54 protein-coding genes (2 of these 54 cut by a window edge) are annotated in these 56,849 nt (G+C 66.5%); 25 read left to right on the forward strand and 29 right to left on the reverse strand.

The genetic code is table 11. The features are described 5' to 3' along the window. The 7 genes from TA3x_RS23225 to TA3x_RS23255 form a co-directional block, all read left to right on the forward strand. A protein-coding gene (locus TA3x_RS23225) for a B12-binding domain-containing radical SAM protein (protein ID WP_435017055.1) crosses the window boundary here: on the forward strand, positions 1-767 show its final stretch. 802 nt of this gene lie to the left of the window's left edge; only the last 767 of its 1,569 coding nucleotides appear in the window; its start codon lies off the left edge, out of view; the stop codon is at positions 765-767. Between the two features lie 69 nt (positions 768-836). After that, a complete protein-coding gene (locus TA3x_RS23230) occupies positions 837-1,832 on the forward strand; it encodes an ABC transporter ATP-binding protein (RefSeq protein WP_435017056.1) in 996 nt (331 codons plus the stop codon). Then, complete coding sequence (locus TA3x_RS23235) at positions 1,819-2,733, forward strand: ABC transporter permease (protein ID WP_435017057.1); 915 nt, start codon at positions 1,819-1,821, stop codon at positions 2,731-2,733. The genes TA3x_RS23230 and TA3x_RS23235 overlap by 14 nt, the downstream gene beginning before the upstream one ends. A 39-nt stretch (positions 2,734-2,772) precedes the next feature. Beyond that, the gene (locus tag TA3x_RS23240; protein ID WP_435017058.1) at positions 2,773-3,192 is read left to right on the forward strand and encodes a phosphatase domain-containing putative toxin; all 420 of its coding nucleotides are present in this window, start codon (positions 2,773-2,775) and stop codon (positions 3,190-3,192) included. A 45-nt stretch (positions 3,193-3,237) separates the two neighbouring features. Next, on the forward strand, positions 3,238-4,044 hold the full coding sequence (locus tag TA3x_RS23245) for an ABC transporter permease (protein ID WP_435017059.1): 807 nt from the start codon (positions 3,238-3,240) through the stop codon (positions 4,042-4,044). Between the two features lie 151 nt (positions 4,045-4,195). Beyond that, on the forward strand, positions 4,196-5,713 hold the full coding sequence (locus TA3x_RS23250; RefSeq protein ID WP_435017060.1) for a vanadium-dependent haloperoxidase: 1,518 nt from the start codon (positions 4,196-4,198) through the stop codon (positions 5,711-5,713). Between the two features lie 109 nt (positions 5,714-5,822). After that, a complete protein-coding gene (locus TA3x_RS23255; protein WP_435017061.1) occupies positions 5,823-7,004 on the forward strand; it encodes an ExbD/TolR family protein in 1,182 nt (393 codons plus the stop codon). Here the strand turns inward: TA3x_RS23255 and TA3x_RS23260 are convergent. From TA3x_RS23260 to TA3x_RS23300, 9 genes are all read right to left on the reverse strand, one after another. Further along, the gene (locus tag TA3x_RS23260) at positions 6,998-8,944 is read right to left on the reverse strand and encodes a DUF6798 domain-containing protein (protein ID WP_435017062.1); all 1,947 of its coding nucleotides are present in this window, start codon (positions 8,942-8,944) and stop codon (positions 6,998-7,000) included. The genes TA3x_RS23255 and TA3x_RS23260 overlap by 7 nt on opposite strands. Positions 8,945-9,030: 86 nt before the next feature. Continuing rightward, the gene (locus TA3x_RS23265; protein ID WP_435017063.1) at positions 9,031-9,777 is read right to left on the reverse strand and encodes a CvpA family protein; all 747 of its coding nucleotides are present in this window, start codon (positions 9,775-9,777) and stop codon (positions 9,031-9,033) included. A 148-nt stretch (positions 9,778-9,925) separates the two neighbouring features. Then, entirely contained in the window at positions 9,926-11,692 is a 1,767-nt protein-coding gene (locus TA3x_RS23270; protein WP_435017064.1) for a DUF885 domain-containing protein, read from the reverse strand. Positions 11,693-11,783: 91 nt separating this feature from the next. Continuing rightward, entirely contained in the window at positions 11,784-12,731 is a 948-nt protein-coding gene (locus TA3x_RS23275; protein WP_435017065.1) for a ribokinase, read from the reverse strand. Between the two features lie 12 nt (positions 12,732-12,743). Next, complete coding sequence (locus tag TA3x_RS23280; RefSeq protein ID WP_435017066.1) at positions 12,744-12,983, reverse strand: cupin domain-containing protein; 240 nt, start codon at positions 12,981-12,983, stop codon at positions 12,744-12,746. 122 nt (positions 12,984-13,105) lie between these two features. Beyond that, positions 13,106-14,629, reverse strand: coding sequence for a c-type cytochrome domain-containing protein (locus TA3x_RS23285; protein WP_435017067.1), 1,524 nt, complete (start codon positions 14,627-14,629; stop codon positions 13,106-13,108). A 117-nt stretch (positions 14,630-14,746) separates the two neighbouring features. Then, positions 14,747-15,940: a hypothetical protein gene (locus TA3x_RS23290; RefSeq protein ID WP_435017068.1), complete on the reverse strand. Its 1,194-nt coding sequence runs from the start codon at positions 15,938-15,940 to the stop codon at positions 14,747-14,749. 89 nt (positions 15,941-16,029) lie between these two features. Beyond that, entirely contained in the window at positions 16,030-16,992 is a 963-nt protein-coding gene (locus TA3x_RS23295; RefSeq protein ID WP_435017069.1) for a biotin-dependent carboxyltransferase family protein, read from the reverse strand. After that, on the reverse strand, positions 16,983-17,708 hold the full coding sequence (locus TA3x_RS23300; RefSeq protein WP_435017070.1) for a 5-oxoprolinase subunit PxpA: 726 nt from the start codon (positions 17,706-17,708) through the stop codon (positions 16,983-16,985). Before TA3x_RS23300 ends, TA3x_RS23295 begins: the two co-directional genes overlap by 10 nt. 289 nt (positions 17,709-17,997) lie before the next feature. Between TA3x_RS23300 and TA3x_RS23305 the strand changes: the two genes are divergently transcribed. From TA3x_RS23305 to csrA, 5 genes are all read left to right on the forward strand, one after another. Next, on the forward strand, positions 17,998-19,155 hold the full coding sequence (locus tag TA3x_RS23305; RefSeq protein WP_435017071.1) for a polyprenyl synthetase family protein: 1,158 nt from the start codon (positions 17,998-18,000) through the stop codon (positions 19,153-19,155). Further along, a complete protein-coding gene (locus TA3x_RS23310; protein ID WP_435022419.1) occupies positions 19,155-20,633 on the forward strand; it encodes a phytoene desaturase in 1,479 nt (492 codons plus the stop codon). Before TA3x_RS23305 ends, TA3x_RS23310 begins: the two co-directional genes overlap by 1 nt. Then, complete coding sequence (locus TA3x_RS23315; protein WP_435017072.1) at positions 20,630-21,508, forward strand: phytoene/squalene synthase family protein; 879 nt, start codon at positions 20,630-20,632, stop codon at positions 21,506-21,508. The genes TA3x_RS23310 and TA3x_RS23315 overlap by 4 nt, the downstream gene beginning before the upstream one ends. Positions 21,509-21,534: 26 nt before the next feature. Then, positions 21,535-22,566 (forward strand): hypothetical protein, encoded by a 1,032-nt coding sequence (locus TA3x_RS23320; protein WP_435017073.1) that lies wholly within the window; start codon positions 21,535-21,537, stop codon positions 22,564-22,566. Between the two features lie 125 nt (positions 22,567-22,691). Next, positions 22,692-22,901 carry a carbon storage regulator CsrA gene (gene csrA, locus TA3x_RS23325; RefSeq protein ID WP_435017074.1) on the forward strand — a complete coding sequence of 70 codons (210 nt, stop codon included), beginning with the start codon at positions 22,692-22,694 and terminating at the stop codon, positions 22,899-22,901. A 118-nt stretch (positions 22,902-23,019) separates the two neighbouring features. On the opposite strand, the gene TA3x_RS23330 is transcribed toward csrA, so the two are convergent. Next, positions 23,020-23,670 (reverse strand): hypothetical protein, encoded by a 651-nt coding sequence (locus TA3x_RS23330; RefSeq protein ID WP_435017075.1) that lies wholly within the window; start codon positions 23,668-23,670, stop codon positions 23,020-23,022. A 278-nt stretch (positions 23,671-23,948) separates the two neighbouring features. Between TA3x_RS23330 and TA3x_RS23335 the strand changes: the two genes are divergently transcribed. Beyond that, positions 23,949-24,266 carry a P-II family nitrogen regulator gene (locus tag TA3x_RS23335; RefSeq protein WP_435017076.1) on the forward strand — a complete coding sequence of 106 codons (318 nt, stop codon included), beginning with the start codon at positions 23,949-23,951 and terminating at the stop codon, positions 24,264-24,266. A gap of 14 nt (positions 24,267-24,280) precedes the next feature. Here the strand turns inward: TA3x_RS23335 and TA3x_RS23340 are convergent, their stop codons facing one another. Next, positions 24,281-25,108, reverse strand: a complete 828-nt coding sequence (locus TA3x_RS23340) for a S24 family peptidase (protein WP_435017077.1) — start codon at positions 25,106-25,108, stop codon at positions 24,281-24,283. 281 nt (positions 25,109-25,389) lie between these two features. After that, positions 25,390-25,977 carry an FHA domain-containing protein gene (locus tag TA3x_RS23345; protein ID WP_435017078.1) on the reverse strand — a complete coding sequence of 196 codons (588 nt, stop codon included), beginning with the start codon at positions 25,975-25,977 and terminating at the stop codon, positions 25,390-25,392. Between the two features lie 237 nt (positions 25,978-26,214). On the opposite strand from TA3x_RS23345, the gene aspS reads away from it, so the two are divergent. Continuing rightward, positions 26,215-27,978, forward strand: coding sequence for an aspartate--tRNA ligase (aspS, locus tag TA3x_RS23350; protein WP_435017079.1), 1,764 nt, complete (start codon positions 26,215-26,217; stop codon positions 27,976-27,978). A 122-nt stretch (positions 27,979-28,100) separates the two neighbouring features. Further along, the gene (locus TA3x_RS23355; protein ID WP_435017080.1) at positions 28,101-29,000 is read left to right on the forward strand and encodes a serine/threonine protein kinase; all 900 of its coding nucleotides are present in this window, start codon (positions 28,101-28,103) and stop codon (positions 28,998-29,000) included. Positions 29,001-29,018: 18 nt separating this feature from the next. Here the strand turns inward: TA3x_RS23355 and prmC are convergent, their stop codons facing one another. The 13 genes from prmC to TA3x_RS23420 all read right to left on the reverse strand — a co-directional run bounded on the left by prmC (position 29,019) and on the right by TA3x_RS23420 (position 38,869). Further along, positions 29,019-29,912, reverse strand: coding sequence for a peptide chain release factor N(5)-glutamine methyltransferase (gene prmC, locus TA3x_RS23360; RefSeq protein ID WP_435017081.1), 894 nt, complete (start codon positions 29,910-29,912; stop codon positions 29,019-29,021). A gap of 35 nt (positions 29,913-29,947) precedes the next feature. Further along, positions 29,948-31,015 carry a peptide chain release factor 1 gene (prfA, locus tag TA3x_RS23365; protein WP_435017082.1) on the reverse strand — a complete coding sequence of 356 codons (1,068 nt, stop codon included), beginning with the start codon at positions 31,013-31,015 and terminating at the stop codon, positions 29,948-29,950. A gap of 99 nt (positions 31,016-31,114) precedes the next feature. Further along, positions 31,115-31,369 carry a 50S ribosomal protein L31 gene (gene rpmE, locus TA3x_RS23370; protein ID WP_435017083.1) on the reverse strand — a complete coding sequence of 85 codons (255 nt, stop codon included), beginning with the start codon at positions 31,367-31,369 and terminating at the stop codon, positions 31,115-31,117. A gap of 126 nt (positions 31,370-31,495) precedes the next feature. Further along, complete coding sequence (locus tag TA3x_RS23375) at positions 31,496-32,080, reverse strand: TlpA family protein disulfide reductase (RefSeq protein ID WP_435017084.1); 585 nt, start codon at positions 32,078-32,080, stop codon at positions 31,496-31,498. Between the two features lie 98 nt (positions 32,081-32,178). Then, positions 32,179-32,796 carry a redoxin domain-containing protein gene (locus TA3x_RS23380; protein ID WP_435017085.1) on the reverse strand — a complete coding sequence of 206 codons (618 nt, stop codon included), beginning with the start codon at positions 32,794-32,796 and terminating at the stop codon, positions 32,179-32,181. A gap of 290 nt (positions 32,797-33,086) precedes the next feature. Beyond that, on the reverse strand, positions 33,087-33,770 hold the full coding sequence (locus TA3x_RS23385; protein ID WP_435017086.1) for a ThuA domain-containing protein: 684 nt from the start codon (positions 33,768-33,770) through the stop codon (positions 33,087-33,089). A gap of 240 nt (positions 33,771-34,010) precedes the next feature. Further along, a complete protein-coding gene (locus tag TA3x_RS23390) occupies positions 34,011-34,427 on the reverse strand; it encodes a cytidine deaminase (protein WP_435017087.1) in 417 nt (138 codons plus the stop codon). Between the two features lie 127 nt (positions 34,428-34,554). Next, entirely contained in the window at positions 34,555-35,205 is a 651-nt protein-coding gene (locus tag TA3x_RS23395; protein WP_435017088.1) for a hypothetical protein, read from the reverse strand. A 70-nt stretch (positions 35,206-35,275) separates the two neighbouring features. Next, the gene (locus TA3x_RS23400; RefSeq protein WP_435017089.1) at positions 35,276-35,722 is read right to left on the reverse strand and encodes a DUF2752 domain-containing protein; all 447 of its coding nucleotides are present in this window, start codon (positions 35,720-35,722) and stop codon (positions 35,276-35,278) included. Positions 35,723-35,813: 91 nt separating this feature from the next. Further along, entirely contained in the window at positions 35,814-36,479 is a 666-nt protein-coding gene (locus tag TA3x_RS23405; RefSeq protein WP_435017090.1) for a lysophospholipid acyltransferase family protein, read from the reverse strand. A gap of 204 nt (positions 36,480-36,683) precedes the next feature. Then, the gene (locus TA3x_RS23410; protein WP_435017091.1) at positions 36,684-37,076 is read right to left on the reverse strand and encodes a hypothetical protein; all 393 of its coding nucleotides are present in this window, start codon (positions 37,074-37,076) and stop codon (positions 36,684-36,686) included. Positions 37,077-37,304: 228 nt separating this feature from the next. Further along, positions 37,305-38,141: a diaminopimelate epimerase gene (gene dapF / locus TA3x_RS23415; protein ID WP_435017092.1), complete on the reverse strand. Its 837-nt coding sequence runs from the start codon at positions 38,139-38,141 to the stop codon at positions 37,305-37,307. Beyond that, a complete protein-coding gene (locus TA3x_RS23420) occupies positions 38,138-38,869 on the reverse strand; it encodes a phytanoyl-CoA dioxygenase family protein (RefSeq protein ID WP_435017093.1) in 732 nt (243 codons plus the stop codon). The genes dapF and TA3x_RS23420 overlap by 4 nt, the downstream gene beginning before the upstream one ends. A 320-nt stretch (positions 38,870-39,189) precedes the next feature. Here TA3x_RS23420 and TA3x_RS23425 point away from each other — a divergent pair, with 320 nt between their 5' ends. From TA3x_RS23425 to TA3x_RS23440, 4 genes are all read left to right on the forward strand, one after another. Further along, positions 39,190-39,984: a site-2 protease family protein gene (locus tag TA3x_RS23425; protein WP_435017094.1), complete on the forward strand. Its 795-nt coding sequence runs from the start codon at positions 39,190-39,192 to the stop codon at positions 39,982-39,984. 233 nt (positions 39,985-40,217) lie between these two features. Further along, entirely contained in the window at positions 40,218-42,728 is a 2,511-nt protein-coding gene (gene lon / locus TA3x_RS23430) for an endopeptidase La (protein ID WP_435017095.1), read from the forward strand. Positions 42,729-43,264: 536 nt separating this feature from the next. Next, positions 43,265-44,863 (forward strand): hypothetical protein, encoded by a 1,599-nt coding sequence (locus TA3x_RS23435; RefSeq protein WP_435017096.1) that lies wholly within the window; start codon positions 43,265-43,267, stop codon positions 44,861-44,863. A 59-nt stretch (positions 44,864-44,922) separates the two neighbouring features. Beyond that, positions 44,923-46,731 (forward strand): mechanosensitive ion channel domain-containing protein, encoded by a 1,809-nt coding sequence (locus TA3x_RS23440; protein ID WP_435017097.1) that lies wholly within the window; start codon positions 44,923-44,925, stop codon positions 46,729-46,731. A 34-nt stretch (positions 46,732-46,765) separates the two neighbouring features. On the opposite strand, the gene dacB is transcribed toward TA3x_RS23440, so the two are convergent. Next, positions 46,766-48,388: a D-alanyl-D-alanine carboxypeptidase/D-alanyl-D-alanine endopeptidase gene (gene dacB, locus TA3x_RS23445; protein WP_435017098.1), complete on the reverse strand. Its 1,623-nt coding sequence runs from the start codon at positions 48,386-48,388 to the stop codon at positions 46,766-46,768. 463 nt (positions 48,389-48,851) lie between these two features. On the opposite strand from dacB, the gene TA3x_RS23450 reads away from it, so the two are divergent. Further along, positions 48,852-49,505 carry a tetratricopeptide repeat protein gene (locus tag TA3x_RS23450; protein WP_435017099.1) on the forward strand — a complete coding sequence of 218 codons (654 nt, stop codon included), beginning with the start codon at positions 48,852-48,854 and terminating at the stop codon, positions 49,503-49,505. Positions 49,506-49,629: 124 nt separating this feature from the next. Here the strand turns inward: TA3x_RS23450 and ppdK are convergent, their stop codons facing one another. Further along, positions 49,630-52,305 carry a pyruvate, phosphate dikinase gene (gene ppdK / locus TA3x_RS23455; protein ID WP_435017100.1) on the reverse strand — a complete coding sequence of 892 codons (2,676 nt, stop codon included), beginning with the start codon at positions 52,303-52,305 and terminating at the stop codon, positions 49,630-49,632. A gap of 165 nt (positions 52,306-52,470) precedes the next feature. Here ppdK and TA3x_RS23460 point away from each other — a divergent pair, with 165 nt between their 5' ends. The 5 genes from TA3x_RS23460 to TA3x_RS23480 all read left to right on the forward strand — a co-directional run bounded on the left by TA3x_RS23460 (position 52,471) and on the right by TA3x_RS23480 (position 55,526). Beyond that, the gene (locus TA3x_RS23460) at positions 52,471-52,827 is read left to right on the forward strand and encodes a type II toxin-antitoxin system PemK/MazF family toxin (protein ID WP_435017101.1); all 357 of its coding nucleotides are present in this window, start codon (positions 52,471-52,473) and stop codon (positions 52,825-52,827) included. A 106-nt stretch (positions 52,828-52,933) separates the two neighbouring features. Next, positions 52,934-53,821, forward strand: coding sequence for an MBL fold metallo-hydrolase (locus tag TA3x_RS23465; protein WP_435017102.1), 888 nt, complete (start codon positions 52,934-52,936; stop codon positions 53,819-53,821). A gap of 28 nt (positions 53,822-53,849) precedes the next feature. Next, positions 53,850-54,548, forward strand: coding sequence for a UDP-2,3-diacylglucosamine diphosphatase (locus TA3x_RS23470; RefSeq protein WP_435017103.1), 699 nt, complete (start codon positions 53,850-53,852; stop codon positions 54,546-54,548). A 413-nt stretch (positions 54,549-54,961) separates the two neighbouring features. Next, entirely contained in the window at positions 54,962-55,270 is a 309-nt protein-coding gene (locus tag TA3x_RS23475; RefSeq protein ID WP_435017104.1) for a sodium-dependent bicarbonate transport family permease, read from the forward strand. 127 nt (positions 55,271-55,397) lie between these two features. Beyond that, positions 55,398-55,526 (forward strand): hypothetical protein, encoded by a 129-nt coding sequence (locus TA3x_RS23480; RefSeq protein WP_435022421.1) that lies wholly within the window; start codon positions 55,398-55,400, stop codon positions 55,524-55,526. 154 nt (positions 55,527-55,680) lie between these two features. Here the strand turns inward: TA3x_RS23480 and TA3x_RS23485 are convergent, their stop codons facing one another. Both TA3x_RS23485 and TA3x_RS23490 read right to left on the reverse strand, forming a co-directional pair. After that, a complete protein-coding gene (locus tag TA3x_RS23485) occupies positions 55,681-56,775 on the reverse strand; it encodes an agmatine deiminase family protein (RefSeq protein ID WP_435017105.1) in 1,095 nt (364 codons plus the stop codon). 51 nt (positions 56,776-56,826) lie between these two features. Next, on the reverse strand, positions 56,827-56,849 hold the final stretch of the coding sequence (locus tag TA3x_RS23490) for a carbon-nitrogen hydrolase (RefSeq protein WP_435017106.1). 865 nt of this gene lie beyond the right edge of the window; 23 of the gene's 888 nt are visible here — the last part of the coding sequence; its start codon lies off the right edge, out of view; the stop codon is at positions 56,827-56,829.

Below are 56,849 nucleotides of genomic sequence, written 5' to 3' on the forward strand. Positions count from 1 at the left end.
TGGCCCTGATGCTGGAAGCCAACATCATCGCCACCTTCATCGGGATCGAGAGCCCCAACGAGGCGTCGCTCCGCGAGACCAAGAAGTTCCAGAACGTCCGGTCGGGCGGGACGATGCTGGAGAAGGTCCACCGGATCCAGGACGCCGGGATCGAGGTCTGGTGCGGGATGATCATGGGCTTCGACAACGACGACGAGACGATCTTCGACGCCCAGATCGAGTTCATCAAGGAAGCCCGGATCGCCCACTCGATGTCGGGCATGCTCTACGCCATCGCCAAGACCCCGCTCCACGCCCGGCTCGCCGAGGAGGGGCGGCTGGACTACTCAGACCAGCCCGAGTTCGGCACCAACGTCATCCCCTTGAAGATCAGCCGCGAGGAACTCCGGAACGGCTACGTCAAGGTGATGACCGAGTTGTACCAGCCCGATGCCTACTTCGACCGGATCGAAGACCTCTGGATCAAGGGGAAGTTCCACATCGGCGCGGGGCGGGAACGCTACTGGAAGAAGCACCCGCTCCAGAAACTCAAGATGGAGACGATCTGGGCGGTCCAGGCGATCGGCCTCTTCGCCCGACTGATGAGCGGCATCCCCGAAGCCCACCTGCGGAAGGAATATCGTAAGAGGCTTTGGCGCTACCTCAAATTCCGTCGCAACCCGGGGATGCTCTTCACCTACATGGTCAAGATCGCCCAGCATTACCACGCCTACACGATGGCCACCCAGATGGCCAGCGGGCGGACCCAGGTGTATAACTCTTACTGACCGATCGGGGGGGCGCCACGCCGTCGTCCGCCCCTTCGATCCCCTCCACGGACCCGGGCGGGACGAACTTTGCCACCGATCATCGAGGCCGACGGACTGACCAAGACCTATCGCGTCGCCCAGAAGAAAGAGGGGCTGCTCGGGTCGATCCGGGGGCTCGTCCACCGCGAATACAAGGAAGTGAAGGCCGTCGGCGGCGTCAGCTTCCGGATCGAGCCCGGCGAGATGGTCGCCTTCCTCGGGCCCAACGGCGCGGGGAAGACGACGACCCTCAAGATGCTCTCCGGCCTGATCTACCCGTCGGGGGGCACGGCGAAGGTCCTGGGCTATACCCCCTCCGACCGGGTCGATGCCTTCCGCCGCCAGTTCGCGCTCGTCATGGGCCAGAAGAATCAGCTCTGGTGGGACTTGCCCGCAGCCGACAGCTTCGAGCTGCACCGCGAGATCTACTCGCTCCCCACGGCCGAGTTCCGCAAGACCCTCAACGAGCTGACCGAGTTGCTGGATGTCGCGCGGCTGACCCGGCAGGCCGTCCGCGAACTCTCGCTCGGCGAGCGGATGAAGATGGAGCTGATCGCCGCCCTGCTCCACCAGCCTCGACTTTTGCTCCTCGACGAGCCGACCATCGGCCTGGACGTGGTGGCCCAGGTGGCGATCCAGAAGTGCCTGCGGGATTACCACGCCCGTCGCGGCGTGACCATGATCCTGACCAGCCACTACATGCGCGACGTCGAGGCCCTGTGCGACCGCGTCCTGGTCATCACCCACGGGACTTTGGTCCATGACGGCCCGCTCAAGGAGCTGACCGAGAAGTTCGGGCGATCGAAGCTGGTCAAGCTCCAGTTCGCCGACAATGTCCCCGAGGGGCTGGAACGCTTCGGCGAGGTGACCCGCCGCGAAGGCCCCTCGGTCGACCTGAAGGTCGATCGCTCCCGGGTCGGCGAGATCCTCGGGGCGATCCTCGACCTTTCCGCCGTGGCCGACGTCAGCGTGCAGGACCCGCCCCTGGAACAGACCATCGCCCGCGTCTTCGAGGAGGGCCGTCCCACCCATGACGCCGCCTGACGTCGCAGCCATCGCATCGCCCGACATCCTCTCGGGCGATTTCGGCCACGAAGCCCCCTTTCCTGCCCGACGCGTCCAGCGGGGGCCGCTGGCGATCGCTCGCAAATACGGGAAGATCCTCCGCGCCTCGCTGGTCGAGCGGATGGCCTATCGCGGCGATTTCCTGTTCGGGACGATCCTCCGCTTCCTGCCGATGATCACGACCATCCTGCTCTGGAAGGCCGTCTATCAGGGGTCGGGCAAGGACTCGATGGCCGGGTTCAAGTACGACGAGATGATCGCCTATCTCCTCCTGGTCAACATCAGCCGGATGTTCTCCAGCATGCCCAACCTGGCCGGCGGGATCGCCCGCGACATCCGCGAAGGAACGCTCAAACGCTATCTGGTCCAGCCCATCGACATGATCGGCTACCTGATCTCCTATCGGATCGCCCACAAGCTAGCCTACATCGTCACGTCGGCCATCCCCTACGCCCTCCTGTTCTTCGTCTGCCGGGGCTACTTCACCCACCTGCCCGACGCACCGACGTTCGCGGCCTTCTTGCTCTCGCTGATCCTCGCGTTCCTGGTCGGATTCTATTTCGAGACCTGCGTCGGGATGGTCGGCTTCTGGTTCCTGGAAGTCACATCGTTGCTCTACATCGTGATGACCCTGAACTTCTTCATCTCGGGCCAGATGTTCCCGCTCGACCTCCTGCCCGAGCCGTGGTCCTCGCTCTTGAAGTTCCTCCCGTTCCAGTACATGGCCTACTTCCCCGCCGTCGTGTTCCTGGGCAAGGCCCAGGGAGCCGACCTGGCCTGGGGGCTGGCCGCCGAGGCCGCCTGGGCCGTCGGCTTCATGTTCCTGGCCCGGTTCCTCTACCGGCTCGGTCTCAGGCGATACGGGGCGTATGGCGGATGAGTCGCCCGAGATCGGATCGGGACCCGGCGGAGTCGCGTCATGGAGCGGATCGGCCCGCATCGGCTCTGGATCGGCCACGCGGGCGATGTCCGGGATTTTGCGGCCCTCCATCGGGAGGGTATCGAAGTCGTCGTCCAGCTTGCGATCGAGGAGGTCCCCGCGACACTGCCCCGAGGATTCCTCGCCGCGAGCTTCCCCCTGATCGATGGGCCCGGCAATCGGCCCGAGATCCTCGATCTCGCGATCCGCTTCATCGGCGGCTCGATCCTACATCGCTTGCCGATCCTGGTCTCATGCGGCGCGGGCCTGAGCCGATCCCCGGCCCTCACGGCGGCGGCGATGGCCTGGGCCGGCGAAGGTTCCCCGGACGAATGCCTGGCTCATCTCTCGACCCATCGCCGAGCCGATGTCTCGCCCGGCCTCTGGTCGGAGGTCCGCCGCGCCATTCCGAATCGTTGAACGATCCTGGCTTCGTTTTTTTCACCGTCCCGGGACTCATCCGATATGGCCATCGCCCGATATTTCCGCTTGATCGGCAGCCTTGCTCGATACGGACTGGCGCGTGAGCTGGCATTCCGGGGCAACTTCCTCGTCAAGCTGTCGGTCGAGGTGATCTGGCTGGGGATCATGCTGTCGTTTTACGAGACCGTATACGGGCGGACGAACTCGATCGCCGGCTGGACCAAGCCCGAACTGCTCTTCTTCGTCGGCTGCTTCTTCATGCTCAATGGGCTGATCGAGACCCTGTTCCTGGAAAATTGCAACGAGTTCAGCGAGCTGGTCCGGACCGGCGATCTCGACTTCCTCCTGCTCCGGCCGATCGACGAGCAATTCCTGATCACCTGCCGCCGGTTCGACTGGGCGACGGCCCCCAACATCCTGATGGGGCTGGCCGTCATGGTCATCCAGCTCGTGAAGATGGGGTGGCAGTTCGACCCGACGCGGATCCTGGCCTTCGCGATCACCTTTTCGAGCGGGGCCCTGATCGCATACAGCCTGATGGTCACGCTGACCGCCACGTCGGTCTGGATGGTTCGCAACCAGAGTCTCATGGAGATGTGGTGGCTCTTTTCGAGCCTGGCCCGCTACCCCAAGCAGATCTTCCTGGGCACCCCGGCCGAGCCGATCGGATTTCTGTTCACCTTCATCCTGCCGATCCTGTTGGTGGTGAGCGTCCCGGCCGAGTCGATGGTCCGGACCCTCGACTGGCGGATGGTCGCTTTCACGACGGTGGCCGCGTTGCTCTGCGTGAAGGCGAGCCGAGCCTTCTTCCGGCATGCCCTGCGGTCCTACCGCAGCGCGAGCAGTTGAATCGATTTTTCCGATTCTGCTCAAGATCACGGTGATGGCAGTCCGATGATGAGGAGGAATGGAGTCGACCGGACCGCAACGGATCGCCGTCCCATCGGGCAAAGCTGCCCCTGGGATGATCCGTCCGCGCCCGGAACCCGGCGGGCCCGCCATGAATCGATGGTCCAAGTCTCCCGATCGTTCCAGGGATGCCCGCCGTCGGGCGGTCCGCCCCGCCATCGAAGGTCTGGAAGGCCGGATGCTCCTCTCCAAGGCCGGCTCCCCGGCGGCGGTGGCGCGGGCCCGGAATCAGAACAGCAACAGCCCGAACGTCCCGAAACTCGACACCCCGATCCCCGTGATCTACGACGGGATCTCCAGCGACAATGACCCGGCGAACACCGGGTATGTCCTTTCGCCCAAGGTGAAAATCACCGGGGCGATCACCGCCTACATGGGGACCGTCTGGCTGGGACGCGGCCCGCGCGGGCAATTCACCGAGTCGTTGGTCACCGAGCCGAGCGGGAAGTTCGAGTTCGACGTGACCGCCCGGCCCGGCGATAATGTGTACCGACTGCTCGCCGGCTCGACCAGCTTCCTCGGTGTGCCCGCCCAGTTCTCGGAGCCGAAGACGCTCCGCTTCGTCCTGGCCGACCCGGTGGTGGGATGGGATGCCATCGCCACCCGGGCTGTCGCGAATCAGCAACTCGCGGCCCCGGAGGCCGCCCGCGACCTGGCCACCCTCCATGTCGCCCAGTACGACGCGATCGCCTCGATCCGGTCGCCGAAAGCGGCGCTCCGCAACACCGTTGATGCACCCCGGGGTTCCTCCGAGGCCGCCGCCGCGACCGCGGCCGCATACAAGGTCCTCTCGGCCCTCTTCCCGGTGCAATCGTCCCTGTTCGACAAGAGCCTGGAGGCGGCGAAGGCGGGCTTGCCCGACACCAAGGCGACCCGCGACGGATTCGCGGTCGGAGAACAGGTGGCCGCCGCGACCCTCGCCTGGCGGGCCAAGGATGAGCTGGCCCCGTTCTCGATCAACTCGGCCTCCCGGGTCCTCCCCCCTCCCCCCCCTGCGATCGGCTCGGCGGCCTTCGACGCAGCCCTGGTCGAGGTCCGCTCCCTGGGTGGGGTCGTCAGTAATGCTCGCACCGATCGTCAGACCCTGACGGCCAAATTCTGGGATGACGGCGTCGGGACCTCGACCAACCCAGGAATGTGGAACCAGGCCGCCCAGCGCCTGGCCTCCAAGCAGAAAACCTCGCTCTGGAAGAACGCCCGGACGTTCGCGATGCTCGACATGGCGATGGCCGACGCCGGGATCGTCTCCGAGGTCGCGAAGGCCACATACGGCACGCCCCGACCCGAGACCGTGATCCGGCAGTCCGACCCGGCGTTCGCCTCGCTCCTTCCGACGCCCACCGAACCCTCCTACAACTCGGATCAGGCCGCCTATGCCTCGGTCGCCTCGGCCATCCTCGGTTCGGCGTTCGGCCAGAAGGAACTGGTGACGATCTCATCGGTCCCGCTCAACTCGTCGCGGAACTACGCGAACGTGTCGCTGGCGGCTAGCGATGCGGCGAACAGTGGCATCTACGGTGGCGTCCAGTACAGCTTCGACGTTTCGGCCGGGACGAAACTCGGCGAACAGGTGGCCAAATCCGTTGTCTCCGATTTCCCGGCCGGTTGAGGAGACGGATTCGCATCCGCCCCCTTGGACGGGTGGACTTCCCGGGCGACAATGGGGTCGGGAGCGGCCGATCGCAGGCCGATCCCCCACCCCGGGTCGAGGGATTTCCATGCGTCGCCGCTTCTGGGCCGGTGCGGGCCTGTTGGGTCTGTTCTTCGCCGCGAACGTCCGTGCCGATGAACTCGATCGGATCGATGGCCGGTCTTTGCTCAAGGCCCTCGGCGATCCCGAAGCTCGGGCGGTCCCATCCCTCACCGTGCCGGAAATCGCGGCCATGCCGGCCGTGTTCCGCGACACGCGATCGGCGTTCCTCCTGGCCAGGACCGATCGCGGCAATCCCGCGCGGATGCTGGTCGTCCCCGAGTTGCGTCGACCGAACTCGGGCGAGGGCGAGCCGATCCCGGTCCTGGTCCTGGAACGGGTCGATTCCTTCGACGCCGGCGAGCCGGGGACGAGGCTGGCCCACTCGCGCGATCTCGTCCTCTTCGATGGCTTCCGGGTCGATCTCGACTCGGGCCACATCGTCCCGGAAGGTCAGGGCGAGGATTTGATCTTCCGGGCCGGCGGCGATGGCGGGCCGCGCCTGGAAGTAGTGGGAGCCTCGAAACTCTTCCCGATCACCCGGCCGCCGAAATCTGACTCGGACACCGTGCATCGGCCCACGCCGGGGCGGGTCATCGTGCCTCGCGACTTCTCCGGCCGTTACCGGCTCTTTGCCAACGGGCAATGGTCCGGGCCGATCGAACTCAAGGTGGATGCCGGAGGAGTGGTCACGGGCCATTTCACCTCCGACCTGAACGGCAGTCGCTACCCCGTGACGGGCCAGGTCGCGGGAGATCGGCCGGGACACCTGCTGTTCGCCGTGGGCGTCCCCCGGGCCCGCTTGGAATTCGACGGGCTGTTGTTCGGCGAGGGCAAAGGGGCGATCGCCGGGACGGTCAGCCTGGTTGATCGCACCTTCGGCTTCTTCGCCATCCGCGACGGCGGGCGGATCGCGCCGTCGGGACACGACGTCGCCCCGTTAGCCTCCGATGATGCCAACGAGGCCGAGGGTCGGCATGTGGTGGCGATCTCCGGCGAAGAGATCTCCCTGGACGGGAAGAAGTTGGGGGCCGAAGCGCTGGGCGGATCGCTCCGCGCCTTGATCGAGTCCGAGCCCCAGGCCTGGATCCTGATCGAAACGGACAAGGACCAGCCGATGCACAGAGTATGGCTGTTGGTCGAGGAGATCCGGCGGGCTGGCGTCGGCACCGTTCGCCTTCGGATGGGATCCGTCGTCGGGGCTCAGTGAGTCCCGGCGTCTCGGATCCGGTAGACAGAATAATGTCCCTCGGAACGGAGCCATTGCAGGGGGCCGGCGGGATCGCGTCGCGACGCGCCGGCCCGGGTTTCCAGCAGGAGATGCGTGGCCCCCCACCGAGTGCCCAGGGCCGCGAGTTCGGCGTTGGTCCTGGCGCTGAACCGCGCCTCCAACGCATGGCGACCGGTGAGATAAGCCTGGATGAAGTCGCCGGTCGTCCCCCGAAAGTCGACATGGTCCCGATAACGCTCGGCCCAGTCTCCCAGACCCCGGGCATGATAGGGGCTGGCCGCGCGATTGAAGGCGACGGCCCGCCGCGACCAGAGTCGAAACTCCTTGGGGCCCGGCGGGCCGATGAAGAGGGAATCCTCCGGCGTATGGTCGCGGCACCAGGCGGCCAGCCGCTCCAGGTCATCGGTGGGGATCTCGGCGAACCGGCATTTCGCCACCAGCGGCCTCAGCCATTTCGCGCCAGCCGGATCCTGGACGAACAGCGGGCCGATCGCCGCCAGTGCCGGCACGACCCAGGCGATCCCGGCGACAAACACGACGCGGCGACGATTCCAGGCCAGGTCGCGACGACCCCCGAGGAGATGAAACAGGCTCACGGCGGCCAGGCCGATCAGGATCGGGATGTGCCCCGACTCCGTGTCGTGCCGGGCGAGAAACCAGGTTCCGCAAGCGATCACGACGATCGCGACGAACGACCGGCCCGCGCCCCTTGCCCGCAAGAGGTCAACCGCCGTCATCGACAATTCGTAGGCGGTCGCGACGATCATCGTCCGATCCCCGGTCAGTCCGACCGCCAGGAGGGCCACCCGGGTCCGGCCGAACCAGTCATCCCGATTCCAGAGAGCGACGGCGCGGCCGGCCAGGGCCACCAGCGCCAGGCCCCGGGCCAGGGTCGCCATCCGGAACGGCTGGAATATGGTCACCCGGAGGTCGCCCACCACCTCGACCGCGAGGTAAGCGGCGAGGAGGCTCGCCAGATTCACGGCGATCAGGATCGCCAGTCGGACGCGACCCTGCGACGCCGGAGCGCGGTCGCCGGTCAGGCCGACGCGAGCCAGGGCGACGACGGCCAGGATCGGGTAGCAGGACCAGGCGAGCCATTGGGGTCGTCGCCATTGCGACGGGAGCATGTGCTGAGGGCCCTGGATCAGGACGGCCAGGGAACGGAATTCGTGCTCGGGCAGGCCCTCGAATAGGCGTTTCCCCTGGCTGCTCATGGCCAGCATGCCGGGGATCAAGGCCAAACCGAGGGCCAGGATCGCCCCGGCCGCCTGCCGTGTAGTCACTCCCGAGGCTCCGGGCAACAGGGCCCAGGCGAACCATGCGGCGGCCAGGGTCAGGCCGATCTGCAGGCCGACCGAGGGGTGGATCAGCGCCGCGATGCCGATCGCCACGGCCCCTATCCAGATCCCGTGACGACGCTCGCCCACAGCCGATGCGATCGCGAGCCATCCCAGGGCGAACCCGATCAGGCGATCGAGCAAGGTCGCCTCGAACAGGTGGTTCGTCCCGATGTTCCCCGCCTTGGCCAGAAGGACCAGGACCACGGCGACGAAACCGACCTTGGTGCCCGATTCGGGCCAGGTCGTCCGGGCAAATCGATCGATCCCGAGGACTGTCGCAACCCAGGTCAGGGCGAAGAGGCCGGCCAGCGCGGCCGCCAGCCCGAACGGACGGCTGGCCAGATCCAGGAGGGCGAGGTATCCGCGGTGCGGATTGAAGACTTCGAAGGCCCGCACGAACGGGTCGTTGGCGTAGACCTTCGGGTCCAGGCGATGGAGCAGGAGCGGCAGTCGGTACGCCTGATCCCCATCGAAGCTATGATAGCCACGCAACGTGAGATAGGCGCCAAACAGGATGGCGAAGGCCATCCATCGTGGGACGATCGCGGGGCTCGATTCGGACGCGGACTGGGCCATGAATGACGATCCCCCGACGACCGGCCAATCCGGAGGTCGGGGGAAGTTTGTCGAGGGTTCGCACTGAGGTCAACCTGGCTTTGGCGTCATTGCCGGGGCTCGGGTCGGTCGAGCTTCTCCAGGGCTCGGTCGAAGGACTGGAGAAAGTCATCGGACGAAGGATTCGGCAAAGACCCGGAATCGGGCAGCGAAAGATGGGGGGGCCGGGCCGCGGCGGTCTGCACCGCCGGGATCTCGGCGACTGGCGCGGGAGCGTCCTGGCCCGGAGTCTCCGCCGCCTCTCCGGAAATGCCCATCCTTCGGATATGCGCCACGAAATGCCGGACGGGGGGCGAAGTCCAGATCCGCTCGGCGGGCCGATACTCGTCGTTCAGGACCAGGGCGCGGGAGGTCTTCGCCTGCTTCTCGGCCCAGGGGATCGTGTGGGCCCACTCTCTTGCGTAGCGGTCGAGCCCGGCTACCAGGAACGCGGCCACGATCGTGGCCTTGGCGCCGCCGAGCAGCATCCCGGCGAACTGGTCGGCCCGATTCTCGTCCGGCTCGCCGAAGGCGGGCTTGCGACGCTGGAGCGCGATGGCCAGGCTCGAAAGGCCCACCACGGCCACATAGGACACGACCGCCGAGGCCCACCAGAGCATCTTGTCGAGCATCGCCGGCTGGATCGTGGCCAGGTAGGGAGTGACATGGGGTCGGGCCTGATCGCGGAGGGGCGCGGCGGCAAAAACGCACCCGATCAGGGCGGCCAGGCGGATCCCAGGCAGGAGGAAGCCGCGGAACCATCCGCGGATCGCCCCCAGTAGGATCACGACCCCCAAAGCAATATCCAGGCCCATGTGTTCGCCCCCTCGGTCGCTCGATTCCGCGGTGCCTACTCGTGTGTTCGCCGGTCAGGACCCAATCTTGGGCCGACCGGCAGACCGTGTATCGAGTTCATCGGCTCGACCGCGAGGAAATCTTGAGGGAATCCCGGGAAACGGTCCATCATTTCTCGATCATTCTTCGCCGGAGTAGTCCCAGAGGCAACGACCCCTGCGAAAGGAGTCGATCGTGGAACGCCCGGATGTCGAACCGAGGCCCGAGCTTCTTTTCAACCTCGGCACGGATCGAGCGGATCTCACGCTCGCCGATCTTGTAGGCGAGCGCCTGCCCCGGCCAGGCGATGTAGCGATCGACCTCGCTTTCCACCTCGATCCGGGGCATGGCCGTATTCGCCTCCAGATAGGCGATGGCCCGGTCCCGGGTCCAGCCCAGGTGGTGCATGCCCGTATCCACGACCAGCCGGGCGGAACGCCAGGCGTTGTACTGGAGCCGGCCCAGTTCGGAATACGGGTCGGTGGCCAGGCCGACCTCGCGAGGGAGCCCCTCGGCATAGAGGCCCCACCCCTCCCCGAATGCTGGGAAGTAGCCGAACTTCCGGAATGCGGGCCTCCCCTGGACTTCCATCGCGAGGGCGATCTGGAGATGGTGCCCGGGCACGGCCTCGTGAAACGCCAACGCGGGCATCGAGTAAGTCGTCCGGTCCTGGGGGTCGGACACGTTGACGTAGAAATAGCCCGGTCGCGAACCATCGTCGGGCGGCGGATAGTAGTAGCCGCCGGGGGCCGACCGGGCCCGGTAGGCTTCGATCGCCTTGATCCCGTAGTCGGTCCGGGGGAGGCGACCGAACAGGTCGGGCAATCGGGCATCGACCCGGGAGAGGATTTCGCGATACCCCGCGAGCAAGCTGGCCTCATCGCGTCCACGCCGCTGCGGATCGGATCGAAGCTGGGCCAGGAATGCGTCCAGTTCGCCGGGGACGCCGAGCCGGAGGCGGATCGCGTCCATCTCCGACCGGGTCCGTGCGATCTCTTCCAGCCCGATCGCGTGGATGGCATCGGGAGTCAGCGGCAGCGTGGTGAAAGACCGGGCCAGGTAGGCGTAGTGGGCTTCGCCGTCGATGGCCGATCGGAGCCCGACCTCGTCGCGACAGGCGGGCAGGTATTCGGACTCGACGAAGTCGGCGAGCCTGCGGTAGGCCGGCGAGACGGACTCGGCGACGGCACGCTTCACTTCGTCGCGGACCCGGCCTCGGTCCGCCTCGCCCCAACTCTCGGGCAATCGAAGGGCGAGTTCATAGAGGGGACTCGCCTCGGGCTCGCCGGCCGCCACGGCGCGGAGTTGGGGGAGCGTCTTGGCCATGCTCACGCGGGGCGGGACGACCTTCGCGGCCATCCCAGCCCTCATGACGGCGATCGTCCGATCCACGGCCTCCGGGAAGGCTCGCAGTCGCCGGAGATAATTTTCGGCGTCGCCGATCGTCGCGATCGGGTGGAAGTTCACGCTCTGGGCGAACTGGAGCGGCAAGCCCTCTTGCTGGGTGAACGGAATCAAGTGCCCCCGGAACCTCTCCCCGGCCAGGCGATCATCGAGGCTGTAGATCAAGACCTCACGGTCGAGACGATCCTGTTCGTTCAGGGAATCGGGCGGGATGGCATCCAGGGCGGCCCGGGTCGCGCGGATTTGCTCCAGGCGGCGATCGTGGGCGGCCACCGAAGGGTCGGCCAGGCGATCATTGAAGCGATGATCCCCGTTGTAGGTCGCGGTGAGCGGGTCGGCCCGCATCTCGTCGTCCCAGTAGGACTGGAACACCGTCCGGAGTTTCTGGGCGGGCCCCTCCGCCGACCCGATCAGGTCGGCGTGAGCCGGAGGTCCGACGGCGATCACAACACCGAGCGCGATCACGATCGCACCGGGATTCATCCGGATCATGGTGTGCATCCTGTTCGGTTCGATCCATCTTGGGGAGGGACGGATCCGGGTGATGGGCGGGCTGCTTCGGGGGGATCGATTCGGGATGGGATCAGGTCGGACCGACGTTGCCGTGCTGGGCCATCAGCCGATCCACGGCCTCGCGGGTCGGCAAGGCTCCCTGGGCTCCGGGCCGGGTGGCGGCCTGCGCGGCGGCGGCATTCGCCCGACGAGCCGCCTCGGCGAGCGACCGGCCATCGGCGAGGGCGGCGGCCAGGTTGGCGGTGAACGCATCGCCCGCGCCCACGGTGTCGACCGCCTCGACCGGGTACGCCGGGATCGCAAGGGTCCCCGAATCCTCGGCGATCAGGCAGCCGGCCGACCCCAAGGTCATGACGACCGCACCCGGGCCCCGGCCCGTTCGGATCGATTCAGCCAGGTGCGAGGCCTCGACGCGGGTCGCATTCGTGAGCGAAGTGAGGGCTTCGGCCTCGCCCCGGTTCGGGGTCAGGATGTCGACCTGAGGCAGCAGGCCGGACTCGACCAGACCGCTCACGGCCGGGGCCGGATTCAGGATCACGATCAGCCCGCCCGCCCGGGCACGCTCCACCGCGCGGGCGACCGCGGGCAAAGGAACTTCCAGGCTCGCGAGGAAGACCCCCGGGCCCCGGAAGATCTCCTCGGGCAGGCCGTCGATGAGCGACGCGTCGACCCGGGCGTTGGCCCCCATGGCCACGCCGATCAGGTTTTCCCCGTCATCCCCCACCAGGATGAGGGCGACCCCCGACGATTCCCCCTCGATGACCGAGGCATGCCGGAGGTCGATGCCTTCGCCGAACAGGTTGTCGCGGATCGCACGCCCATTCGCGTCCCCGCCGATGGCGGTCACGAAGGCCACATCCGCCCCGGCCCGCCGCGCGGCGACCGCCTGGTTGGCCCCCTTGCCGCCGGGCATCGTGAAGAAGGACCGGCCCAGTCGCGTCTCGCCGGGCACGGGGAGACGTTCCAGGCGCATGTTCATGTCCATCAGGCTGGCGCCCAGCACCACCACCCGCCCCATCGAAGCCCCCTCTCAGCGGTAATCTTCGCGGACGGGATGGAAGACATCGAGAGCCACGGCCGGCCCATCCAGGGAACGGACCCGATGGAGCACGCCGCCGGGGATCCGCCAGATGTCGCCGGGGCCCAGGACCCGGGTCTCCCCCCCGATCGTGAATTCGGCGCGTCCCGAGATCATCATCCCCATCTGCTCATGAGGGTGGGAATGATCGGGAACCTCGGAGTTGGGCTCGAACCGTACGACCGAAAGCATCAGATTTTGTCCGGCCGTGGCGTCGATCTCGACCCCGGGGAACAGGCGACGGCGGGTGCCCCCGCCGGCCGGTACGAAGAAGGGAGAGTCCTGGGGTTCGGGACCCTCCGGAATGGCATCGCTCATCGGCTGCCCGCATAGCGGCCGCCGATCCATTCGCCGGACATCTGGAGGAAAGCCTCCCGGTTGGCGATGCCGAGGACGTTGCTGATCGCTTCGTCCAGCTTGTCCTGCCCTTCGAGCATTTCTCGCAAGAAGGTCGAGAGGGTCTGGGGCGGGGCATTGGCGGCCATCCACTCGAACAGACCGAAACCTACGGCCCGGATTGCCTCGTTGGGGGCCTGCCCGCCCAGCACCTCGTTGCAACGCGGGATCCAACCGATGCGGTAATTTTCGGCGGCCTCGGCCCGCAGCCCGCGGTAGTAGGAACTCCCGCCTTCGATGGTGGATGCGAGATAGGCCCCCAGCCCGAAGGAGATCCAGCGGGGGGGCTTGCCGGCCTGATTGCAGATGCCGACGACCAGGGATTCGACCATGATACCCGCCAGGGTCCGCTGGCCGGACGATGCCGCGGCCGATTCGGCGGCTCCCTTCCGGGAGCGACCCGACTTCTTGGCCGGGGCGGGGGCTGCCTCCTCGCCGCCGCCGGCCGGATCGAGCGCCACGACGTAGGGGGTTTCCACGTTCAGCCGGACGCGAGCCACCTCATCGGACTCGACCTCCTGGTTCTCGGTCGTCCGGACGAATTCGACGAAAGTGTTGCGATCTTTGAAGACATAGAGGCTGACCTTCTCCCCGGTGCCCACCGCCTTGTCGCGGGGGACTCCCACGATGCGGTTGACCGAGGAAAGCTGCGTCTCCATCGTCTTGAGCAGCTTGTCGTGCCGGGCCTTGGGCATCTCGGCGAAGAGCATGAAACTCGTGCCCGTGGTGATCTCGGGCTCCGAATTGTTGACCTTCTTCCAGCGGGCCAGGCCGGTCTCGCGGGTGAGCGCATCGCGACGATCGGCCGGCATCCGGGCGATCTCGGTCTTGCGCAGGTCGGCCGCGGACGCGGCGTATTTGGTGAGGAGGGCGTTGGGATCGATGCCGGCATCGAGCCGGGCCCCTTCCTTGACCCAGGTGGCGATCTTGGCCTGCGCGCCGGCGGAGAGCGACACCTGATTGCCCTGCGGCATCCTCGGCGTTTCCTCGCCGGTGATCATCCGGACCAGGGTGCTCCCTTCCGGATCCTCGGGGACGATGTCGACGCCCCGCTTGCCCCCGGCCATGATCAGGGCGAAGGTCGTCATGTCATACTTGCCGCGCACCTTGCCGTTGCCGGTGCCGCTGTGGCAGCCGACGCAGTTGGCGGCGAAGATCGGGGCGATATCCTTGGCGAAGGAGAGTTTCCCGTCATCGGCCGCCGCGGGGGCGGCCGCCTCCGCCTTGGGCATGGCGGCCTTGCCGTCCCCTTCGGCCTTCTCCATCGCATCGTCGGCGGATTTGGGAGCATCCTTCCGGGCGATCGACTTCTTCTTGCCGGCCTTCTGGGCGACCAGGCGGGCCACGCCGGGGCCATCGGCCGAGAGGACTTCCGCCCCGGCGACGAGGCATCCGGCCAGGCCGATCGCGATGCCCCAACGCCTACCGGTTCGAATCGACATAGGCGATCCCCATCGAAGTGACCATTCGCCGGGCGAAGGAAAGTAAGTCGATGGGCGCCATTGTTTCGCATCAATCCGGGGTTGGCAAGGTATCGATCCGGTAATGCGCCAGACCTGTCAATCCCGAGCGATCACGACGGGCACGTCCCGGGTGGCCGACCGGTCCGAGGTGAGATCCCTCACGGTCAGACGCAGCATGTAGCGGCCGGGGGCGATGGTCTTCGGGACGGTGAAGATGTACGGGATGAAGAAATCCCTCCGCCGAACCCGGCACGGATCGTCGCCGATGCCCAGCGGGATCGACCAGACCGGGGAGCCTCCCCCTTCGGGCAGGATTTCGAGCTGGCCCGCCACCCGGTAGCGGAAACCCGAGGGGATCGACTCGTAACGGATCCCGTCGATCTGGCTGTAGATCACGACCTGCTGGCCGGCTCGGCGGACGGGCGGGTCGATGACCTCGTAGTCCCCGAACCCGTTGACCTTGAGGCAGAGCTGGAGATCCGTGATCTCCATGGGAACGCGTTCTTCCAGGACCTGGATCGCCGATCGGACGTCCTCGGGGCGCGAGGGCGTCCCGGTCGGTGATCCCGACAGGGCGAGCAGGACGGAGCGAAGACCCCGGGCTTCGGGCTGATCCCGATCCGGGTCGATGTGGGGCTCGGCCAGCCAGGCGAGGACTCGGGTACGGAATTCCCATGGGGCACCGGCTTCGCCGGGACGGCCGGCCTGGTCCCGGGCCAGCCCGCTGAGCCGATCGATCCCGTCGCGCCAGGCGTCCTCGGGGGGGAGGGACGCGGGGGGGGCCGGCACGGTTTCGGGCTTGGATGCTTCCATCGCCTTCTCGAGCCGGTCCGGCTCGGGGGCGGCCGGCGGCGGCATCGGCATCGGCTCGGGCGTCGCCGGCGCGAGGGGTTCGGCCGGGGGCGTCATCTCCTCGACGATGGCCTGTTCCAGCCCCTTGGCCCGCTGGAGGGCCGCGTCGAGAAGCGGCGTCTCCGCCGGGACGACGGGCGGGCTTTCCTCGCTCGCGGGGCGCGGGATCAGCGGTTTGGGATCGGCGGCGATCCGGGACGAGGGCTCGGTCACCTGTCCATCGCGGACCGGCTCCATCGCCGACATCTCCGCCGGGGTTTCCAGCGCCACCGTCGCGGGAAGGAGGGCGGCGCGCCCCACCTCGGCGATCGTCGATTGCGGGCGATTCGGCGTCGGGGCGATCTTGGCCATCGGCACCGAATGGCATCCCGCCTGCGCCACGACCGTCAGGGCGAGGAGCCCGAGTGCGGCCCGCCAAGTCTGGCTGCCGGGCGTCATGCATGCCCTCCGGTTCATTCGAGTCTGTGAATCCATACCGGGAGAAGACCGACGCGATCTGATACCGGATCGGGCCCCATCCGGCAAGCTCAGGTCGGCGAATCGAAACCCCGGATCTGCTCCATGACGCCGGCCGAAGCCGCGAGTCGAGTCATCCATCGTCGGCGGGCCGATCGCTCGGATCGATCGATGCGGCGAGCCTCCTCGACCGCGACCCGGATGAACCGAATCGCCTGCCCGGGCCTCAGTTGTCCGAGGCGATCGAGATCGGCGGAGATGACGTGGGCCACGTGGGGATAACCGCCCATCGTCCCGCCCGCGACGCCCAGGATCATCGGACTGCCCCCCGCCACCTGGATGGCTCCGGGGGCCACCGGCATCGAGGGCCGATCGTGCCCGATCGCCGCGACGACGGGCGGGCCTTCGAGACGGAGCCCCATGCGATCGGATCGGGTCGAGACGGTGAACTCGATTCCATCGAGGGCTCCGGCCATCGAGGTCACCGATCCTGCGTCCGGCCCATCGACGAACCGGATGGGCCGGGAGGCTTGCCGGCACACCCCCCAGGGCCAGGCGGAGGGGCGCCTCACCGGGGTCGATCCCGGGGCTGCATCCAGTCGATCCCCCACTTCTAGCCGGTTTTCTGCGGAGCGACTCCCGAGGATGAGGGGTGTTTGCCACCCGCCCCGGACGGCCAGATAGGCTCGGGCGCCGGCCGGCGTCCCCCCCACCAAGAGCCGGTCACCTCGCCGGAGCGAGAAGGATTGAGGCACTGTTAAATTCCAAGCGTGGCCGGCCGTGGGATGGACGCGGACCATCATCGGAGCACCGGCCAGGGCGAAGGCCATGTCGCCCTCGGCCAGATATTCGCCGCCAACCAGGGTCATCTCCAGGGTCGCATCGTCGGGATGATTGCCGAGCAAGGCATTGGCCAGGCCGGATGACGTGCCATCGAAGGCCCCACCCACCGGGACCCCCCAGGACCGATATCCCACGCGACCCCGATCCTGGACCGTGGTCGCCAGGCCGGGTTGGAGCACGATCAGGCCCACGAGGCAAACGCCCTCGGCTCGATCGCCTGCCTTTCCAGGATCCCTCGGACTCGCCCGGCCAGGGCCACCGCCCCCGGGTCGTCCCCGTGGAGGCACAAGGTCTGGACCCGTCTCCCCTCCACCAGCTCGATCACCTGGAGGCTCATCAGGGTCGGATCGTCGATGATGGCCCCCGGCTCTCCCCTCGGGACGAGCCGTCCGCCGGGCCGATAACGCCGATCCGCAAACCCCTCCGCGATGAAGCGGACGCCCTGCTCGACCGCCTGGCGTTCCACGGCCGCCCCCGGCAATCCCAGGATGGGCAGTTCCAACTCCTTCGCCGCGGCCACGACGCCGGCCGCCACGGCGTCATCATCCTGGGCCTGATTATAAAGGGCTCCGTGCGGCTTGAGGAATCGGAGCGGCGGGCCGGCCCGGAAGGCCAGGGCCGCGAGCGTCTCGACCTGATCCAGCACCAGCGAGCGGGCCCCATCGGCGTCGATCTCGCGTGGCCGCCGGCCGAAATGCTCGCGATCGGGGTAGCCCGGGTGGGCACCGATTGCGACACCGCGATCGGCCGCGATCGACAGTGTCCGCAAGATCTCGTCGGGATGCCCGGCGTGGGCCCCGCACGAGATCGCCGCCGAGGTGACCAGCCCCAGCAACGGCTCGTCCCAGCCGCATCCTTCGCCGAGGTCGGCGTTGAGGTCGATCGTCCCGCGTTTGTCGTAGCTCATGGGATCGCCTCCGTTCGCGGACGCTCTCAGGCGTCCTTGTTGCATTATGGTGGGCAGGGCTCGCCGATCCCAGGCCGATTCTGGAAGGGCGATGATCAGCCTCGGGAAGATTGATGAAGTTTCCCGCACTTCGTGTCTCCCCCGCTCTACCCGGTCGGCTACAATGCAATCGACGAAAGCGTGAGGCCCCCTCATCCGAGTTGGGAGCATCCCCTTTGTCGCTCCGCCCGTCACTTCCCCCGGCCCGCGGGCCTGGCCCGCGGGGGACCCGCCGTCGCCGAGGATTGCCGTGCCCCAATTCGCCCTCGACAGCACGCTCGGACGGTTGACGCCCACGACCGATCGCGATCAGGTCGACCGGGATCTGGCGGACTTCTTCTCGGAAGCCCGGCGCTGCGATGCGGGCAACCCCCACGTCCGGCCGCTCTACGACCAAATCACGGACTTCGTTCTTCGGGGGGGCAAGCGACTTCGCCCTCGCCTCTGCCTGGCCGGCTATCGGATCATCACCGGGAGTTATGGTCCCCCGCCACGTCCGATCGCCCGGGCCGCGGCCAGCCTGGAGGTCTTCCATGCCTTCATGCTCGTCCATGACGACCTGATCGACGGGAGCATCTTGCGCCGGGGCAAGGCCACGCTCCACGAGGCGATCCGTCGCGGCGACGATCAGCGCCATCGCAAGCAGGCGGCCGATCTCGGCCTCATCGGCGGCGACCTCCTGTTTGCGCTCGGCATGAGGCTGCTGAATCGCGCCGGGCTCGATGACGCGGCGTCGGCCCGTGCCGGGCGCCTGATGGCTGACATGTTGTTCGAGACCGGGTTGGGCGAGGCCCTGGACGTCCTCTACGATGATTGCCCGCTCGATGACCTGAGCGAAGGGCAGATCATCGAGTCATACCTCCGCAAGACGGCCCGGTACAGCGTCTCCGGCCCCCTGGTGCTCGGGGCCACCCTGGCCGGGGCCTCGCCGGCCGCCCTGAAGGCGATCGATCGATTCGGCGACCTGCTCGGCTTCAGCTTCCAGGTCCAGAACGATCTCGATGCCCTGGAAGTCGACCCCGCCCTGGACGATCAGCCCGATCTGGATGGCGGGAAACGGACTTATGTGCTTTGGGCGGCCTACCAGGGCTTGACCCCATCCGGTCGCCGAGACCTCGTCGCGGCGCTCGACGCGCCGGTCGGCCTGGAACGCAGGAAGGCCCTCCTGGGGTTGATCGCGGACGCCGGCGCCGTCGAGATCTGCCGAGCCCGCATCGAGCAGGCGCGAGCCGAGGCGATCGGCGTCCTCGAAACTTCGCCGATCGACGCCCGGCAGCGATACGATCTGATTTCATTGATGGGACTCTTCGGGGATTCGTACGGTCCCCCGATCGATTTCCCCGGCTTTGTGATCGAGGGGATGGATTCCATGACGGGCGCCGCCGAAGGCCGGATGGTCGACGCGTGATGGATCCGTCCCAACCACGCCGCGCGGTCGTGATCGGGAGTGGATTCGGGGGCCTGGCCGCCGCGATCCGGCTCCGAGCGAAGGGGTACGAGACGACCCTGCTGGAGATGAGGGACCAGCCCGGCGGGCGGGCCTACGTCTACCGCGATCGGGGGTTCACCTTCGATGCCGGGCCGACGATCATCACCGTCCCGTTCGTGCTCGAAGAGCTGGCCGCCCTGACGGGCCGCAACATCGGCGACTATGTGACCATCGTGCCGTGCGATCCGTTCTATCGGATCTACTTCGACGATGGGCGGACCTTCGACTACACGGGGGACACGCCCCGGCTCGAAGCCGAGATCGCCAAGTTCAACCCCGAGGACGTGGCGGGCTACCGCCGATTCCTGGCCTACACGGAAAAGGTCTTCGCCCGCGCCTTCACGGACCTGGCCGACCATTCGTTCCACAGCGTCTGGGAGATGGTCAAGGTCGCCCCCGACCTCATCAAGCTCCGGGCCGAACAGTCGGTGTACCGCCGGGTCTCGTCGTTCATCCAGGATCCTTGCCTGCGGCAGGTCTTCTCTTTCGAGCCCCTGCTCATCGGCGGGAATCCCCTGCGCTCCTCCTCGATCTACTCCATGATCCATTATTTGGAGCGGACCTGGGGCGTCCACTTCGCGATGGGAGGGACCGGGGCGCTCGTCGCGGGGCTGGTCCGGATGTTCGAGGACATGGGCGGCCGGCTCATCCTCGATTGCCGCGCCGAGGAGATCGAGGTGGAGGCCGGGCGGGTCGTCGGCGTGCGGACCAGCCGCGGGGAACGCTATCCCGCCGACGTGGTGGTCTCCAACGGGGATGTCGCGAATACCTATCGGAAGCTGATCCGCCCCGAGCATCGCCGTAAGTGGACCGACCGTCGGATCGAGCGGATGAAGTACGCGATGTCGCTGTTCGTCGCCTACTTCGGCACCGACCGGACCTATTCCCACCTGCCCCACCACTCGATCGTCCTCGGCCCTCGCTACCAGGACTTGCTGGGCGACATCTTCGACCGCAAGATCGTGGCCGACGATTTCTCGCTCTACCTGCACGCGCCGACCCGCACCGACCCGTCGCTGGCCCCTCCCGGTTGCGAGACCTTCTACGTCCTGAGCCCGGTCCCCCACCTCGGCGGCGGACAGGATTGGGACGCGATCAAGGAGGAGTATGCCGATCGCATCCTCCGATCCCTGGAGAAGGAGCACCTCGTCCCCGGTCTCCGCGACCATCTGGTCACGCTCCGGCTCTTCACGCCCAAAGACTTCGAAACCGACCTGGATGCCTACATGGGGTCGGCGTTCCAGTTCGAGCCGGTCCTGACCCAGAGCGCCTGGTTCCGCCCCCACAACCGCAGCGAGGATGTGGGCGGGCTCTACTTCGTCGGGGCCGGCACCCACCCCGGCGCCGGCCTCCCCGGCGTCATCAGCAGCGCGAAGGTGCTGGAGAAATTCCTTTGAGGGGAGCGGACCGGGGGGCCCGGGTCTGCCGCAGGATCACCCGCCACCACGCGCGCACCTTCTACTTCGCCTCGGCCTGCCTGCCACGGTCCACCCGCGAGCACGCCTACGCGGTCTATGGATTTTGCCGTTGGGCCGATGACGGGGTCGATCAGGCACGGGATCGGGCCGAGGCGGCCTCAAGGCTGGAGGAGGCACGGGGAACCCTCGACCTGGCCTATGGGGCCGGTCCGGCACCGCCGGGCCTGCTGACTTTCCGCCGGACGGTCCGCGAGCGGGGCATCCCGCGGCAGCTTTTCGAAGATCTGCTCGACGGCATGGCGATGGACCTGGATGTCACCCGTTACGCCGATTTCGCCGCGCTCGATCTGTATTGCTACCGGGTCGCCGGCGTGGTCGGGCTGATGATGACCCACATCTTCGGCTACCGTTCCTCGGTCTGCTTCCCCCAGGCGCAGGCCCTAGGCACGGCGATGCAATTGACCAACATCCTCCGCGACATCGCCGAGGACTGGTCGCGTGGGCGGGTCTATCTTCCCCAGGATGAAATGGCCCGATTCGGCGTCTCCGAGACGACACTGGACCGGGGTCGGCCCGATCCCGCATTTCGCGACCTGATGCGGTTCCAGATCGACCGCGCCCGGGGCTATTATGCCGAGGCCGAGGCGGGGATCCCCTGGCTGGTGGGGGCCTCCAGCCGGACGACCGTCCGGCTCATGGGCCGGACCTACGGCGGCATCCTCGACGCCATCGAGCGGCTCGACCTCGACGTCTTCCGGGCCCGCGCACGCGTCTCGACCCCGCGTAAGCTCGCCAGCCTCGCCTCCTGCCAGGCCGAATCCTATGCCGAGGAGTGGCGGCGATTCTGGGGCTGATCCGAGCCATCTGACGAGTTCCATCGATGCCCACCCACGACGGCCCTGATCGCTTCATCAATCACCCCGGACCGGGTGCCCACGAGTGGTGGTACTTCGACGCCATCTCCGACGACGGCCGCGATGCGCTGGTGATCGTCTGGTATGCCGGCCTCCCCTTCGACCCTTCCTACGGCGTCGCCACCCTCCGCCATCTCCGCAACCCGGACCGACATCCCGCGCCCCATGCCCTTGATCACTCGGCGATCGGCATCAGCTGGTATCGCGACGGCAAGACCATGGCCTATGGCCTGAACGGCCACCGTCGTGGGGCGTTCCAGCATGAGGCCGAGCCGTTCGCCGTGACGGTGGGCGAGAGCCGCGTGGAATGCGATGGCGATGGCTATCGACTCATCGTCGCGACGTCCGCCGTCAACGGACGGACCCCGATCCGCGCCGAGTTGCGATTTTGCCCGTCCGCCGAGACGATCCCCTTCGAGCGAGATCTGGGCGGGCCCGAGGCTCCGCACCTTTGGATTCTGGCGGCTCCGGATTGCCGGGTCGAAGGCCGGGTGGGCTTCGGCGGGACGACCCTCGCCTTCCAAGGCCGGGGCTATCACGATCACAACGCCGGTGCCGAGGAGATGTCCCTGGCAATGCGGCGGTGGGAATGGGGCCGCGTCCATCACGGGCCCTTCACCGAGATTTATTACGATTGCGAACCCCACCGGGGTGAGCCGCAGTCGCTCTGGATCACCTGCAGGGACGGCCGCCCGGAAACGATCCGCGAGGATGCTGAATTCCTGGGGGATCGCCGCGATCGGACCGTGTTCGGGATGGGCCACGACCGGTCTTTACTCGTCGACTCGACCGAAGGTCGGCTGGTTCGCCAGGTCCGATCCAGGGTCGACAGCGGGCCGTTCTACCTCCGGTGGACGGCTGACTACACGATCCGAGGATCGAGTCAGGAAGCCCCCGAAGTTGGGATGGGGTTTGCCGAACTCCTCGACACGCGGAACATGAACCGGCCGTGGTTCAACTGGATGATCCCGTATCGATTGAAGTGGCCCCGGGCTTGACAGAATCCCAGGGAAAATTACTTCCCATTGTCGCAAATGAGGATCGGAATCCGACGAGTTTTATGGAGGGGCAACGAGAGTCGACCCCGAAGAGAATTAGACCTCTTCGTTTCAAGGAGGAAACGATGCTCGTCTTGAGCCGCAAGCAACTGGAAGGGATCGTGATCGGGAACAACATCCGGATCAAGATCGTCAAGATCGACCGCAACCAGGTCCGCCTAGGCATCGAAGCTCCCGAGGACGTCCTGATCGTCCGCAATGAGCTGATGCATCCCGAGGAAGAGGAAGCTCGCGAGGCCAGGCTGGCCTGGGAAGCCTCCGAGTCCTCCCATTGAGCAAATCTCATTCTGAGCCGCTCGTCCCGGCATGGTCCGCCCGGACGATGCGTGCGACCCACTCGACCTAGCCCGGCACCTTGGCAGCAACCGAGGGGCCGGGCTTCGATCGCCCCGCTCAGAAGACGGTCGCACCCCCTTGATCGTCGGCAGGCTCCTCGACGACCGAACCGCCGTTGTACTTGTTCGTTGCCCTCTGGCCGACCGAGAACGAGCCCAGGCAAAGATCGACCTTGGAACTGATCGTCTGGCGGATGCCCACGTCATAGACGAAGATCAATGCGACATCATAAATGTCTTGCTTGTAGATGTAGACGGCGACTTCCTTCTTTCCCGCCGAGAAGATCAACCGTTTGAACTGGTTTTTGGGCGCGCCCTCGATGGTCCCCTTGGTCTCGTCCTTGAACTTGGAGACCTGGAGTGCATCCGAGGGACCGAACACCTCGGTCAACACGGCCACGACATCGCCGGTGAACTCGCCGCGAGGCGCCGCGGGTGCCGGGGCCGGTGGAGCCCCCTTGCCCGCCGGTTTCTTAGGCTTCTTGACCCTGGCCAGGACGTGCAGGGCCGATTCGGTCTTGTCGTTGAAGGTGGCTTCGAGATCGAACTGGCCTTCCGGCGCGCGAAGTTGAAAGGTCTTGGCCTCGACCTGCTCCTTGGGAGGCCGGACATAGATGGCCTGCTCCCTGAACTTCTTGTCCTCCGGGGCCGGCATCAGGTTTTGATTGAGCCGCTTGGTGTATTTCAGGAGGTTCAGGGTCGATTCCATCCTCTTTTCATAGCTGGCCCGCCCTGCACAACCGAGGGCGGGCACGAGGATTGTCGACGCAACCAAGACCCAAAACCGTCGCATGGATGAACACCCCGAACTGACCTGGGACGATCGATGAGCGAGCCACTCGCCGGCCCGATCCCGGCGCATGGGACTTGGTCCGACACGCCCGATTGGTTACTGTCCGATGGATCGTTGGCCCTGTCAAGCAAGCAGGGCGGCGTGATCGGTTCGCGGGGGGTTGGATCACCGGCCGGAGGAAAGGGTTTACGTTGATGGGACTGGTCCAGATCGTCGCCATGATCAAACCGTTCCGGGCCGGTGCGGTGCTGTCCGCCCTGGAATCGATCGAGATCGTGGGCGGGACGGTCCGGGAAGCGATGGGCTACGGGCGTCAGAAGAACCGCCTTCATCGCTATCTCGGCAGCGAGTACAACGCATCCTTCCTCCCGAAGGTGGAACTGACCCTATTCGTCAGGGACGAGGACGTGCCTGCCGCCGTCAAGGCGATCGTCGGACAGGCCCGCACCGGTCGGATCGGCGACGGCAAGATCGTGATCACCCCTTGCCTCGGCGAATTCATCTCCTGGTAGCCGGCCGGGGGTAATCAATGCGGAGTGCTGATCCAAAGCACTCGGTGATAGGCCGAATCGCCCTCGGCAGACGGATCGACCAGGATGGTGGGCGGGTCGGTCGCGGGGTTCTCGGCGCGGAGCAGGGCATATCGGCCGCAATGCTGGAACCAGCGGACGTATTCCTGACCGTCGATCTTGGCGACCACGAGCTTGCCGTCGAGCATCTCGGAGATCGGTTCGGCCTCGGCATAGGCGACGATCGCCTCCTCGGCAACGATCGGCGTCATGCTCGCATCGGCCACCCGGAGATGCCTCAGGGACCGGCGGGCGTCCTGCCACTCCCGGCGGGCCGCAGCATAGGAGGTCCCATCGGCCGGCGTCAGGGGATCCATGGAAACGCGATCGCCGCCCACCAAGGATAGATCGTCCTCCTCGCCATCGGCCTCACGCCCGTCGCGGGGCAAAACCATCGGAGGCGCATGCTGCATCGGCAACGGCTGGCGTTGAGCCTGCTCCAGCCGATGGAGGGCGGCCCTCAGCAGGGCGGGCACGGAGCTTTCTTCGAGCATCGGGTTGGAGCCAGGATTCGACTCGTCCGCCCGGGCCCGGAATTTGGGTCCTTCGCCACGAAGCAGCCAGATCGGCTCGACCGACGTGAGTTCCACGATGCGGAGGATGATCTCCGCCGGCACGGTGACGCCCGTCTCGTAGTTGTACCAGGTACGAACCGGGATCTCGAGGCGGCGTGCCAGATCGGGGCCACCCCTTTCGCCGAACAACTCCGTGCGGATCTCGCGGAGTCGTTCCGACAAACCATGCTTCACCTTGACCGACTCAGGTGCGTTTTTGCGTCGTGCCATGGTCTTCTATGACTGGTAAAAGTGGGGGAGAGGAACTCCTCGACAACTCCATGATAGTCCAGAACGGTATTATCGTGACATCCTGGAGCTATTTTTAGCAACCATAATTCAATAACGATTCGCGTTTTTCAACGGTGTCGACGCCACGCCTCATGTTCAGACAACACCGGAGATGCGAACAGGTCGCGACCCCTCGCCGGTTGCCCAGAGAAGAGACGCGACCCTCGGCGCCGGATCGTTCTGGTCGGGAAAATGTGGGCTCATGGCCCGACTTTCCCGGTTTACTCGTCGTCGTCGAGCTTGATGTCGAGCAGGAAGTCGGCGATCGCATCGTCGCCGAGTTCGGCGGGACCCGAGTCGGGAAGGTCGGGCTCCGCGGCCTTCGAGGTCGATTTCGCCTCGGACTTCTTGGGAGGGACCGCGACGGTCTTCTCCTCGGAGGCGGGCTCGGGCGTCTCGTCGAAATCGATCTCGAATTCGTCGGACGAGGCCCCCGGCGAGATCTTGGTGGGCACGGCGGTGTCGCCCGGCTTGGGCACCCCGGGCTTCACCCCGGTCTTCGAGGCGGAAGGCTGGCCCGCCTTCTCCACGCGAAGCTTGACCGGTCCGATCGCGAGTTCGTCACCCGGCTCCAGGACCCTCTGCCCTTCGATCTTCTTACCGTTGAGGAAGGTGCCGTTGGAACTGCCGAGGTCCTTGACCAGAAGCATGCCGTTCTTTTCGAAGAATTGGCAATGCCTCCGGCTGACCTGCGACGACTTGATGCGGAGCTGACAGTCTTCCCCGCGCCCGGCCGTTGTGGCGGTGTCGCCGAGCTTCAGGGCGGTGGTGGCACTTCGACCACGGAGGACGACGAGCTGGAAATCCATGAAGTCCGATCCTGCACCGGGTCACACGGAGGCGGGGCGAGGCGATCCGGCCAGGCGCCCATCAGATAAGGCTACCCCGTCTTTTCGGGGCACGCAAGCACGGAGACGCGCAACGCGCGGGGAGGCGAGATCGACCGAACCTGGGGCTGCTTGACGGCATCCATCCCCCGGGTTAATTTTGGAGCCGGGCCCGGCTCGGGCTCCTTGGACCCTGGACGCGGCGGATCGGCGAAGAACATGCTCAAACGGACTCATACCTGCGGCGAGTTGACCCGAGACCACATCGGCCAGGAGGTCATCCTCAATGGTTGGGTCGACGTGCGCCGCGATCACGGGGGGCTGGTCTTCATTGACCTTCGCGATCGCTACGGGATGACTCAGGTCGTCTTCGACGAGTCCGACGCCGCCGGATCGCTCCAGGGGGCCCACGACCTCCGCAACGAGCATGTCATTGGCGTCCGCGGACTGGTCGCGCCTCGCCTTGCGGGCAAGGAGAACCCGAAGCTCAAGACCGGCGCCATCGAGGTCAAGGCGACCGCCCTGGAAGTCTTCAACGCCACGCCAACGCCCCCCTTCGAAATCCAGGGGGCCGAGGCCAACGAGGAACTTCGGCTCAAATATCGCTACCTCGACCTCCGACGGCCGTCGATGCAGCAGATCTTCATCCTCCGCCATCGCCTCGCACAGCTGATGCGCAAGTCGATGACGGCACTGGGATTTCTCGAAATCGAGACACCCATCCTGGGGCGGAGCACACCGGAAGGGGCCCGCGACTTCCTGGTGCCGAGCCGGGTCAACCCGGGCCATTTCTATGCCCTGCCCCAGTCGCCCCAGCTCTACAAGCAAGTCCTCATGGTGGCCGGGCTCGACCGCTATTTCCAGATCGCCCGCTGCTTCAGGGATGAGGACCTCAGGGCCAATCGCCAGCCGGAATTCACCCAACTCGACGTCGAGATGTCGTTCGTCGAGGACGAAGATGTGATCGGCACGATGGAGAACCTCGTCGTCGAGATGGCGACCGAGTTTTCCGACCAGCCCCCGCCAACCCTCCCCCTGCCCCGCATCCCTTACCATGAGTCGATGGAGAAGTACGGGAACGACCGCCCCGATCTCCGCTACGACATGGAGATCAAGGACATCGCCGACCTGGCGGCGGAGACCGAGTTCAAGGTCTTCCAGCAGGCGTTGGCCGCGGGCAACCGGATACGCGGCCTTTGCGCCCCCGATGGCGGAGCTTCGACCAGCCGCAAGGATCTGGACGGTCTGACCGAGATCGCCAAGTCGTTCGGGGCGAGCGGGTTGGTCTGGATCAAGGTGGAGGCCGAGGGCTTCACCGGGCCGACCGCCAAGTTCTTCCCCGCGCCGGTCCAGGCCAAGCTGCGCGAGCGGTTCAACGCCAAGCCAGGCGATCTCATCCTGATCGTGGCCGATACCCAGTCGGTCTCCAGCCAGGTCCTCTCGACCCTTAGGATCAAGCTGGCCGCCGACCTCAAGCTCTACGATCCCAAAACCTTCCATTATTCCTGGGTGATCCGCTTCCCGCTCCTGGCCTGGGATGCCGAGGAAGGTCGCTACTCGGCCGAGCATCATCCTTTCACGATGCCCCTTCCCGAGGATTTACATCTGCTGGAGACTGACCCCGCCAAGGTCCGGGCCCAAGCCTACGACTTGGTCGTCAACGGCGAGGAGTGCGGGGGCGGGACGATCCGTTGCCACGACCCCAAAATCCAAGCCCGGATCTTCGAGCTTCTCGGGCTCAGCCCCGAACAGGCCGAGGAGAAATTCGGTTTCCTCCTCAGTGCTTTGAAGAACGGGGCGCCCCCCCACGGCGGCATCGCCCTGGGCTTCGATCGCCTGGTCATGCTTTATGCCGGGCTGGATAACATCCGCGACTGCATCGCCTTCCCCAAGACGTCGCGAGGGGCCGACCTCATGACCGGGGCGCCGGGGACCGTGGACGATCGGCAGTTGCGAGAACTACACGTCCGCACGACGGAATGATCGCAATCCCGGGTGATTCCATCGGTGGGTGTCACCCGGGGCCCATCGCAGCGTAGACTAAGATTGGCGTCCGGCTCATCGCCCAGGATGCGCAGCGGGTCACCGATCAGGCTGGGGGTCCGATGCTCGGGATACTCAAGGGACTCCTCGGTGGGGCCGGCCGGGTCAACATCGAGCGTCGCTTCTCGATCCTCAACGAGACGCCCCAGGGCAGCATGTCCCGGGTCTATCGCGCGATCGACAAGGAGAACGGCCGGACCGTCTGCCTGAAGGTCCAGATCCCCGACCGCCAGTCGGCGGCCATGTCGCGGGCCGTGAGCGCCGAACGCCCGTCCGAGGGCGAGATCGGGATGCAGATCGTCCATCCCAACGTTGTTCGGACGTATGAGCACGGGCTGACCACCAACGGTGAGCAGTTCCTGGCGATGGAGTTCATCCACGGCGTCAGCCTCAAGTTCGTCCGCGAGGCGACCAACCTCGGCCTCCGCGGGCGGGTGAAGGTGCTGGCCCAGGCCGCGGACGGGCTTGCTGCGGTCCATGCGGCGGGGTTCATCCACCACGACATTAACCCGAACAATTTCCTGGTCGACCGCGAGAACAACGTCAAGCTGATCGACTTCGGCTTGGCCGTCCCCAACCTGCCGGCGTTCCACCGCCCCGGGAATCGGACCGGGATGCTCCAGTACATGGCCCCCGAATTGATCCGCCGCGAGCCGACCAACGAGAAGATCGACATCTTCTCGTTCGGCGTGGTCGCCTACGAATTGCTCACTGACAAGCTGCCGTTCGGCGGGACGGGGTCATCCATGGCCCAGATGACCCAGAAGATGAACTCCGACGCCATCGACCCGGCGCTGGCCAACCCTCGGCTTTCCGAACCGCTCTGCGAGATCCTCCGCCGGACACTCGCCCGCAAGGCCAAGGATCGTTGGGGGACGATGGCCAAGCTGGCCGAGGCCCTTCGCGAGGTCCCGGTCAAGCGGGACGGCAAGAACGATCCGGACGGGCCCGATACGCCCTGAGACGGGCCCCGCCCGCCTTCATGGCTTCCGCCGTGTGGCCCGGATCACCCGGGGATGATTGGCATGGTCGCGGATCGTTGCGGACAGCTCCAGCTCCGATTGATTGGCGATCAAGGACCGGACCGGGGCTTCCTGGTCGCTGCCGATCTCCAGGATCAGGTGGCCGCCCGGCTTGAGCAGTGGCACGGCCTGTTCGATCAGTCGGGCGACCACGCGTAGGCCATCCGGACCGCCATCGAGTGCCAGGTGGGGCTCGTAGTCACGGACGCCGGCCTCCAGAGTCGGGATCACGTCGGTCGCGATGTAGGGCGGATTCGAGACGATGGCATCGAACGGACCGTCCTCCGCGACCGGGCCCAGCAGATCCCCCTGGCGGAATTCGACCCGATCGCCGAGTTGATGGTTCGCGGCATTGGTCGAGGCGATAGCCAGAGCGTCGGGGCTGAGGTCGATGGCGATGAAACGGGCCGACTTGTGCTGATGGGCACAAGCCAGGGCCAGGCAGCCCGAGCCGGTGCCCACGTCGACCGAGCGCGGCCCCTCAATCCCTTTGAACCGGTTCAAGTACTCGACGACGACGAATTCGGAGTCGGGGCGTGGGATCAAGACGGCGGGCGAAACGGCCAGGGAGAGGGAGTAGAACTCCTTCTTGCCGACCAGATAGGCCACCGGTGTCCCTTCGGATCGACGACGGACCAGCTCGCGATACTTCGCTTTATCGGACTCGCCAACCTCGTCCTCGTAGCGGGTGTAGAGCTGGACCCGTTCCCAACCCAGGACCGACGCGAGCAGGACCTCCGCGTCGAGGAGGGGGCTTTCCGACCCTTTCTTCTTGAGAAAGTCGCGGGTCAATTGCAGGAGCCGCTTGACCGTCCACCGGTCGGCGGGCGCTGTCTCGATCTCGGTGGTCATGCGTGTCACCTGGAAGCAAGGATCGGGCCGGCGCGTCAGACCTCGCCGAGTTGCTCGCGACGGTCGTGGTCGATCAGCGCGGTGGTGACGGGGTCGAGGTCGCCGAGGATGATTCGGTCCAGGTTATACCAGGTCTGGCCGATCCGATGGTCGGTGACGCGGTTCTGTGGGAAGCTATAAGTCCGCACCCGCTGCGAGCGGTCTCCCGAGCCGATCAGGGTCCGACGGGCCTCGGCCCGCTGCGACGCCGCCTGAGCCTGGGTCAGGTCGTACAGGCGAGAGCGGAGCAGCCGCATCGCCTTGGCCTGATTCTTATGCTGGCTCCGCTCGTCCCGGCAGAGCACCACGATGCCGGACGGCTTGTGGGTCAGCCGGACCGCGCTCTCGGTCTTGTTTTGATGCTGGCCCCCCGGCCCGCCGGCCCGCATCACGTCGCGCTCGATGTCCTCGGGGCGGATCACGATGTCGACGTCTTCCGGTTCGGGAAGGACCGCCACGGTGGCCGCCGAGGTGTGAATCCGGCCCTGCGTCTCGGTGCTCGGGACCCGCTGGACGCGGTGGCCGCCGCTCTCGAATTGAAGATGGCGGAAGGCCCCCTGCCCGGTCACGCCGAATGAAGCCTCGCGAAAACCGCCGAGTTCGGTCGGCATCGTATCGAGCACCTCGAAAGACCAGCGCTTGGACTCGGCATACCGGCGGTACATCTCGAACAGGTCGCGGGCGAACAGGGCCGCCTCATCGCCGCCCGTGCCGGCGCGGATCTCGACGATCAGGCTGGCTCGGTCGTTGCCGGCCGCCTTATCGTAGAGGAGGTCGCGGAGTTCCTCCCCGGCTTCATCCTGGCGGGCTCGGAGTGCCTCGACCTCGGACTCGGCGTAGGCCCGCATCTCGAAGTCGGACTCCGCCGCGGCCATGGCCTCGGCCTGAGTGACCTGTCGGCCGAGATCGAGATAGCGGCCGTAAGGGAGGGCGAGCTTGGCGAGCGACCCCCGCTCTTTGGCGAGCGCCGCATATCGCGACGGGTCGGCCGCCAGCCCCGGGTCGAGCAAGGCGGCATCCAGTTCGAGGAACCGTTGATAGTCGGCCTGGAGTTTCTCGAACACCGACGGTCTCGTGGGAGGGTCCGGCAAACGACCGACGGCCCGACCGGGCTGCGCCTCGGCGCCCCCCGACGGGCCGTCCCATGATCCAACCCGCGAGCTTTAGCTCGTGGCGGACGTCTCGGCGGGGGCCTCGGCCGGCTTCTTGGCCTTGCCGTAGGTGCCCTGGAACTTCTTGTTGAACTTATCGACCCGGCCGGCGGCATCGACGAGCTTCTGCGACCCGGTGTAGAACGGGTGGCACTTGGCGCAGACCTCGACCGCAATCTTGGGCTTGGTGCTGCGGGTCTGGAACGTGTTGCCGCAGCCGCAGGTCACGGTGCAGTCCTGGTAATTCGGATGGATCGCGTCTTTCATCGTCGTCTCGCCTTCGGTTCGAACGGCCGCGATGCCCGCCGAGACCCGTAAGTCGAGCCTCGGAGCCGCGAGCCAAGGGATACTACGATACTCGATCGCCCTGGGATCGGACAATCGGGCTCGGGGTTATTTCTTGGGGGAGGTGTCGGGCAGCGGCTTGCCGTCAAGATAAGCCTTCACCGCCTCCTCGACCTGCTCGTAGGTGAACAGGTTGTTGACGTCCTCGAGCGTGAACCGCTTGATCTCCTTGCCGTCGGGCCCGAACAGGAAGACGGCGGGGATGGCGGTGATGTCGAGCTTCTCGAACGCCTCGTCGGTCGGCTCGTCGAGGATGTAGTTGGCGAACTTCGCGTTCTTCTCGACGAGGAAGGCGGTCGCCTCGACGATCTTCTTGGGCTTGTCGATCTCGTCCAGCGAGAGCGAGACGGCCACCAGGCCCTTATCGGCGTACTTGCGGTGCATCTCGACGAGATGCGGGAAGTTTTCCTTGCAGGGGCCGCACCAGGTCGCCCAGGCGTCCACGACGGTGAGCTTGGCCTTCTTGTTGGCGGCGATCCGGGCGAGGAAATCCTTGTACTTCACCGGGACCAGCTTCACTTCCTCCGACGGGGCGTCGGCGGCCGTGGCGGTGGGGGTCCGGGTCGCGACCCCGAATCCCAGGGCCAGCGATCCGATCAGGGCGAGCGGGGCGAGGCGGGCGATCGCGTTCACGGTCGAAGTCCTCGATGTCGGGAGGTCGCGGATCAACGAAGACGCCGCCGGGGGATGGCCCGGCGGCGTGGAGGGTGAGCAGGAGTGGAGGCCAGGGCTCAGCGCTTGTAGGCGACGCCGCAGCCGTTCTGCTTGGTCTCGGGAGTCTCGACCGAGTCGCCGGCCAGCAGGGCGTCGACGGCGAGCTTGGTGTAGGGCTTGGTGACCTTGCTCTCGTTCATCTGGCTGTCGTCGAGCAGGCCGGTGTACTGCACCGTGCGGTTCTTGTCGAGCACGAACACCTGCGGGGTGACGGTGGCGCCGAAGGCCTTGCCGACCTTGCCGCTCTCGTCATAGGCGTAGGTCAAGTTATACTTGTCTTCCTTGATCTTCTGCTTGATCGCGGCGATGTCGTCGGCTTCCTTGAGGTTCTCGGTGCCGGTGCAGCACACGCCGACGAACTTGACGCTCTTTCCCTTGTAGGCCGAGACCATCTCGTGGAGGCGGTCTTCCACGGCCTGGACGACCGGGCAGTGGTTCGCCAGGAAGACGACGACGACCACGTCTTCCTTGACGTCGGCCAGGTTCATCGTGATTTCCTTGTCGCCATCGACGGCCGGGATGCCGGCGATGGCCGGGGCCTTGTCGCCGATGCTCAGGACCTTGTTGAACTTACCGGCGAAGGCGGGGCTGGCGACCAGGGCGAGGGCGGCCAGGCTGAGGAACCACTGACGCATGGGGCGTTCTCCTTGGGGTGTCTGCATCGGGATCGGGCGGGCGATGAAGCGGGACACTTCAGGGCGAAGGCGGGGCGAACCAGGGCCGATGTAACCTCCACCATCCCGGAGGCGTTTCGGGCTATGGGTCGCCATGCCGGCGGGTCGACCCCGCTGGAATCCTGAGGAGATCAGCGACGGAGTCGGCTGATCGGTGCCGGATTTCCTGCCCTCGGCCCGATTCCGCCCCGATTATATGTGGTCCAACCGGGGAGTCAACCATCCCCGAGGGCGCGTAACACACGCCAAAATCATGCCGTCGGAGCGGCCCAGATGGCCGCATTGGCCACTACGCGGCGCACCGCCGGGTGGAAGAGGACCGGGAAAGCCTCGTTGCCCGGCCGGAAGTAGGCCACGCGTCCGCGGCCGACGGTCCAGGTCAGTCCGCTCCGAAAGGTCTCGCCGCCGGAGAAGGTGGAGAGCAGGACGACCGTCTCGGGGCTGGGCACCTGGAACGGTTCAAGGTACATCGATGTCTTGGGGATCGTGAACGGGGCGACCCCGCGGGCAATCTCGTGGTCCGGGGCAGCGATGGTGACACGCTCCGGCCGTCCGTTGTCTCGCCAGCCCCCCGGCTCGCACGAAGTCCCCATCAGGTTCACGAAAGGCTTGCTGCCGCATGAGGCGTGCAGGGCCACGAAGCCGAGCTTGCCCGCCCGCACCCGGTCGGCGATCGCGGCGGCGCGGTGATCGGGAAGGTCGGCATGGCGGAGCCTGCCCCACCAGATCAGGACATCGGTCGCATCCAGGGCCGCGTCCGAAACGCCGGAATCGGGCTGATCGAGCCGGCCTCGCTTGACGTCGAGCCGAGATTGCCCTTTAAGGAACTCGCTCAGGGCCCCGTCGATGTCCCGCGGGTAGACCGATCGGGGTGCCCCCCCCTCGCACCAGACCCGGACCCGGATCTTGGGCGTGGCCGGCGATGCCTCCGCCATCGAACCGCGGAGAGCGATCGAAGATGCAGAGGCCAGGGCTGCGGATGAACGACGGACGAACGCTCGTCGGGACATCCCGACTGGTCTCTGACTTTCGTTCATCGTGACTGTCGCCCGATACGGAGGGAGGTCGGGGGTGGGCCGTGCGGCGGTGCTGATCCGGGCCGATCTCGCCGGATCGATCATCCATCGGCGGTTCGCCATTCTAGGGGGGCAGCGCCACCGGATCAAGGAATTTGTTCAACCTTCTGACGAGGAGAACGGCTGCAATCGAAACGCGAGGGGCAGCAGGTCGGCGAGGGTCATCGCCCCGACCCGATCGACCACGACCGGCGTGGCCGGCCCTGCGAATTCGGCGAGCACCTGCCGGCAGGCCCCGCAGGGCATGAGTTGCTCGGACGCGGCGCCGTCCGGGGCATCGACGCAGGCGACGGCGATCGCCTCGAAATGGGTCTCGCCGGCCAGGATGGCGGCGAATGCCGCCGTCCTCTCGGCGCAGACGGTCAGGCCATAAGAAGCGTTCTCCACATTGGCCCCGGTGTAGATCCGGCCACCGGCCCGGATCGCCGCGCCGACGTGGAAATTCGAGTAGGGACAATAGGCCCTGCGGCTGGCCTCCCGGGCCGCCGCCAGGAGTTCGTCGAGGGGAGGGTTCATCCGGGTCGGGCTCCGTATCGGATCGATCTCGCTCGGCCATCCGATCCAGGATAACGAACCGGGCGGGCCTTCGCGCGTCGTCCGACGCCGAGGCCCGCCCGGTTGGTGTTTTCGGCAATCGGCCCGATCACTGATTCGGGTTGAACTTCACGTCCTGGATGTCGTCGCCGGGGGCATGATCGACGAAGTGCCAGGTCAACTCGGTCCCGACCAGCTTGAGGAACTTGATCCGGAAGGAGGACGGGGAGACGCCGGTATCCCGCGAGACCGGGCCACGCACCGGGAAGGTGGTGTCGGCCTGCTCTTCGTAAACCTTGCTCCCCTCCTTCTCCTGATCCTTGAGTTCCTTGCCCTTGGTGTTCTTGGGATACGCCATCTCCCACACCTGGATGTGGATGTTGGACGTCCCTTCCATCAGATCCGGGCTCCGAGGATCCTCGGTCTGGAAGTGGGAGACGTCGAACAGGATGGCGTAATCGGCCTCGAAGGCCTTTGCGGCCTCGGAGGGGTCGGTCCAGGTCGGGTGGGCCTCCACCCAGGCATTCACCCGATCCGGCTCGACGACGTCGATCTTCTTGGTCTTCTTGCGGAGGGCGATGATGAACTCGCGGGTGAGTTCGCGGTCGAGCGCCTGATAGTCGACGCCGGCGCCCGGGTTGACGTGGGTCAGCACGACGACCTTCTTGCCCTTCAGCGACGGCCCAGGCGCGGGGATCGTCGGTTCGAAGGGCTGGAGGAAGTACAGCAGGGTGCGGGGGTCGCACCCCGGCAAGGACAACAAGCTCGCCGCTGCGAGACAGGTCGCCAGGGCGGCTCGACGCATCCTTGCGTGTGGCCGAGGGGTCATCCTAACGCCCTCCAATGACAAGACGGACAGACCAGGAAATGACGGTCAGGGCCACGGTGGCCACCGCCAGGTAGATCAGGGGAGTTTCCAGCGTCCGGGATCCGAAGGCCCGCCCCCGCGCCGCGACGGCGACCGTCCACGGGATCAGGGCGATGCAGGTCGGGACCAGGAGGAAGCCGGCGGGGTTCGCCCGCCAGGACTGCCCCCACTCGCCCCGCGTAAACCAGGCGAACGCGGTCGTCATGCCACATGTCGGGCAAGGCCGGCCGGTGGTCGCCCGGAATGCGCAGGGCCAGAGGCCGAGTTGGGTATGGGTTCCGAATCCTTTGGGATCTGGCTGGAGCCATCGGGCCACCCCGAGCAACGCCACCAGGGCCACGGCCCAGCCGACCAGCGCGAGGCGGGTCGAACGACCGAGGGGCTGGGCGGTAGGATCGGGACGGCTCATGTTGCGAGTGGGGAGTGCAGAGCGGAGGTGTCGCGGCACCTTATCCCAAGCCGCACAACCCGGCAAGTCCAATCCCGTCGCTCGTCCCCCTTCAAAGGGATTGCACCCACGACTCGGCCTCCCGGGTCGAATCGTTCATCCGCCGTTCCACCTCGGCGCGGCAGGCTTCCAGAACGTCGCGATCGGCGTCGGGCGGGACGAAGACGGGCTCCGGAACGACGCAGGCCGCCGGGCGGAAGGGGCGAGGGACCGCGAATCGATCCCAACTGTTGGCCCGCCAGGGGTCCTGGAAGGCCATGCCCGCCCCGACGATCGGCAGGCCGGTCCGGCTGGCCAGGTAGGACAAGCCCTGATGGACGTGGCGTCGAGGACCCTTGGGCCCGTCGGGCGTGACGCAGAGATGTCCCCGGTCGATCCTCCGGGTCATCTCCCTCAGGGCGCGTGCACCGCCCCGAGTCGTCGAGCCGCGGACCACGCCGAATCCCAACCGGCGGACCACCTGCGTGATCAATTCCCCATCGCGGTGGTCGCTGATCAGGATCTGCATCTCCGGCCAGGACCAGTAATGGGCCGGGAAGAGCATGGCCTCGTGGAAGAAGGCGTAGATGAACCGTTGGCCCGTCCGTCTCGCCACCTCCGGGTTGACCGACGGGTCGGCATACCGGAAGTGGAACCGCGAGGAGCCTGCCAGGCCGCGGACGGCCAGCGCCCCCACCCGACCGACGGCCCGGATCAGGTGTGGATTGCGTATCTTCACGTCGCAGCCCTCCCTGGCTGAGGAACGACGCCCGATCATCCGAGATGGGCCCGAACCATCCCGATTCCTACTCGAAACCGGCCGCTCGGGGAACCCGAAACCGGCAGCGCCCTCCGCGCAAGACGACGGGCCCGTACCAGGAGAGTTCCCTGGCCGGGCCCGGACTAGCGATCGATCGTTCGACGCCGAGGGCGTCGAGTCGGCTTACATGCCCTGGTGCGAAGCCTGGGGAGCGGCGTAGATGGGCGACTGCGGGGCGGCGTAGGTCGGCTGAGCGTAGTAGGTCGGGGCGCAGGTCGGGGCGGCGTAGGTGACGGTCTCGCAAGCGGCCTTCTTGTGGCAGCCGAACTTCGGCATCTTCATCTTCGGCATCTTGAAGCAATGCTTCTTGGCGGGGGCCTCGCAGGCGACCGGGGCGGGCTCGCAGACCGGGGCCGGGGCGCAGACCGGGGCCGGGGCGCAGACCGGGGCGGCGACGTAGGTCGTCTCGCACGGGGTCGCACAAGCCTTCTTCTTGTGACAGGCGCTGGCGTTGCCGCTCAGGAGGAAACCCGCGAACAGACCGGCCAGGGCGAGGGTGGTGAGCTGACGACGCATGGGAAAAAGCTCCGAATCTCGATTGTGAGGGCCGATGGCTCGATCGTGAGCCGGTCGGTAACGATCATCCAGGCTTGGCAAACTTGGTGCCAGCACCCATAAGATAGAGGGTCTACGGGGTTTTGCAAAAGATTTTCGGTCAGAAAAGAAAGAAATCTTTTGCAAGCCCCGTCCCTTACATAGAGATTTCCGATCAGCTAAGAGGTTACGATCCCGAGGGTTGCGCCGTCATTCGTTCCAAGTCCCATCATAAACGTGAGTTGCTGCCCCCGTCATGAAAACGGAGGACGTTCCGCCGTCCCATTCCAACTCCAATGGGCCACCTGGAAGGTGGGCGAGAAGCCGACTGCCAGTTTGGCCGTTCAAAACTCCCGCGACTGCCACCGCACAGGCTCCGGTCCCACAAGCCATCGTGATCCCGGAACCCCGTTCCCAGGTTCGCATCCGGACCTCACGAGGGCTGAGGACCTCCACGAAGTGGACGTTCACGCGTTTCGGGAAGGCGGGGTGATTCTCTAAAAGCGGCCCCAGAGTCTCGACCGGGAAGCGGTCCACGTCCTCGACGTAGATGACCGCGTGCGGGTTCCCCATGGAAACCGCCGTGACAGCCAGGTCATGTCCCCCCACCTGGAGCGGCACGTCGACAGGAGGCTGGCCGGGGAGCGTGGTGGGGATGGCATCGGGGTCGAGGATCGGCGGGCCCATATCGACCCGGACGCATGACGCCTTCCCCCCTTCGATCTCCAGGTCGAGCGTGAGCAGGCCGCGACCGGTCTCCACCGTGACCCGGGGCCTCGGGGCAATTCCGCGATCGTGGATGAATTTGGCCACGCATCGCACTCCGTTGCCGCACATCTCCGATTCCGACCCGTCGGCATTGAACATCCGCATGCGGGCATCGGCCCGATCCGTCGGCTCGATCAGGATCAGGCCATCGGAGCCGATCCCGAAGTGGCGGTCGCTCACCGCCCGGGACAGGGCCGCCGGGTTGCGCGGGGCGGGCTGGTCGAACGTGCTGACATAGACATAGTCGTTGCCCAACCCATGCATCTTGGCGAATTTCACGAGTCATTCCTCCCGACGCGTTCGAACCATTCGAGTCCGCCCGTCAGGGGACGGGCGGCATATTCCAGGTGGAGGACCCGGCGGTGGTGTGGGGCGGTCGCGGCCGATGAACTGTGGAGGATCAACGGTCGCATCAAGATCACGCCGCCCCGAGGGACGAGGCACTCGACCGCCGAGGCTCGATCCAACCATTGGGAGGACTCGCGGGCATCCAACCGTCCGCCACGGTGTGACCCCGGGATGACGCGAAGCGGGCCATTGCTCGTGTCGCAGTCATCCATGTGGAGACGCAGCGTGACCATGCCCTCCAGCACCGAGGCCGGGGGGCGGACATGGGTGATCCCCATCTTCACCGTCCAGGGCCCGAAGCCGGCGGCCTCGCGACGCTCCCGGACGGCGATCGTGGTGTCCTGATGCCAAGGTACGCCCCAGTTGGCCCCATCCGTCTTGTCGAACCAGAGCCCCCGGACCGCGAAAGCCCCCGGCCCGACGATCGTCTCCGCCAGGCCCAACAAGACAGGATCGCCGGCAATCCGACGGGCCTCCGGCACCGCCCTGAGCAGGTCCCTCATCCCATACGTCTCGCCATCGCGTTGCAGCGACTCCGATCGGGCCTCCTCGACGGCGGAGAGGACCCGGTCAACCAACCCGGCCGGCACCACGTCGGCGACCACGGCGAAGCCGTCCTGCTCAACGGCCGCGCCCAGTCCTGGGGAGGATCGAGTCAAGGAACCGCCCCCTCGCAGATGTGCCGTGACAACCATCGAGTTGTTCCGAGTGTCGAGACCAATTCCAGCAAACCCGTGAATGACGTGTTTCTGTGCCACATGGCGAAACATCCCACCGCTGGACCGGCTCAGGTGTGTCCCCCGACGATGGGCCGGTTGGCCCTACAACTATGGCGAAACGATGAGCCCATCACCACCCATCCCGGAATATCCCGGACGGGGAATCGATGGGCGAGGGTCGCCCGCTCCTTGTCCCCCGGGCGGAGACATCCTAACCTAAACGTTAATCCACTCCGAGCCCGCGACGTGCCAGGTGCTTCATGTTCGGAATCCCCGCCCCGACCGCCTACGACCTGAATTTTCGACTGCTGGGCATCCCCGTCCGGGTCAGCCCGTGGTTCTGGGTCATCTCGGCCATCATCGGATGGAGGGGGGGTCAACCGCTGGGGATGGTTCTCTGGGTCGGTTGCGTCTTCGTATCGATCCTCGTCCATGAATTCGGCCACGGCCTCACAGCGAGGGCCTTGATCCACCAGCGGCCTTCCATCATCCTCCACGGGATGGGAGGGCTTTGCGTCTACGATCGCGAGCACAACTCCCCCTGGGGTCGGGTCGCCGTTCTGTCTATGGGCCCCGGGGCCGGGTTCCTCCTGGCTGCGTTGGTGGCAGCACTCGGGGCGGTCGCCTTCGGGATCATCCCTGCCATCGATGACGATTACTCGCTCACCTTCAACGCGATCCGCTTCAATCCGGGCTCCTTCTGGCTCTCCCATCGCAGGGCCCTGGTGATCGCCTCTCAGATCTACGAGAACCTGATCTTCATCAACATCATGTGGGGCCTGTTCAACCTCCTGCCCATCTTTCCGCTCGATGGCGGCCAACTGGCCTCCTCGTTCCTGTCGATGCATAGTCCCCGCGACGGGCAGCGCAGGGCGTTCATCGTTTCTTTCGTCACAGCCTCGCTGGTGGCGGTCTATTGCTTCCGTAGCGGGAATGAGATCACCGCGATCTTCATCGCCTATCTGGCTTTGATAAACTTCCAATTCCTCCAGGCTGCCACCCATCAGAAACGATATGGCGACTCCTTCGACGACGACAACTGGTGGCGTCGTTGAACGCGTCGGCCTGATCCGCCAGGAATCGCGATCGAGGCGGGGGTGCCCCCTTCCCTTCGGGCCGGAGATGACCAACAATCCCGGGTGGCCCGGGTGTGGGGGAGCGACCCGCCGACTCCACCGCCGGACACCACTTTCCTGGCCGCGCAGACTGCACACGCATGACCAAAAAATCGCGAACCAAAGCCCCGAAGTCCGCCGCCCCCCGTGCCCCCAAAGAGGAGGCCGTGGGCATGGACGAAGTCATCGAACCGTCTTCGGGTCGCATCCTGGTCCTGCCGGAAAAGTCCGAGACCGGCAGCCCCTTGCCCGATCGCATCCCCTTGCTGCCGCTCCGCTCCGACGTGGTCTTCCCGCAGACCGTCGTCCCGCTGGTCGTGAATCGGGCGGCCGGGATCAAGTTGATCGACGACATCATGGCCGAGGAGAAGGTGCTGGGTTTGATCGCCCAGCGTCACCCTGAGACCGACACGCCGACCAACGCCGACCTCTACCCGACCCTGTGTGTCGGCTCCGTCCTGAAAATGCTGAAGTTCCCGGACGGATCGACCCGGATCGTCTGCCAGGGAATGTTCCGCGCACGCCTGATCGAGGTTATCCAGACCGAGCCGTTCCTGATCGGCCGGATCGAGCCCCTGGAAGATACGATCGAGGAAGGCGTCGAACTCGACGCGCTGGTGCATCACGTCAACCTCCTCTTCCAGCGGATGATCGAGCAGAGCCAACAGGTCCCGGAAGAGTTGCAGGTTGCGGCGATGAACACGCGCGAGCCCGGCCGCCTGGCCGACCTGCTCGGATCCAGCCTCCCGTTCACCGTCGAGGAGAAGCAGACCCTGCTGGCCGAAACCAACGTCCGCACCCGCCTGGAGAAGCTGGGGACCTTCCTGACCCGCCAGCTGACCGTGCTCGAACTGTCCAGCAAGATCCAGGCGCAGGTCGGGTCGGAGATCACCAAGGCCCAGCGCGATCACTTCCTCCGCCAGCAGATCAAGGCGATCCAGGAAGAGTTGGGCGAGAGCGAGTCGGACAACCCCGAGTTGGACGAGCTCTGGGCCAAGCTGGAGAAGGCAAAGCCGCCCAAGGAAGTGCTGGCCGAGGCCGAGCGAGAGATGGACCGGCTTTCGGGCATGCACCCGAGTTCGGCCGAATACTCGATCGTCCGGACCTACCTGGACTGGATTGCGGTCCTCCCGTGGGACCATTCGAGCCGCGATCGCCTGGACCTGCGCCGGGCCCGAAAGATCCTCGACCAGGACCATTACGACCTGGAGAAGATCAAGGAACGGATCCTCGAATACCTGGCGGTCCGGAAGCTCAAGAAGGACATGAAGGGGCCGATCCTCTGCTTCGCCGGCCCTCCCGGCACGGGCAAGACGTCGCTCGGCAAGAGCATCGCCAAGGCCCTTGGGCGGGAGTTCGTCCGGGTCAGTCTCGGCGGGGTCCACGACGAGGCCGAGATCCGCGGCCACCGCCGGACCTACGTCGCCGCCATGCCCGGTCGGCTGATCCAGGGGCTGCGCAAGGCGGGGACCAACAACCCGGTCTTCATGCTGGACGAGGTCGACAAGCTCGGCAACGACTTCCGCGGGGATCCCGCCGCGGCCCTGCTGGAAGTCCTCGACCCCGAACAGAACTCGACCTTCCGCGACCATTACCTGGACGTCGAGTTCGACCTTTCCAAGGTGATGTTCATCGCCACGGCCAACATGCTGGAGACGATCCCGGCCCCCCTGCTCGATCGGATGGAGATCATCCAACTCTCCGGTTACAGCGAGGAAGAGAAGATCCTGATCGCCAAGAAGTACATCGTCCCCAAGCAGTTGGAGGCCCACGGCCTCACCCCGAAGCTGGTCGAGTTCGATGACGAGGCCATCCGCCGGATCATCGCCGACTACACCCGCGAGGCGGGCCTGCGGAACCTTGAACGCGAAGTCGCCACGGTCTGCCGGAAGATCGCCCGCAAGCACGCCGAGGGGAACAAGGCCCCAACCATGGTCCACCCCGAAGATCTTGCGGCCGCCCTCGGGCCGCCCCGGTTCTTCCGCGAGGTCGCCGACCGCACCGGGACCCCCGGCGTCGCCACCGGCCTGGCCTGGACCCCGACCGGCGGGGAGATCCTGTTCATCGAGGTGACCGGGATGCCCGGCAAGGGGTCGCTCACCCTGACCGGCCTGCTCGGCGATTCGATGCGCGAGTCGGCCCAGGCGGCGCTGAGCTACCTGCGGAGCCACGCCAAGGCGATGGGCCTGGACCCGGCGCGGATCGTCAAGACCGACCTCCACATCCACGTCCCGGCCGGAGCCGTGCCCAAGGACGGCCCGTCGGCGGGCGTGGCCATCGCGGCCGCCCTGATGAGCCTGTTCCGCGACCGGGCGATCCATCAGGAGATGGCGATGACCGGCGAGGTCACGCTCACCGGCCGTGTCCTCCCCGTGGGCGGAGTGCGCGAGAAGGTCCTGGCCGCCCGACGGGCCGGGATCACCACCGTGCTGATCCCCCGCCACAACGAGAAGGACCTGATCGAGCTGCCGCCCGAGGTTTTGGCCGACGTCACGTTCCACACCATCGACACGCTCGACGACGTCATGGGCTACCTGTTCCCTCCCGAATCCAAGGCGACCGTCGCCAAGCCGCCCGCCAAGGGACAGCCGAAGTCCTCGCGGACCCCGATCTTGCCTCCGCCCGCCGGTCCTACCGAGGTGGAACTCCCCGGCAAGCCGTCGCGTCGACCCCGTTCGGTCTAGGGATCTTCACCGCCGAATCGCATCCAGCCATGGCCCGCTTCGCCTTGCCAGGGCGGGGCGGTTCGGCTACCTTGCCGCGATCCGGGAAGGGCTCGCGAGGACGCGCGATCTTCCCGACCGATCGACCTCGTTGGAGCGCATGGATGCGTTCTTCCTCCTGGATTTGCCTCGCTGTCATCGGCTTCGGCCTGATCTTCCCCGGTCCGGCCCGGTGTGACGAGCCGCGTCTCCTGCCCCGGGATGCGTCCGGTGGCCTGTTCCCCGCGCCGCCCACCGGAGCGGGGGCGAAACCGAATCCCTCCCGACCTCTCCCGAGCGCAAGGGCCGCCGACGGGACCGCGGCCGTCCCGGTGGTGATCGTCGAGCCGTCGCCCTCCTCGGCCGCGTCAACCGCCATCGCCGACGGCAAGGCTGCCGATGGAGCCTCCGCGACGGAGCCTTCGGCCAGGCCCGACGCCGCCTCGAATGCTCCGGAACGTGAAGCAATCCCGACCCCGGCGCAGGTGGCGACGGCCACGGCTGAGGAAGCCGGCCGGATGTTCGCCTCGGCCGAAGCCCAGCTCAAGGCGCTTGGCGCCGCCGACGCCAAGGGGAAGGCGGAAAACCAGGCCCTCCGCGAGGTCCTCGAAGAGCGGAAGCGAAGGCTCCTCGAATGGAAGGCCGCCGCCAGGATTCATCATGAAGTCGAACACCCCGAACCTAGCCCGGATCTGCAGGCCGCCGAGGCCCGGGCGGATCTGGAAAAATGCCGGGCCATCCTGGAGCAGATGATCCATTCCCCCGATCAGCCGCTCCCCGCGATCTTCCGCGACGCGTCGGGGAAGACGTCCGAGGCCCGACTCTTAGAAATGAAGGAAGCGATCGACTCGGTCCGTGAACAGCTGAAGGAACAATCCAACCGCCTGGACGTTCTCCGTGCCGAGTCCAACCGGGCCGCGTCCGGGGAGAATGCCGCGCTCCGGGCCAAGAGGGACCAGCTTCACCAGGACTTCAGCACCGTGACGGCCCGTCGCGTCGAGCGCGAGTCTGCGGTGGCCTCGGCCGCCTCGCCCGAGGCCCGCGACCTGGCCGCCGAACGCCTCGCCAACTTCGAGTGGGAAGCCCGGACGATCGCCGAGAAGCTCGACACCCAGGAGGCCCGGATCACCCTGGCCGCCAAGCGTCTGGACGTCTCTGCGATCCTGGTCCAAGCGGCGGAGGCCCGCGTCCACCTTTCGAAGAAGCTCCTGGACCGGATGGAGGAGCACTACACCGCGTTCTCCGAGGCCCAGCGCAAGGTCCTCCAGCAGGCCGTCGCCCTGGAGCAGACCCGCGCGGCGGTGGCCGGCGATCCGATCCTCAAGCACCGATCCAAGAAGAACGCCCTTCTCCTGGCGCTGGAGTCGCAGGTCGTGGCTTATGAGAAGGCCCAAGCCGCCAGCGAAGGTCTCTCCCAGGAGGAGCAGGATAGCCTCGCCGATGCCGCCGAGACGGCCTTCGCCGGGCTCAAGAAGCTGGTCGACGACGGCAATCTCAGCACGCTCGACGCCCTACGGCTCAAGAACGAATATCGCCGGATCGGACCGGAGCGGGACCGGATCTGCCAGACCGACCTGGTCGCCGCTGCGGCCGAGATGAGCCTCTACGAGAATGCCCTGTCCGAGGCCGAGGTCGACATGATCAACGACTCCCGCGACGATCGGCTTGAATACGATTCGCTGCTGGAGAAGGTCGGACCGTCTCGACTTCGCGAGGCCCAGGCCATGCTCGACGAGTTGGAGGCGAAGCACGACGACCTCCTGAATCGGCGCCGCGACGTGCTCCAGAAGCTGGCGATCCGCGCCGAGGCGATCCACACCTCCGTCAAGCGGAGGATCCGGATCCTCGACCAGCAGAACGCCTTCATCCAGACTCACATCTTCTGGGTCCGCGACGTCGAGCCGATCGGCCGGGCGACGTTCTCGCGAGCCAGGGGCGAGACCGCCCGGATCATCCGGGCCACGGCCAGCCTTGCGGGCCGATCGTTCGCCCGGGAGCATCTCAAGAACCTGGACGTCCGATTCGCGATGGCCATCACCGTCGCGATCTTCCTCCCATTACCCCTCTGGTTCGGCCGCCGCTGGATCGACCGCTATCGCCTGAACCTCCTCTCCTGATCCGCCCTTCCACCTCATCGACCCCGACACTTGCGACCCCAAGGATGGGAGCCGCTTCCATGAGATATCCCCGACGTCTCGCTCTCGGGCTGCTTTCCGCGGCGATCTGGCCCGGATACGTCGCCGTGCTCGGATTCGCAGCCTACGCCGCTCCATGGCCGCGCAACGTGGCCTGGCCGCTCTCCGTGACCCTCCTGTTCGCCTCGTTTTCGCTCTTCTTCATCATCCTCGGCTGGATGGCGACCGGGCCGGGGGGATGGGCCGAGGTGAGTTTCCAGGCCCCCCCCCGGGCAATCCGCCAGGGCCGCCGCGTCATGATGACGCTGCCGGTCGCCTTCATGCTGTTCCTGCTGCCGACCTTCCTGGCCCATCAAGGTCTGATTGCGCCGGAGGAACGCCCGGTATCGGCGGTCGCACTGTGCCGCCTGTTGGTCCTGGCGTTCGAGTTGACCTGCTGGGTCCTGGCGTATCGCCTGCTACGTCGTACCTCGCCGATCCTGCAATGGCTGATCTCGGACCCGGAATGGTCGGGGTGGATCGGCCGCCATCATCTCTCGATCACCCGATCCATCCTGGTGGGCCTCGCCATCGTGATCGGCCTGGACGCGGCCGGCTATCGCTATTCGGCCCAGCGGTTGACCTTCGGATGGGGCGGGTCGCTGATCGTGGCCCTGCTTTGCTGGGGGCTTTACACCCTGCTGGTCCGCTTCATCGGGGGTCATGCGTGGCGCTGGACCAAGGCCACCCCCCCATCTGCCACGACGGCCGGGGTCGTGCCGGGCGATGCGACCGCCGAGGTGGATGACCCCGCCGCCAGGTTCCGCACCCTGGCCCGGTACTCGGTGGCATTCTTGGGGATGTTCGCGGTGGCGCTGATCTGGAACGTCGACATGGCGCTCTTCAGCTACCTCGGCGAGCAGAAGCTCTGGGGGCCACCGACCGAACGTGGCGTGACCCTGGGCGACTTCACCCAGATGGTCCTGATCCTGTTCGCGACCGGGTTCGCCTGGCGGCACCTCAACGCCTGCTTCACCATGATCGTCTTCCCCAGATTGCCCGACGATCCGGGGATCCGTTACGCGGTGGTCACGCTTTGCCGATACGTGGTGCTGGGGGTGGGCCTGCTCACCGGGTTGTCCTCGGTCCAACTCGGGCTGGAGCGAATCGGCGTGGTGGTCGCGGCGCTCGGCGTCGGGCTCGGGTTCGGCCTTCAGGAGATCGTCTCGAACTTCGTCAGCGGGATCATCCTCCTTCTGGAGCGGCCGATCCGCGTGGGCGACGTGGTGACCGTCGGCGGGATGAGCGGCAAGGTTGATCGCATCAACATCCGCGCCACCACGATCATCAACGGGGAAAACCAGAGCATCATCATCCCCAACCGCCAGTTCATCACCGGCAACCTGGTGAACTGGACGCACAAGGACAAGATCATCCGCGTCCAGGTCGACGTGAGCGTGGCCCATGGGACCGACCCAGATAAGGTGACGGACCTCCTGCTGGCGATCGCGCAGGAGGACGCCGACATCCTCAACAACCCGGTCCCTTCGGCCCTGCTGGACTCGTTCGGCGAGTCGACGATGAACTTCAAACTCTGGGCCCACGTTCCCGATCCCAGCCTGATGGGGCGGGTCCGGCACCGGCTGTTCGGGCAGATCCAGAAGCGGTTCGCGGCCTCGGGGATCGTCATCCCCTTGCCGACCCGGGAACTGCGCGTCCATTCGATCGAGGAGGCGGCGGCCGCGCATCCGATCGCGAGGCCGCACATCCGCCCGCCCGAATCCCCCGTAAGCTCGGCCCACTCCCCTTGGACCGGCCGGATGCCGCTGCCGGTCCCGGCCGAGTCGTGCTATCGGGGCGTGGACGAGTGAGCCCACGCCCTCCGGGGGCGGGTCGGTTTGAAGCTCACCGCCCGCCCGGCGGGGCCTCGGCGGGCCGGGCCGGGTTGGCGACCGGCATGGGCTCCTCATCGTAGAAGACCTCGCAGAGCTTCCCGAGGCGACGGCCCGCGGCCCCCGAGGCTTCGGAGATCGGCCCGCCGATCAGGTCGATCGGCAGGTTGTTGACGAAGAAGGCGAAGGCGAGCTTCTGGCCCGAGGCGGTCTCCAGGTAGCCGGCCAGCGACTTGCTCACCAGGATCGAGTGGCCGCTCAGCCCGTTGTCGACCCAGAAGGTTCCCGTCTTGCCCCGGGCATGCCCGCGGGCCGGGCTGTCCGATGCGACCGCCCGCGCCAGGGTCCCATCTCGTCCCAGCACCGGCAGCGCCGCGTCGTAGGCCGGGAAGTCGGGCCGGGTGCTCATCGACCTCAGGAGGGCCACCGTGGCCCTGGGCGTGACCAGATCGGCCCGGGCACCACCGGCGCCGCCGCCGAACGAGATCGTCTTCACGTCGACGCCGAGTTTCGCGAGCAGTTCCGACTCCCTCCGCAGGCCGCTCGCCAGGTCGGTCTGACCGTGGTTCGCGGCCACCAGCAGGGGGAGGGCGCTGGCGTGGAGGTTCTGGCTCACCTTGAGGAGGACTTTGAGGTATTCGCGGAACGGCGGCGAGGTGTATTCGGCCACCTTGGGCAGAGTGCTGACGTCCACCTGGGTCGGGAGCCGCCACGCCTGATTCTCGGCCAGGGGCGACGCATCCACCACGACGCCCCGTTTCCTCAGGGTCTCGATGAACAGGGCGCGGGCGAAGGCGGCCGGTTCATCCACCTCGTAGGTCCGAAGTACGGGACGATGGCCCACCGGGACCCGGCCCCGGATCGAGAATCGACGCGGGCCGACCACCTCGACCGCAATCGCGGCCTGGCCGTCCGCGGCCACCGTCTCGACCCGGGCGTCATACTGGACGAACGACGTTTCCGGGACGATCCGCACCCACGCCGGCTCGCCGACCTTGGCCCCGGGCGTCACCAGGATATCCACGACGTTGTCATTGATCATGATGGGCGAGACGCGTGATGGCCCGCTCCCGGAACTGGGCGCGGCATCGAAGTAACGATCGTCGACCAGGATGTGTCCGGTCACCACCTTGATCCCCGAGGCCGACACCTCGCGCGCCAGGTGGTCGAGGCCGGCCAGCGGGTCGGTCGAGACCAACGCGGCGTCGGGGTTGCTCGCCGCGTAGGAGTGGTCGTTATCTTCGAAGAGCAGCGACCCATCGGGGCCCGTGCGGCCCCCCAGGCTGGGATCACCCTTCGCGACCAGGATCAGGTCGCCCCGGAGCGTCCCATCCTTGCCGACCTCTCCCCGGCGGACGACCGGCGTCCGGAAGCGGTAGTCGGGCCCGAGGTCGGACAGGGCGGCCGCCGAGGAGAACAGCTTCGCGACCGAGGCCGGGCAGAACATCTGGTCTGGGTTGCGCTGGAAGATCGGCTTGCCCGTGGCCAGGTCGACGACGAGGATCCCCCAGTGCCCGGATTCATACCCGGCCGCCTGGGTGACCGCATCAACGCGTTCATCGAGGGTCGAGGCGGGGGGCGGTGAGGCATCAACGGCCGCGAACCAGGACAGGGCCAGCCATCCCGCGCACGCCATGAATCCATGGACCTTCGACCGCATCAACGACCTCCGCTCATCGGCCCCGATCGTTCTTCCATCGGCACGCCCCCACAATACGGGCGTGTCGGCCCCGATGATGCGCGAAATCACCCAGAGTCGACGATTTTGACCCACTTGGCCGGGTCGGCGGTGGGGCGTGGTTCCCGGCCGACCGCCCGGTTAGAATCGAGCCGATCCGACGATGCCCCCGCCCTGACCTCGGGCGTCCCAGAGACGACGCCTCCCCGCGGCCGCCGGGCCGCGATGGAGCCTTCCCATGCCCTGCCCCCCGCCTCGGCTCCGCACCGAAGATCGATCCGTCCCCCCTGCCCGATCCCGGACCCGACGCACGGCGTCGAGATGGGTCTTCTCTCTCGCTCTGATCTCCGCCTGCTTTCCCGACCCGCTCCAGGCCTACCCCATCACCCGCCTCGAACCCCTCCGCAATGGAGCCCCCGGCATGCTTCAGCCCCACACCGGGTCGCTGCTCGTCGACTACTACGAGACATTCCTCCGCGATCAGGATGTGGACGCCTTCCGGCGCAGCGTGGCGGCCCGCTATGGCCAGGCGACCCTGGCCCGCCTGCTCCACTCGGGCGATCTCAAGGCTCGACGCGCTTCGGTGCTGGCCCTCGGCCTGTTCGGCGGGATCGAATCCAACGCCGACGTCGCCCGCGCCCTCAAAGATCCAGACCCAACGATCCGCAACCTCGCCGACAACGCCCTGTGGGCCATCTGGTTCCGCGCCGACACGCCCGAGAACAACAAGGCCCTGGAGCGGATCCAGGACCAGATCGGACGCGGCCAGTTCCGCGAAGCAATCGACGCGGCCGACTCCCTGATCGCCAACGCTCCCGACTTCGCCGAGGCTTACAACCAGAGGGCCATCGCCAACTATCGCCTCGGCCGATTCGCCGAGAGCATCGCCGATTGCAAGGCCACGGTCGCCCGCAACCCCTATCACACCGGCGCCCTTTCCGGGATGGCCCAGTGCCAGTACCGGATCGGCCAGACCTCGGAAGCCCTCGCCACGTTCCGACGCGCCCTCGAGATCCAGCCTTACAGCGAATCGCTCCGCCAGTGCATCGCCGAGCTGGAAGCCGAGGGGCAGTGACCGCGGGACACCGACATCGATCAGGGTGCCCTTCGACGGATCGCCGAACGAGCGCATCAACGAGAAAGGGCCGCCGAACACAGGTTCGGCGGCCCTTTAGATTAGGCGACGTCGCCCCGACGGCTCACTTATCGCGGCTGATCACCTTGCCGTCGGCCAAGGCGGCCTGAGCGGCGGCTAGGCGGGCGATGGGGACGCGGAATGGGGAGCAGGACACGTAGTCCATGCCGACCTTGTGGCAGAAGGCGACGGACTCGGGGTCCCCGCCGTGCTCGCCGCAGATGCCGACCTTGAGGTGCTCGCCGGCCTTGGCCTTGCGGGCGGCACGGCCCTTCTGGGTGCCCATCTCGACGAGCTGGCCGACGCCGGTGGCGTCCAGGGTCTGGAACGGGTCGACCTTGAGGATCTTATGGTCGACGTAGGCCGGGACGAACGAGGTGATGTCGTCGCGGCTGAAGCCGAACGTCATCTGGGTCAGGTCATTGGTGCCGAACGAGAAGAACTCGGCCTCCTCGGCGATCTGGTCGGCGGTGAGCGCGGCGCGGGGCACCTCGATCATCGTGCCGATCAGGTACTCGACCTTGGTGCCGGCCCGCTCCATGCACTTCTCGGCCTCGGCGATGGCCCTCTTCTTGAGGAACGAGAGTTCCTCGACCGTGCCGACCAGCGGGATCATGATCTCGGGCAGGACGCTCTTGCCCTTCTTCTTCACGGCGATGGCCGCGTCGATGATGGCGCGGACCTGCATGTCGGCGATCTCGGGGAACTTGATCGCCAGGCGACATCCACGCAGGCCGAGCATCGGGTTGGACTCGTGCAGCGAGGTCACGCGGGTGGCGACCTTCTCCACCGGCACGCCGAGCTGGCGGGCCACTTCGCCCTGGCCGGCGGCGTCGTGGGGGAGGAATTCGTGGAGGGGCGGGTCCAGCAGGCGGATCGTGACCGGCAGGCCGTCCATCGCCTCGAACAGGCCGGCGAAGTCGTCGCGCTGGTAGGGTTCCAGGGCGTCCAGGGCCTTCTTGCGACCGGCCTCGTCGTCGGCGAGGATCATCTTCCGCATATCGACGATGCGCTGCTCGTCGAAGAACATGTGCTCGGTGCGGCAGAGGCCGATGCCTTCGGCGCCCAGTTCCAGGGCCTTGCGGGCGTCGTTGGGGCTGTCGGCGTTGGCGCGAACCTTGAGGGTCCGGGCCTTATCCGCCCAGCCCATCAGGGTGGCGAAGTCGCCGCCCATCACGGCGTCGATCGTCGCGACCTTGCCGATCATCACGTCGCCGGTCGTGCCGTTGATCGTGAGGAAGTCGCCGGCCTTGACGACCTGGCCCTTGATCGTGATCTGGCCGGCCTTCTCGTCGATGGTCAGGGCGTCGCAGCCGACCACGCAGGGCTTGCCCCAGCCGCGGGCGACGACCGCCGCGTGGCTGGCCTTGCCGCCGGTGGCGGTGAGGATGCCCTTGGCCAGGTGCATGCCGGCCACGTCCTCGGGGCTGGTTTCCTTGCGGACCAGCATGATCGGCTCGCCGGGGTTGGTCTCGGCGAACTTCACCGCGTCCTCGGCCGACAGGATCACCTTGCCCGACGCGGCGCCGGGGCTGGCGGCGATGCCGGTGGCGACGATGGTCACCTTGGCCTTGGGGTCGAGGCCCGGCAGCAGCAGGTGGTTCAGGTCGTTGGGGTTGACCCGCTGGATGGCGGTCTTCTCGTCGATCAGGCCCTTCTGGGCCATCTCCACGGCGATCCGCACGGCGGACGACCCGGTCCGCTTGCCGGTGCGAGTCTGGAGCATGTAGAGCGTGCCGTCCTGGACGGTGAACTCGATGTCCTGCATTTCCTTGTAGTGCGTCTCCAGCTTTTGGCGGATGGCCATCAGCTGGTCGTACACCTTGGGCATGTCGTCCTGGAGCCGGCTGATCGGCTCGGGGGTGCGGATGCCGGCGACGACGTCCTCGCCCTGGGCATTGATCAGGTAGTCGCCGTAGAAGACGTCCTCGCCGGTGTTCGGGTCGCGGGTGAACGCGACGCCGGTGCCGCTGTTCTCGCCCATGTTGCCGAAGACCATGGCCTGGACGTTGACCGCAGTGCCCTTCAGGCCGGTGATCCGCTCGATCCGGCGATACTCGATCGCCTTCTTGCCTTCCCAGCTATTGAAGACGGCCATGATGGCCGCCCAGAGCTGTTCCTTGGGGTCCTGGGGGAAGTCCGAGCCGGTCCCCTTCTTGTAGACCGCCTTGTACCGCTGGACGAGGGTCTTGAGGTCTTCGCCGCTCAGCTCGGTATCGAGCTGGACGCCGCGCTCCTTCTTGAGCCCTTCCAGCTCGTGCTCGAACAGCTCGTGCTCGACGCCCATCACGACCGAGCCGAACATGTCGATCAGGCGGCGGTAGCCGTCGTAGGCGAAGCGGACGTTGTTGGACTTCTTGGCCAGCCCCTCGACGGCCACGTCGGACAGGCCGAGGTTGAGGATGGTGTTCATCATCCCCGGCATCGACAGGGCGGCGCCGGAGCGGACGCTGACCAGCAGCGGGTTGCTCGGGTCGCCGAGCTTGGCCCCCATCTGGCTCTCGACCAGGGCGATCGCCTTGTCGACCTGGGAGCGGACGGCGTCCGGCAGCTTCTTGCCGTTCTGGTAGTACTCGGCGCAAACTTCGGTGGTGATCGTGAAGCCGGCGGGCACCGGGATCCCGATGAGGCTCATCTCCGCCAGGTTGGCCCCCTTGCCGCCGAGCAGGGCCTTCATGTCCGCCTTGCCTTCGGCCTTGCCATCGCCGAACGAATACACATACTTGTTCGAGTCGGACATCGGTCGTGCAAACTCCTGACCTGGGGGCAGAACGGGCAATCCCGCGGAACGAGCTATCCCTGAGGAAACGAGGCAAACTAACGGAAATGGCCTCCCCCCGTCAAGAAGTTCCCGGCCGAGGACCGATGTCCGACCGGGATCGGGGCACGAATCAGAGGGGATCGGATGACAATCCGCCAGGGTGACATCTTCTGGGCCCCGCTCGACGAGGCCGACGGCCACGGCACCGGGATCACCCATCCCCACGTGGTCATCCAGGACGACGCGATCAACCAGAGCCGGGTGCGGACTGTGGTCGTCTGCGGCCTGACGACCAACCGCAAGAGGGCCGCGGAGCCCGGGAACGTCCAACTCGACCCCGGCGAAGGAAACCTGCCGAAGCCGAGCATCGTGGTCGTGGCACAGGTGTCCGCGGTGCGAAAGGAAGACCTGGGAGACTACATCGGGACGCTGTCCCGAGAGCGCGTCGGGCAGATCCTCGACGGGATGCGATCCCTTCAGTGGTTCCTGGCGGGGCGTTGATCTACCCGGCCCATCGTCGCCTTGCCGCAGGGCACCGGTCGGATTACACTGTAAGGCCGTATCGTTGGAGGTTGGGCCTGCCCGGCCGGGAGGGATCTCGGAGCCGATGTCGATCCAATTTGCCGTCCTATCCAGCGGCTCGCGGGGGAACGCGAGCCTGGTGCAATCCGGCCACGCCGGGATGCTCATCGATTTCGGCATCGGGCCCCGCGAACTGAACGCCCGGTTGGTAGGCGTGGGTTCGAGCCTGAGCCGGATCGGCTCGGTCGTCCTCACCCACACCCACGGCGATCACGCCCATCCTGCCACGCTGCGGCTCATGGCCCGGTGGAAGATCTCGCTGTATTGCCACGAGTCGCATCGCGAACGCCTCGGGGACAAGCCCGGGTTTCGCGAGTTGGATGCCGCCGGCCTGATCCGGCATTATGACGATCGTCCGTTCATGGCCCCGACCGGCCAGCGGGTGGAGCCGGTCCCACTCAGCCACGACGGAGGGCCGACGTTCGGGTTCCGGATCGAGATCCGGGGCGACAAGGGCAAACGCCCGGTGGCCCTGGGGTACATGACCGACACGGGGTGCTGGACCGAGGCCAACGCCGACGCGATGGCCGACGTCGACGTCCTGGGGGTGGAATTCAACCACGACGTCGCCATGCAGAAGGAGTCGGGCCGGGCCCCCTACCTGATCTATCGCAACCTGGGCCGGCGCGGGCATCTCTCCAATGATCAGGGTTCGGGGCTGGTTTCCGCCGTCCTGTCGCGGTCGAACCAGGGGGCCGTGCGGGATCTGATCCTGCTCCACCTCAGCGATCAATGCAATCGGCCCGCCCTGGCGATCCGGACGGCACGCGAGTCGGTGAAGGCCGCCGGGCGGAGGGTCGCCATCCATGCGGCCACCGAAGGGCTGGCCTACCCCGACCTGAGGGTGAAGCCCGCCCCGAGACGCCGCTCCGCCGCGGGGGCCGTCGCCGGATTCCCCTGGGAACAGGGCTGAGCCAACGGGGCCGTCGGTCCACCGGAGAATGGCAGCCGTGCCGTCATATTTCCTGAGCGACGTCCACCTTCGATACGATTTCCCCGATCGAGCGGACCGCCTCGCCCGATTCGTTGAAGGATTGGGGCCGGAGGACGACCTCACAATCGTCGGGGACTTGTGCGACTTCTGGTTCGCCTCGCGGCAGCTCGACGGATCTCCCCTGCGTTGCGCCGGCCTGGCCGCCCTGGCTTCGTTTAGGGCTCGCGGGGGCTCGCTCACGATCCTCGCAGGCAACCACGACGCCTGGCTCGGGCCGTTCTATGAATCGACCCTCGGGGCCCGATTCGTCCGGGATGCCCTGGAGTTCGAGAGGGATGGGCTTCGCATCCTGGCCGTCCACGGACATCTGCTCAAGGCTGCGACCCCGTGGAAGAAGCTTCTGAATAGCCGGACGTTCCTTGGAGGCTTTCGACTCCTGCCCGATCTCGCCGCCAATGCCCTCGACGGCCTGTTGAACCGGACCAATCGGCGCAATCAGGCCAAGTTCGATCGGCGGGGCATATCCGCCTATCGCGAGCATGTCGCGGGGCTGCGGGACCTCTACGATCTCGTGATCCTGGGACATGTCCACCTGCCCGTATACGAGCAGTCCAACCGTCCCATGATGGTCGTGCTCGGGGGTTGGCAGGAGCGGGGGTGCCACTTCCGGATCAACAAGGGCGAGTGCATACATTTCGTCGACTGAGATCCGAAAGGATGCTCCGGGGATGTCCCCTGAATTCCAAGTCCACACCCTCCACATTCTTCTTAAACCATTCTAAAACGTCTTCTGACGGAATATCTGTCCCGTTCCTCCGGGTCGAGTTCAAGTTTTTCAGGCCCTCTTCCTGGGCTCCACGATCTTCCTGGTGATCTCGCAAGATTGGAAGCAATGGCGAGGACGACACGCAGGCGTCATACGCGCTGATCATCCAATCCGTGATGGTGATCCCAGGATGACTGGTCCCACTCATCCAAATCTCCCGTTTCCGCAACAAGGGGAGGGTCGCACTGGGCTACATGCCCCGAAAGTTCGGTTCTGAACCTTGCCACAGGGGCACCATTCCGGCCACGACAACGGCGACACCGGTGTCAAAGGAGATGGGGGAAATCGCCCTGGTGAACGAGTTCTTGCGGCATCGGAAGGCCATGGGATGGCTCGGCGGAGAGAGGCTCCATGAGGTTTTTCTTAATCCGGGGTTGTTTCTTCTATTCGGGGGGGGCATTATTGGGTATATCAGCTGGAAACAAGGGGTCCAGGTGACCCAGAATGACGATGATGTCTTCATCAAATTTCTCCAGGGGTTGCTCTGCCTTTTCCTCACGGGAATGGGCATGACCGTCGCGAACCAGCTGCCCGATCCGAAGAATGCCGGGCGGCCGTTCATCCACTTCGGCCTGGCAGCTCCGACTCGTCTGCGACATTAGGGACCATGGTGGCTCATTCGTTCAGCTACGCGACGCGGCAACATCGGCGCTGTGGCAGTACGTCCTGTGCACCGCCCTATGTGGAGCGACGTCGTCCGTCGTCGACCTTGCCGTCTAGCAACCGGCCATTCCGGAGGCGAGCCCTACGCACCTTATGCCCGCCACGTGTGGGCTGACTTTCTCGTTCAGCGTTACGATCGGAATCCCGTTGTCCAACCTGCTCGCCGAGGCGGTCATTCCTTCATTCCCGACTTGATAAATAGGGCGGCAAGCCCTATCTTCGTCGCGCCGGCCCGGTGGTCCCGGCCTGCGGCTTGGCTTCGCGTCCCCGGGGGGGAAGACGCGGTGTCGGTCGTGGGCCGGGACCTCCGGGCCGGCCCCGTTTCGAGGAGCCGGCCGGCAGGGACGATTCAAGCCGGTTCTTGCTGGGTCATGCAGTGAATCGTGCCGAGCCCCCAGACCAGGTCGACCGCGTGGATGCCGACCACATGGCGATCGGGGAATAGGGAGGCGAGGATGCCCAGGGCCTCCCGATCGGCCGGATCGTTGAAGGTCGGCACCAGGACCAGGCCGTTGGCGATCAAGAAGTTGGCGTAGCTGGCTGGCAGCCTCTGGCCGTCGAAGATCACCGGCGCCGGCATCGGCAGCTCGACCACGCGGAGCGGCTTGCCGTCCTGGTCAACGGCGGCCTCAAGACGGATCCGGTTCTCCCGCAGGATCTCGTGGTTCTCGTCGGACGGATCGGGCTCGGACGCGATCACCACGGTGTCGGGCGCGACGAACCGGGCCAGGTCGTCGACATGGCCGTGGGTGTCATCGCCCACGATCCCCCGGCCCAGCCAGATGACGTGGTGGGCGCCGAGATAGTCCGCCAGGAATTTCTCGGCGTCGCTTCGATTTAGCTTGGGGTTGCGGGCCTGGATCGGGCTCAGAAGGCACTCTTCGGTGGTCAGCACCGTCCCCCGGCCATTGACGTCGATGGCCCCCCCCTCCAGAACGATGCGGACGGGCTCGGGGATGCCGGGCACCGCCGCTTTCGGCACCCAGCGCCGGGCGCCGAGGATCCGGGCCAGGGCGCGGGGGACCTTCCGATCCGCCAGGTGATTGTCGTACTTCGCCCAGGCGTTGAATTTCCAGTGGACCAGGCCCAGGCGTTCGTCGCCGACCGCGCCGTCCTTGATGACGAAGGAGGGCCCCGAGTCCCTGGTCCAGACGCGATCCGTCCGGACGCGATGGAAGCCGACCGCGGCCGGGTTCACCCCGGCCTTCGCCAGGATCTTGCGGGCTTTCGCTTCCTCCTTGGCCCCCTGGACCAGGATCTCGACCCTTTCGACCCGGCTCAGGTGGCGGACGATCTCGGCGTAGACCCACCGGATCGGGCCGAACTTGCCGGGCCAGTCCTCGCGGTTGTGGGGCCAGGCGATCCAGGTGGCCCGATGCGGCTCCCATTCGGCGGGCATCCGGTAGCCGAGTGCGGCGGGCGTCTCGTTGTCGGGCTCGGGCATCGGCGATGGGCTCCGCGAAGCTGTCTGGTGGGTGAATCTCTCGGGCATGGGTCAGTTGCCGAACCGTTGCGTGA

This window comes from Tundrisphaera macrotermitis (assembly GCF_051175315.1).
GTDB lineage: Bacteria > Planctomycetota > Planctomycetia > Isosphaerales > Isosphaeraceae > Tundrisphaera.

Excerpts from the sequence above, each read along its gene's own strand:
- TA3x_RS23470 (WP_435017103.1), top strand. The coding sequence starts at position 53,850 with ATGGCAGCCGTGCCGTCATATTTCCTGAGCGACGTCCACCTTCGATAC.
- TA3x_RS23460 (WP_435017101.1), top strand. The coding sequence starts at position 52,471 with ATGACAATCCGCCAGGGTGACATCTTCTGGGCCCCGCTCGACGAGGCC.
- TA3x_RS23280 (WP_435017066.1), bottom strand. The coding sequence starts at position 12,983 with ATGCTTTCGGTCGTACGGTTCGAGCCCAACTCCGAGGTTCCCGATCAT.
- TA3x_RS23465 (WP_435017102.1), top strand. The coding sequence starts at position 52,934 with ATGTCGATCCAATTTGCCGTCCTATCCAGCGGCTCGCGGGGGAACGCG.
- TA3x_RS23335 (WP_435017076.1), top strand. The coding sequence starts at position 23,949 with ATGGGACTGGTCCAGATCGTCGCCATGATCAAACCGTTCCGGGCCGGT.
- TA3x_RS23310 (WP_435022419.1), top strand. The coding sequence starts at position 19,155 with ATGGATCCGTCCCAACCACGCCGCGCGGTCGTGATCGGGAGTGGATTC.
- TA3x_RS23425 (WP_435017094.1), top strand. The coding sequence starts at position 39,190 with ATGTTCGGAATCCCCGCCCCGACCGCCTACGACCTGAATTTTCGACTG.
- TA3x_RS23410 (WP_435017091.1), bottom strand. The coding sequence starts at position 37,076 with ATGCGTCGTCAGCTCACCACCCTCGCCCTGGCCGGTCTGTTCGCGGGT.
- TA3x_RS23400 (WP_435017089.1), bottom strand. The coding sequence starts at position 35,722 with ATGAGCCGTCCCGATCCTACCGCCCAGCCCCTCGGTCGTTCGACCCGC.
- TA3x_RS23450 (WP_435017099.1), top strand. The coding sequence starts at position 48,852 with ATGCTTCAGCCCCACACCGGGTCGCTGCTCGTCGACTACTACGAGACA.
- TA3x_RS23485 (WP_435017105.1), bottom strand. The coding sequence starts at position 56,775 with ATGCCCGAGCCCGACAACGAGACGCCCGCCGCACTCGGCTACCGGATG.
- TA3x_RS23275 (WP_435017065.1), bottom strand. The coding sequence starts at position 12,731 with ATGGGGCGGGTGGTGGTGCTGGGCGCCAGCCTGATGGACATGAACATG.
- TA3x_RS23330 (WP_435017075.1), bottom strand. The coding sequence starts at position 23,670 with ATGGAATCGACCCTGAACCTCCTGAAATACACCAAGCGGCTCAATCAA.
- TA3x_RS23270 (WP_435017064.1), bottom strand. The coding sequence starts at position 11,692 with ATGATCCGGATGAATCCCGGTGCGATCGTGATCGCGCTCGGTGTTGTG.
- TA3x_RS23235 (WP_435017057.1), top strand. The coding sequence starts at position 1,819 with ATGACGCCGCCTGACGTCGCAGCCATCGCATCGCCCGACATCCTCTCG.
- TA3x_RS23255 (WP_435017061.1), top strand. The coding sequence starts at position 5,823 with ATGCGTCGCCGCTTCTGGGCCGGTGCGGGCCTGTTGGGTCTGTTCTTC.
- rpmE (WP_435017083.1), bottom strand. The coding sequence starts at position 31,369 with ATGAAAGACGCGATCCATCCGAATTACCAGGACTGCACCGTGACCTGC.
- prmC (WP_435017081.1), bottom strand. The coding sequence starts at position 29,912 with ATGACCACCGAGATCGAGACAGCGCCCGCCGACCGGTGGACGGTCAAG.
- TA3x_RS23265 (WP_435017063.1), bottom strand. The coding sequence starts at position 9,777 with ATGGGCCTGGATATTGCTTTGGGGGTCGTGATCCTACTGGGGGCGATC.
- TA3x_RS23285 (WP_435017067.1), bottom strand. The coding sequence starts at position 14,629 with ATGTCGATTCGAACCGGTAGGCGTTGGGGCATCGCGATCGGCCTGGCC.
- TA3x_RS23385 (WP_435017086.1), bottom strand. The coding sequence starts at position 33,770 with ATGGCGGAGGCATCGCCGGCCACGCCCAAGATCCGGGTCCGGGTCTGG.
- csrA (WP_435017074.1), top strand. The coding sequence starts at position 22,692 with ATGCTCGTCTTGAGCCGCAAGCAACTGGAAGGGATCGTGATCGGGAAC.
- TA3x_RS23245 (WP_435017059.1), top strand. The coding sequence starts at position 3,238 with ATGGCCATCGCCCGATATTTCCGCTTGATCGGCAGCCTTGCTCGATAC.
- aspS (WP_435017079.1), top strand. The coding sequence starts at position 26,215 with ATGCTCAAACGGACTCATACCTGCGGCGAGTTGACCCGAGACCACATC.
- TA3x_RS23440 (WP_435017097.1), top strand. The coding sequence starts at position 44,923 with ATGAGATATCCCCGACGTCTCGCTCTCGGGCTGCTTTCCGCGGCGATC.
- TA3x_RS23260 (WP_435017062.1), bottom strand. The coding sequence starts at position 8,944 with ATGGCCCAGTCCGCGTCCGAATCGAGCCCCGCGATCGTCCCACGATGG.
- TA3x_RS23290 (WP_435017068.1), bottom strand. The coding sequence starts at position 15,940 with ATGACGCCCGGCAGCCAGACTTGGCGGGCCGCACTCGGGCTCCTCGCC.
- lon (WP_435017095.1), top strand. The coding sequence starts at position 40,218 with ATGGACGAAGTCATCGAACCGTCTTCGGGTCGCATCCTGGTCCTGCCG.
- TA3x_RS23320 (WP_435017073.1), top strand. The coding sequence starts at position 21,535 with ATGCCCACCCACGACGGCCCTGATCGCTTCATCAATCACCCCGGACCG.
- TA3x_RS23355 (WP_435017080.1), top strand. The coding sequence starts at position 28,101 with ATGCTCGGGATACTCAAGGGACTCCTCGGTGGGGCCGGCCGGGTCAAC.
- ppdK (WP_435017100.1), bottom strand. The coding sequence starts at position 52,305 with ATGTCCGACTCGAACAAGTATGTGTATTCGTTCGGCGATGGCAAGGCC.
- TA3x_RS23390 (WP_435017087.1), bottom strand. The coding sequence starts at position 34,427 with ATGAACCCTCCCCTCGACGAACTCCTGGCGGCGGCCCGGGAGGCCAGC.
- TA3x_RS23340 (WP_435017077.1), bottom strand. The coding sequence starts at position 25,108 with ATGGCACGACGCAAAAACGCACCTGAGTCGGTCAAGGTGAAGCATGGT.
- TA3x_RS23240 (WP_435017058.1), top strand. The coding sequence starts at position 2,773 with ATGGAGCGGATCGGCCCGCATCGGCTCTGGATCGGCCACGCGGGCGAT.
- TA3x_RS23250 (WP_435017060.1), top strand. The coding sequence starts at position 4,196 with ATGAATCGATGGTCCAAGTCTCCCGATCGTTCCAGGGATGCCCGCCGT.
- dacB (WP_435017098.1), bottom strand. The coding sequence starts at position 48,388 with ATGGCGTGCGCGGGATGGCTGGCCCTGTCCTGGTTCGCGGCCGTTGAT.
- TA3x_RS23300 (WP_435017070.1), bottom strand. The coding sequence starts at position 17,708 with ATGAGCTACGACAAACGCGGGACGATCGACCTCAACGCCGACCTCGGC.
- TA3x_RS23435 (WP_435017096.1), top strand. The coding sequence starts at position 43,265 with ATGTTCGCCTCGGCCGAAGCCCAGCTCAAGGCGCTTGGCGCCGCCGAC.
- TA3x_RS23380 (WP_435017085.1), bottom strand. The coding sequence starts at position 32,796 with ATGCGTCAGTGGTTCCTCAGCCTGGCCGCCCTCGCCCTGGTCGCCAGC.
- TA3x_RS23345 (WP_435017078.1), bottom strand. The coding sequence starts at position 25,977 with ATGGATTTCCAGCTCGTCGTCCTCCGTGGTCGAAGTGCCACCACCGCC.